Consider the following 57,671-nt stretch of genomic DNA (forward strand, 5'->3'; position numbering starts at 1 on the left):
GCGCTCGGGGCGCTCGCGCCGGGGACCGTCGCCGTGTCGGTCGCGGCGGCGCTGGCCGCGCTCGGAGCGCAGATGCTGGCCTGGCGCGCGCTCCTGTCGGACCTGGGCTCTCCACTGCCCGTCAGGATCGCGGCGCGCGTCATGTTCGTCGGGCAGCTCGGAAAGTACCTGCCGGGGTCGGTATGGGCGTTCGTCGCGCAGGTGGAGCTCGCCAAGGACCGCGATGTCGCCCGGCGGCGCGGGATCACCGCGACCGTGCTCGCCGTCGCGGTCATGCTCACGGTGAACCTGGTGGTGGCCGCGGCGACCCTGCCGCTGGCCTCGGAGGAGGCGGCGCGCCGCTGGTGGTGGGTCCTCGCGCTGGCCCCGCTCCTGCTCGCCGCCCTGCACCCGCGCGCGGTGACGTGGCTGGTCCACACGGCGCTGCGGATCGCCCGGCGCTCCAGGGAGGTCCCCGACGAGGAGCTGGAACGGGTCAGCGCGCGCGGCATGGGGGCGGCCACGGGCTGGTCGCTCGTGGCGTGGGGGCCGCTCGCCGTGCACATCTGGGTGCTCGTGGTGGCCGCGGGTGGGGACGCCGCTCACGCCCTCCCCACCGCAGCGGGGGCCTACGCGTTGGCGTGGACGCTCGGGATCCTGTTCGTCGTCGCCCCCGCCGGCATCGGCGTGCGCGAACTGGTGCTGGTGGTGGCCCTCGCCCCCGTGCTCACCCCCGGTTCGGCCCTGGTGGTCGCGGCGCTCTCGCGGCTCGTGATGACCCTCGCCGATGTGCTGTGGGCCGGCGCGGCCCTGCTGACCACCCGGTCGGCGCTGAGCGGCACCGGGAGACGGGGACCCGGCTGAGCGGGCCGCGGCGGAGGGCACCGGCCGGAACCGCTCACCCCGTGAGGGTCTCCAGGTAGCTGGCCCAGTACGGCTCCGGGGCCACGGGACGGACGCCCGCCCGCAGCCGGAGCGCCTCCCCCGGGGAGTAGAAGTCCTTGATCACACGGGCGAGGTCGGCGGCGTCACCCGGGTCGCAGAGCAGGCCGTCGACGCCCTCGGTGACGTGGCCGGGCAGGGTGCCGGCGCGCGTGGCGATCACCGGGCGCCCGTGCTCGTGCGCCAGCCAGACGTTCTGGGTGGCGGTCGCCGACCGGTACGGCAGGACCAGCGCGTCGGCGCGCGCGAACAGGCCGGACATCTCCTTCGCCGGAATGTAGCCCTCGCGGAACTCCACCCGGTCGGCGATGCCGAGGTCGGCGGCGAGTGCCCTGAGCTCCGCGGAGCCGCCCCAGAACTCCCCCGCGACCGTCAGCGTCACCTCAGGCGGCGCGCCCTCGGCGAGCGCGCGCAGCAGTACGTCGACGCCCTTGTACGGGCGTACGAACCCGAGGAACAGCAGGTGCCCGTGAACGGCGCCCGGATCCGGCAGGCGCGGCGCGGTGGTCTCGGGCAGGTGCGGCGGCAGCTCGGCCATCCGGGACTCCGCCGCCGCACCGTCGATCAATCCGTTCGCAAGGCGCTGCTGCTCCGGCGAGTGGGTGAGCACCACGTCCACCCGGCGCAGCAGCGCACGCATCAGTGCGACGTCGACGGGGCCGCGTTCGTGCGGCAGCACGTTGTGGCACAGCGCAACGGTGCGGGCCCGGTAACCGATACCACCGAGTATTCCCAGGTAGGGCGGCACCTGTACGGGCGTGAAGACGGTAAGGACCACGAGGTCGCTCCCGCGTCCGATCCGGCGTCCGGTCCGCCACCAGCCCGCGGGCTGGTACCAGGCCAGCCGGCACCGCGTGCGCGGGTAGGTGGGACCTTCGGCCTCGTCGGCATCGACGGTCTGCCGACCGGGATACAGCAGCGACGGGTACTGCGACCGCCACGACTCGATGCCTACATCGTCCCCCCGGGCGGTGAGCCGGTGCGCCAGTTCCGTCGTGTGCCGGGCACCTCCCCCCTTGTAGGGGTGGGCCGGGCCGACCAGCGAGATCCGCATGATTCCCCGTCTTTCCTAACTCGCCGGTGCTCGCGCTCCTCCGTATCCCGGGCGTCCCCTTCAGGACCCGTTACGCGACCGCACGATGAGGTCGGCCAGCAGCGCCAACGACGCGATGATCAGCCCGGTCATGAACAGCATGACCGTGTTGTTCGGGATGTAAAGGGGTTCCCGGACCATGTCGTAGCCGAACTTGAGCACCCCGATACCGAGCAGCCACAGTGCGAGCGGCATCAGCACCTTGAGCGGGTTGAAGTACATGACCATCCGCAGTACTTGCAGAATGTACCGGTAGGCGTCGCGGATGAAGTGGAACTTCGAATTCCCGGAGCGTTTGTAATAATCGATAGGAACGTAGCGCACCTGGTGCTGATTGGACAGAAAGGCCAGGGTGAGTGTGGTGACGCAGGAGAAGCCGGGCGGCAGTAGCCGCAGATAGGGAAGGGAGACCTCGCGGCGGAAGACGCGCAGCCCGGAATTCAGGTCGGGGATCCGTGTATTGGTCAACCGCTCGGCGATTTTCCGGATCAGCCATTTGGTGGGAACCCGCAGCAGCCGGTGTCGGCCCTTCTCCTGCCTGCGGGCACCGACGACCTGGTCCGCGGCGGGATCGTCGGCCAGGCTCGAAACGAGCTCGGGGATGCACTCGTTGGGATAGGTCATGTCGGCGTCGGTCCACACGACGAACTCGCCGCGCGCCCGCTGGGTGCCGATCCGGCGCACCGTCCCGGCGCCGCCGTTGTGCCCGAATGCGATGACCTGAACGTGCTCGAAGAGCGGTTCGACCTCCCGCAGCCGCGCCAGGGTGTCGTCAGTGGAGGCGTCGTCGATCGCGATCAACTCGTAGTCGTACTCCGAGGCGTCCATGGCCGCGCAGATGCGCTCGACCTCTTTGACGACGTGATCCTGCTCGTTGTAGCAGGGAAGGACGATCGTGACGGAGGGCGGCGGCTCCGCACCCCCGTCTGCTCCTCGGGACATTTCGCTCACGGTGCGCTTAGCATAGCCGCGTTCGGAGACGAGCGGCTCATGGGATGATCGCGATCCACACGTCGCCGCTGAAGGACCACGGGCCGCGCGGAGGCTCCATGAGGGTGCCGGGATCCTGGTCGGCGCGGACGCGGAAGGGGTGTTCGACTCTGGCCTTGGGGGGCGCCAGCAGCGTGAGGTCCCGCGGCACGGACGCCGCGAGCACCGCTGTGCGTCCCCGTTCCCGGATCCCATCGACGACCCGGCCCACGGCCTCCCTGTCCGCGGGGTCGGCCTCGGCGGCCGGTACTCCGCAGACGCCCCGGATGAGCTGCATGTAGTTGCTGGCCACGCCCGGATCGACGATGATCACGCTGGCATCGTCGGGAATCGCCGCGCACAGGTCGCGCGTGTTCTGCACCGTTCCGATGTCCGAGCGGTAGTTCATGACACCGCTCGCCGTCATCACGGCGGGGAGGAGCATCGCCGCGGCTCCGGCCGCGGCGACGACACCGGCCAGTCCCCTGGCCGGCGGCCCCTCGTAGTGCCGGAAGCGGCGCGTCCACCAGGCCAGGAACCACACCGCGAACAGGACGAAGGCGGGAATCACCAGGACGACGAGCCGCCGGCTGGCCCAGGGGTGGTCGGGGGTGATGGCCGGCCGGGCCAGGGTCGCCGCGACACTCCAGACCAGCAGCATCACCGGGAGCACCCACTGCGGTTCCCGGCGGTGGAGTACCCGGTACAGCAGGAGGGCGACGCCGAGCGCCGCAAACAGAACGGTGGCCGCCCCCAGGTACCAGCCCATCCAGAGCAGGCTCATCTCCTCGTAGGTGCGATCGGGATCGATGGGCAGCCCCTCGATCTCCTGCACCTGACCGATGTAGAGCCCGGTGGCCTCGTCCCCGTGCCCGCGCTGGGTGAAGAGCCACGGGCGGATCGCGAGCGCGGCGACCCCCAACACCGCCAGCACCGCCGCGGCCGCGGGCAGCCACCCCGGCCGGTCCGTGCGGGGCGGGCCGTGCCGCCACAGAACAGCGGTCCCCGCCACGGTGAGGAGCAGAACGGCCGCGCTCAACCACAGCAGCGGATCCAGCGAATCCGAGAGGTAGTCCAGATAGGGCCGGGACAGGCCGAACCCGGCGACGGCCCCGTATCCGGCTCCGATCACGAGCCCGGCGAGCAGGGGCGGCGCCTGGCCGCGCCGCGCGAGCAGCAGCAGCCCGAGGAAGGCGACGACCGGAAGGAGGTCGCGCAGCGCGTCGATCCGTACGACCAGCGCGAGGCCGAACACCACCCCCGCAGCACCCGCGAGGGCGTGCTCCCGCCCCCACCGGTCCCGCAACGAGGTGCTGCGGGACAGCGCGTCGAATGCGAGCGCCAGCGCGCCGAGCAGCAGCACCTGAGCCGCGGGCTCGCTGTAGGTGGAGCGGCTCACCCACTGCTGGGGCAGGCAGACGGCGAGCAGCAGCGCGGCCAGGGGCGCCCAGCGCGCCCCGATGAGCCGGGCCGCCAGCCCGGCGAAGGTCAGCACCCCAAGCGCCCCGATGACCGGGGCGGTGACGAGCATGCCGGTGAGGTCGCCCACCCAGTATCCGACGGAGAGAACCAATGGCGCGCCGGCCAGGAACTGCGGCCAGACGACGTCGCCGACCTGGTAGTAGGCGAGGCTGTTGTAGCTGAGAGCGGGATCGTCCCCGGCGATCAGATCGCGGTGCTGCGGGATCGGCAGCGAACCGTTCTGCGCGATCCACACGGTGAACTGCGCGTAGGAGGCCGGATCGCGCCGGATCACCAGCGCTTCGGCGTGATAGGCGATCTGGAGGGCGGCGAAGGCGACCGTGACGAGACCGACCGCGGCCAGCGGCCACCAGGGAACGTCGTCCTCGGGGAGGTCGGGGATCCAGCGCGGAACGACCGCCACCGCGGCGACGACGGCCGGCGCCCCGAGGAGCAGGCCCATGAGCGGGGTGAAGTGCCCGATCACCAGCAGCGGGAACGCCACCAGCAGCCACGCGGCCACCGCGACGGCGGGGACCACGGTGGTGCGGGCGAGGAGCCGTCCGGGACTCAGCAGCATGAGGACAACCGTTCCAGCGTCTGGCGATGGTCGGCGGGTACGGCGCGGGCGGACCGGGCGTTGACCGGGCGTTGACCGGGAGTACGCTACTCCTCCGACCGGAGCTGGAGCTCCAAGTTACCTCCGCCGCCGTCCAGCTTGATGAGCAGGAATCCCTCGCTGAGACCGATCATGGCCTCCCCGTTCGACATCGTTCCCGTCCCCATGCAGAGACCGACCGGGGCCTCGCCCGCCGCTGTGTAGCCGTTCTCCGCGCTCTCGGTCGACTGCGGGTCGTAGCCGCGGTCCGAGTCGTCTTCGTCGCCGTTCTGCGGCGGCTGGGCAGAGGCCACAGGTCCGTCCTCCGGAAAGAGCGGGGGCATCCGGGCGTACACGCCTTGGAGAACCTATCGACGCCCCCGGTTCCGCACCAACGGGACCTGCGTCGGCCATCGCCTGACTCGTTCCGGATGATCACCTTTCGGGTGAGGAGTAGCATGTGCGGGACCTTGTCCCTCAGCGCGCGGAGGCCGCCACCGTGTCAGCGGAAATCCCGGATACGCCTCTCGGCCTTTGGCGGTCGGCCGTCACCGTGGATCCGGCGCGTCCCTTCGTCACCGCCTATGACGACGAGACCGGCGGCCGGGTGGAGCTGTCCTACGCCACGTTCGACAACTGGGTCGCCAAAACCGCCAACATGCTCGTGGACGGGCTCGCCGCGGAGCCGCAGGAGCGTGTCGTCCTGGCGCTTCCGCTGCACTGGCAGAGCCTCGCCTGGTTGTTCGCCTGCTGGTCGACCGGACTGACCGTGGTGCCGGCCACCCGGCAGGAGATCCCGGAGGGCGAGATCGTCGTGGCCGACGCGGCTCGGCTGAAGCCCGCGTTGGACACCGGGGCGCGCGAGATCATCGGAACGTCCCTGCACCCGCTCGGCGCCCCCCTGGCCGAGTGCCCGCCCGCCGCGATGGACTACGCGGTCGAGGTCCGCGGCTACGGCGACCACTTCTCCCCCCTGGCACCGGTCGATCCGGACTGGGTGGCGCTCGAAAGCGACCGCCGCTACTCCGGTTCCGATCTGGTGGCCGCCGCCCGGGCCCGCGCCCGGTCCTGGGACCTGACAGCAGACGACCGGGTGGCTATGATCACCCGCACGCCGAATACCCTCACAGCAATGGACCCGGAGCTTTCGTACGTTCTCGCCCCCTTGGTAAACGCCGTACCGGTGCTGCTGATGTCGGACACCGATCCGGCCGGCGCGCGGTCCCGGCTCGACATGGAGCGTGTCACGGCGGTCGTCGGCGCGCGGCCCGAATCCCCCGCGCTCACGGACGGCATACGCCCCCTCACCTGACACCGAACCGTTTGGTGCCCAATGTCCAGAAGACGTTCCTCCTCCCGTAGTTCCGCGATGGCCAGCGCCGCAGGGAAAAAGCTCTCGGCCGGCGGCTGGGTCGCCGTGATAACCACGCTCCTGGTCATCAGCGGCAGCCTGACCGCCTACGCCGCCTACTACGACATCTACGGCAACATCGCGCAGGAGAACATCGACACCGATGCCTTCGGCGACCGGCCGAGCAAGGTCGAGGGGGCGCAGAACATCCTGATCATCGGGTCCGACATCCGCGACGGCGAGAACGCCGACTACGGCTCGGAGGAGGGGGAGCGCCCCGACACCCTGGCGATCGCACACGTCTCCCCGGAGCAGAAGTCCGCCACGATCGTCAACATCCCGCGCGACTCGGTCGTGCAGCTGGCCGACTGCCCCCGACCGACGACAAGCCGGGGCAGGACGCGCACACGGCCATGATCGGCGAGGCGATGAACAGCGGTGGCGTGCAGTGCCTGTGGAAGAGCGTCGAGGAGCTCACCGATGTGCACATCGACCACTTCGTGATGCTCGATTTCATCGGTTTCAAGGACATGGTCGACGCGATCGGCGGCATCCCCATGTGCATCCCCGAACCGATCCAGGACTCTAAGGCCGGCGACCTGAGCCTGCCCGCCGGCGAGCAGACCCTCGACGGCGAGGAGGCGCTGGGCTACGTGCGCTCCCGGAAGGGGCAGGGCGACGGCAGCGACCTCTCCCGGATCAAGCGCCAGCAGGAGTTCATGGGGGCGATGGTGACCAAGGTCATGAGCAGCGAGGTCCTCGCCAGCCCCGGGAACCTCTACTCCTTCCTGGGCTCGGTCACCGAGCACATCACGACCGATGACGAACTCAACGTCGACGCCATGGCCGACATCGCGATCGCCATGCGCGAGGTCGACCTGAGCGACGTCAACTTCATCACCGTGCCCAACGGGCCGCACCCCGCCGACCAGAACCGGGTCGCCTGGACCGAACCCGATGCCACCGAGCTGTTCAACGCCATCGCCACCGATGAGAACCTCACCGGGGACGACGAGGACGACGCCGGTTCCTCGGACGGCGAGGGCGGATCGGACGCGCCGTCGGTCGAGCCGGAGGAGGTGTCCGTGGAAATCCTGAACGCCACCGACATCCAGGGCCTGGCCAACGAGGTCTCCGAAGGCCTGAGCGCCGAGGGGTACCAGGTCACCGGGACCGGAAACCCGGAGGGCGACGTCCCGGAGCAGACCACGGTCTACTACGGCGCCGGGAACAAGGAGCACGCCGAGGCCGTGGCCGCGGAGGCGACCAACGCCACCACCGAGGAGCACCCGGCCCTCGCCGACACCGTGCAACTGGTGCTCTCCAACGACTGGGACGGGTTCAGCGGTGGCGGCGGTGGCGCCCCGGACTCGGTGGACAGCACCTCCGCCGCGGACGCCGAGGTCGAATGCGGCTGACCCCCTGAGCGAAGGCGCGGCCCCGCACCTCCGAGGAGGTGCGGGGCCGTTGTCCGCCGGGGTCCTCTCAGGCGGTCACCGTCTGGTCGGGGAGGTTCACCGGCTCCGGAACCGTCCCGTCCACGACGAGACCGGTCCACATGTCGCAGACCCGTTCAAGGGCGTAATTCTCGGTGATCTCGGCCTGGGCGGCCGAGCGCGCGGCGTCGAAGCGCCCCTCGGTCACGGTCGCGTGGATGGCGTCCGCCATCGCGGCGGTGTCCTCGTGCAGCCACCTGCGCGAGTAGATCGTGTCGGCTCCCGGCCAGCTGAGCACCGCGGGTACTCCCCCGGAGGCCGCGCATTCGGCCGGTGCCAGATGGAAACTCTCGTCGTCACTGGTGGAGAGCATGAAGCCGATGCGGCGCAGCCATGTGGCCACATCGGGGCCGAACGGGTCGAAGACCACACCCTCGGCGAACAGGTCGCTGCGCTGGATCATCCGGTAGGTGCGCTCGTAGTACTCGCGTTCCTCCGGACGGTTCCAGATCCACCAGTAGTCCCACGGCTGCTTGGACTTGACCGCGAGCGTGTAGCGCGGGTCCCGGCGGCGCAACTCCGCGAGGACGTCCAGCCCCCGGTCGAGCCGCTTGCGCGAGGGGGCGATCCCGATCATACCCAGGGTGAACTCGGCCCCGGGCAGTTTGGGCCGCTTCAACTGCTCGACGTCCACCCAGTTGGGCAGCACGATCACCTTGTCGGACGGCCACCCCGCGAGCTCCCGGGTGAGGCCGGCGTAGTACGGGCTGACGCAGATGACCGCGTCGACCTTGTCGATGTCCAGCTTGCGCGGCCACTCGGCGTACAGCTCGAACCGGTGCAGCCGCACCACCAGCCGCTGGTCCGGGCGCTTGTTCTTGGCGTAAAACAGCGCGTTGGGACCGCACCACTCGCAGATGACGACATCGGCCCAGGCCGAGAGTTCCTTGCTGCGGTACTGGTCGTGAGCTCGGAGCGACTCCCACTCGTCGAGCCGTACCTCCAGACCCGGCAGCGACATCAGGTAGTCGGCCAGCCGGGTGAAGAACTTCAGGTCGTGCCCGGCGATGACCACCTTGAGCGGGCGCCGCGTATCGGTCCCCTTGGGGGCGGGCGGGCACGCCGCCTTCAGATGACCGCGCAGCCGCTCGACGGCCTCGTCCAGGGAGAACCGGGTCGCCGCGTCCCTGCAGCGCTCGGCGGCCTCGGCGTAGACGTCCGGGTCCGAGGCGAGCGCGATCGTTTCGGTGACGGCATCGAGGTCCCCGCCGGCATAGAGCGGATAGTCCGCGCCGAGCAGTCGCTCGTGCATCGGTGTCCGGTTGAGCACAACGGGCAGGCCGATCGCGCCCATCTCCAGGACCTTGGTGGACAGCTCCAGGCTGGCGTCCATCTCCGGGTCGCGCCACGACAGCCCGATGTCGCAGTCGGCGGAGAGCCGCAGCGCGTCGGCCCGCGGCTGCCCGCCGTGCCACACTAGGCCGTCCGTGCTCTCCAGGGCCCTGCTCATCCGCTTGGCCCAGTCGGGGGAGTCCCGGTGCACCTTGTCGCCGATCATGTGCAGTTCGGCGGGCACCCCTCGCCGTTCCAGGGCCGCGGGCAGCTCCGTCATCTCCAGGGTGTTCCAGCGCGGCGCGAACTTGCCCGTGTAGACGAGTTTCAGCGTCTCGTGCGGTGCGCCTTCGCTCTTCGCGTCGTCGGGGACGACCACCACCGGTGGGAAGAGGACGCTCTTCCCGCAGGCGGCGGGTACCGAGGACTCCAGGAAGCCCCGCAGTTCCTCGGTCTGGCAGAGCAGGAACCGGGAGGCCACGGCGATGTCGGTGAGCTCGGACACGGCGGTGGAGGTAAGGGCGGCGACATTCTGCGGAACGTCGGTGAGGTAGGTCCACAGCCGCCCGGCCAGCACCTCGTTGTGCGCCGCGAGCGACGCCAGGCGCAGGCCGCGCACCACTACGAGGTCGAACCGCTGCTCACCGTCGAGCCGCGCCATCAACTCGACCGCCTGATCCGGGGTGAGCCCGCGCGGACCGAGGTCGGAGAGGAGTTGCTCCTCGTAGGGCTTGCGCAGGGTCACTCCGGGAACAGAAGAGAGCGGTGCCACCAACCGATCGGTCTTGACGGACGCCTTGAGCAGCAGGGTGACCTCGCACCCGGCAGCCGCCAGGCCCTGGGTCATCGACTGCGCCCAGATCGCCGAGCCGTCGATGATGTTGAGGTCGACGTCTCCGTAGACGAGTGCGCGTAGCGGTGGGTTGGTCACGTGTGTCCTTTCGGATGAACTGCCCGGTTCTCAGCCCACGTTCGGGGTGATGCGGGCGTGGTCGGGCGCTGCTTCCTGCCCGGCGTCCTGGGTCGGGCCGAGCGCGAGGAGCCGCGCGCCGTGCCGGTTCCATACGCCCGGTTGCAGTCCGCGGCGGACCAGCTCGCATCGGGCCAGGTCCGGCCGGATCGCACTGACGAAGACATAGTCCTGGTCGGCGGCGGCCCAGTCCACCGCATCAGCGGCGGGGGGCGTGGCGCCGCCCCAAGAAGCGACCGCCGGCCCGATCGCATCGGCGCCCGAGCACTCGGCGGCGCACAGCGCATCCGCGAGGAACGCTTCCCGCGGGGCCGGGTCCACATCGCGGCCCACGGCGAGTCCGCCGCCTCGGCCAGGCGGGCCCACTCGGCGGGCCCCGGCCCGGGCCCGGGCATGACGCCGGTCACGGTGCGCACCCGCAGCCCGCGCGAACGCAGTCGTTCCACACCGGTGAACTCGGCCGAGCCCTCCGGCACGACGACCTCGGCCGGCGCGTGCAACTGCCTGAGGACGTCGTCGGCGAAGGCCAGGGACGTCACGTCGTCGGCCGGCAGGGCCAGTAGGGAGACCTGCCGGCCGCGCAGCGGCAGCGACGCGCTGCCGGAGCCGGGAGCGAGCTCGACACGGCCGAAGATCTCGGCCAGCCGGGCGGGTGTCGCCTCGGACAGGAACACCGAGCGAAGGACGAGCCGGAGCTCCTCCGGCGTGAGAGGTCCGGCACCGCGGACTCGTTCCAGTTCCCGCCCGGCCGCGTCCGAGCGCAACGCATCAGCGTCGACGGGAACGGCCGAAAGCGCCGTCTCCTCGCCGCCGTCCCGCTCTGTCCTCCCTAAAAGCAGCGCCCGAGCGCCGCAGGCCAGGGCCCGGTCGGCCAGTCCCGGGTCGTCGACGACGGCGGCGGCGGTCGTACGGAGCAGGCCCGGCAGGTCCTCCCAGCGAGGTTCGGCGCTGCGCAGCCCGTCAAGCGTTCCGGCCAGCCGTTCGACCGCGGCCCGCCCGGATCTCGCCGCCGGCAGGCGGACGGGCTCCGGGTCGCGTTCCGGCTCGGCGGCGATCGGGTTGAACCGGTGCAGCGGGACCCCGAGATCACCGTCATGGACGAGGTCGAAGCCGACCGTCCGCAGAGCGGGCGGGGCCGGTGCGTCGCTGATCAGCACCGAGGGCACCCCGCGCGCCCGCGCGGCCTCGACGACCCAGCGCAGGGCGCGGGTGCGGTCGGACACGGCGGGGTCGCCCACGTGTGCCCAAAGCGTACCCGGCGCGGCGGCGGAGGCCGTGACGCAGACGACGTCGACATCGACGGATTCGAACACGAGCTGGGCGTCGTGCGGACGCAGGGGGATCACCCGTACGTAGGGCTCGATCGCGGCACGCGCTTCCGGTGAGAGGATCCCGGCGACCACCAGGCGGTCATCGCGCAGACCAACCGTTCCTGAGAGCAGCCGGGCCTCCTGCCGCTCGGTTTCGTAGGAGCGCACCGGCTGGCCGGTGCGGCGCCGGCCGTTTCCCTGCTCGGTCCTCCCGCTCTTGCGCCACAACCGGAACAGGTCGCGCGGCAGCCGTACCAGGCCGCGGCCGGGTCGCTTGGCCGCGTCGGTAAGCGCCCGCCCCACCTGCAGCGACGTCGACCCTTCCAGGGCCGCGAGGCGCGCCTGCGCCTCCTGGAGCTGGGCCTCCCGTTCGGAGAGCGCCTGGCGCAGCTGTTCGGTCTGGCTCTGTTCACGCCGTTTCACGGAGTCATTCCCGCCTTGAGAGATTGAACGGACGTTCGGAACGCATGTCGGTCGGTTTCAATCGTTGGCCAGGATCGTGGCTATGCGCTCGCCCGCCTGCCCGTCCCAGAGTGGCGGGACGTCGGCGATCGCCGGGGTACCGAAAGTGTCCCCGACGAGGATCTTGGAGACCAGCCCGGGCAGCTCGGAGTCGGCGGCGAGCCGGTTGGTACCGTGCGTGATGGTCACCGGGCGCTCGGTGTTCGGGCGCAGGGTCAGGCAGGGCACCAGGAGGATCGTGGTCTCCTCCTGGACGCCGCCGGAGTCGGTTATCACCGCGGTGGAGCCGCGGACGAGAGTGACGAAGTCCAGGTATCCCAGCGGCTCCAGGAGCCACACTCGGGGGTGGTCACCGAGGCCGGCCGCCGCGAACGCCGCGCGGCCCCGGGGGTGCACCGGCATCACCACATCGACCTGGTCGGCCACCTCGTGCAGCCGTTCGACGAGGCGGCCGACGGTCTCGGGGTCGTCGACGTTGGCGGGGCGGTGCAGGGTGGCGGTCACGTACTTCTCGGGCAACTCCAGGCGGCCGCGCAACTCGGCGACGTCGAACCTTTCCAGGTGGCGGAGCAGCGTGTCGATCATCGGGTTGCCGACCAGGTGCACGCGGCCCACCGGAACCCCCTCGTCGGCCAGGTGGCCCACCGCTTCCGGGCTCGTGGCGAAGCACAGGCCGGAGAGCTGGTCGGTGACGCGGCGGTTCACTTCCTCGGGCATCGACCAGTCGAACGACCGCAGCCCGGCCTCGACGTGCGCGACCGGGATGTGCAGCTTGGAGGCGACCAGCGCCGCGGCGAGGGTGGAGTTCACGTCGCCGTAGACGACCACACGCCCGGGTGAACGGACGATGAACTCCTTCTCCAGCCCGGTCATCAGGGCGGCGGTCTGCTCCGCGTGCGATCCGGAGCCCACTCCGAGATCGACGTCGGGCTTGGGCAGGCCCAACTCACGGAAGAAGACCGCGGACATGCGGTCGTCGTAGTGCTGACCGGTGTGCACCACCGATTGCCGCATACCGCGCCGTTCCAGGGCGTCCACAACGGGGGCGGCCTTCACGAAGTTGGGCCTGGCCCCGACGATGTGCACGGTCTCCTCGGAGCCGGTCACGTTCTCGGCGGTTTCCTCCGGTGCTGGCGACATCACGTTCCCTTACAAACGTCGATCACGACCCGTGCGCGACGCCGCGGCGTCACTTGCAGGTCACGTATACGTGGTTTCATTTCTGGACGTGCGCAACATCGTGAAAGCGGCATCATTCACCGCGACCCTGACCTGGCGACACCTGCGAACCGAACCCGCCCGGCTGCCGCTGCTGGCCCTGCGTGCGGCGCCGGGCCCGCTGCGCCGCGGCGTACATCGCGCCGCGCCCCGGCTCGGGCCCCTGCCCACGGCCTACGCGCTGTGGGACGCGGGGCGCCGCACGCAGGCCGTGGATACGGTTCGCAGCGCCGCTCATGGTGCCTCCCCCCGCTCCCTGGCCCGCCTCTTCGCGTTCGCCCTGGCCGCCGAAGAGCCCCGGCTCGCGGAGGAACTTCTGGAAAGGCTTCCCGAAGGTCCGCGCCGCGCCGCACCGGAACACCGGCTGGCGCTTATGACGGGACGCGCTGTGCCGGCGGAAACGACCGACCAGGGGCGCCCCCTCAAGGTAACTCCGAACCGGAGAACGCGACGCGACGCCGCGATGAACGATGGGGAATCCGCCGCTGAGAATCCTCGTGTTCTCCACCTGGTGACGAACGCACTGCCGCACACCAACGCCGGTTACACGCAACGGACGCACCGGATCGCGCTCGGCCAGCGGGAGGCGGGCCTCGACCCGCACGTGGCGACGCGTCCGGGGTACCCGCTGACCAAGGGGATCCCCGACCCCCGCCCCAAGGTAGAGGTCGACGGCGTCCCCTACCACCGCCTGCTCCCCTGGACAGCGCCCGCGGACTCCGGGCAGGAGGTACGGGCCGGGCTCCGGTACGCGGCCCCGCTGGTCGAACGGCTCCGCCCCGACATCCTGCACGCGGCCAGCAATCACCAGAACGCGCGGCTGGCGCTGGAGCTGGGCGCCCGTTACGGCCTTCCGGTGGTCTACGAGGTCCGGGGGTTCCTGGAGGAGTCCTGGCTGTCCCGCGACCCCTCCCGCAGTACCCGCGACGCCTACTATCGCAGCGAACGCGCCCGCGAGACCGCCTGTATGGAGGCGGCCGACCTCGTGGTGACACTCGGCGAGACGATGCGCGCCGACATCGTGGCGCGCGGGGTGGACGCCGAGAAGGTCCTGGTCGTGCCGAACGCGGTCGACGAGAGCTTCCTCGAACCGCTGCCGTCCGGGGAGAGCCTCCGCGCCGAACTCGGCATCGGTCCGGACGACTTCGTCGTGGGGACCACAACGAGTTGCTACAGCTACGAGGGCCTGGACGTCCTGGTCGACGCGGTCGCCGGACTGCGCCGCCGGGGGGTGCCGGCGCACGCCGTGATCGTGGGCGACGGACCGGAGCTGGGGGCGCTCCGCGAGCGGGCGGCCGTCGCCGGCCTGGACTCCGCGGCGCACTTCCCCGGGCGTGTCCCCGCGGGCGAGGTCCGGCGCTACCACGCGATCCTCGACGTCTTCGCGGTGCCGCGGCGCGACGAACGCGTCAGCCGGCTGGTCACCCCGCTGAAGCCGGTGGAGGCGATGGCCGGCGGACTCCCCGTGGTGGCGAGCGATCTGGACGCTCTGCGGGAGATCGTGGAACCCGGCATGACCGGTGCGTTAATTCCTCCGGACGACTCGGAGATTCTCGGTGACCATCTCGAAAAGCTGTCTTACAGTCAGAAAACGCGCGAGGCGTATGGTCGCGCCGGCCGCGAGCGGGTAGGGCTCAACCGCACCTGGCGTGCGGCCGCATATCGCTATATCGGGGCATACGCAGCGCTGACGCGAAAACTGTCCGAACCAGGCCATATGTCGTAACCCAGGCCAACTGGGGGGCACCTTCGGGCGTCCTAGTCACTGCGAGGAAGGCCTCGATTCCGGATCAAGTCGAACGCGAGGGGGTCCCCTGTGGACGTCGCTACCTCTACCTCCGATCTGGTCGTCATCGGCCTCGGCTACGTCGGCCTTCCGCTGGCGCACGAAGCCAACCGGGTCGGGTTGCACGTGACAGGGTTGGACGTCAACCCGCAAGTGGCCGATGGGCTGAACGCGGGGACGTCGCACATTGACGATCTAGGCAACGCCGACATCAAGGAAATGCAGGACTCCGGATTCCGGGCCACGACCGATCCGGCCGTCCTGGGCGAAACACAGACGATCGTCATCTGCGTCCCCACCCCACTGTCAGCGGAGGGCGGACCCGATCTCAGGGCCGTCGCCGCGGCGGCCGAATCGATCGCCGAGCACATGCGGCCCGGAACACTCGTCATCCTGGAGTCGACCACGTACCCGGGGACGACCGAGGAGGTGGTTCGCCCCCTCCTGGAACGGTCCGGGCTGCTGGCGGGCACCGACTTCCACCTCGCGTTCTCCCCCGAGCGCATCGACCCCGGCAACCCGTCCTTCGGCGTGGCCAACACCCCGAAGGTCGTCGGCGGTCTGACGGAGCGCTGCGGGGAGCTCGCCGCCATGTTCTACGGGAAGTTCGTGCAGAACGTGGTGCAGGCACACGGAACCCGCGAGGCCGAGATGGCCAAGCTTCTGGAGAACACCTACCGGCACGTCAATATCGCGCTGGTCAACGAGATGGCGATCTTCTGTCAAGAGCTCGGGGTGGACCTCTGGGACGCGATCGCCTGCGCCGCCACCAAGCCTTTCGGGTTCCAGGCGTTCTACCCGGGTCCGGGGGTCGGCGGGCACTGCATCCCGATCGACCCGAACTACCTGTCGTACAAGGTCAAGACGCTGGGATACCCATTCCGCTTCGTGGAACTGGCCCAGGAGATCAACGCGCGCATGCCCGCCTATGTGACACAGCGCGCCCAGGAGCTGCTCAACGACTCCGGGCTCGCGCTGTCGCGGGCCAACGTCCTGCTGCTCGGTGTCACCTACAAGGCCGGTATCGCCGACCAGCGGGAGTCGCCCGCTCGTCCGGTGGCACGCAAGCTGGCGGCCAAGGGGGCCAAGCTCAGCTACCACGACCCCTACATCGAGGAGTGGGAGGTGAACGGGGAGAAAGTCCCGCGGGCCGAGAACCTGGAACGGGCCCTCGCCGAAGCCGACCTGACGGTGCTGCTCACCGACCACCCCGTCTATACACCGGAGTTGCTCACCAAGCAGACCAAGACGCTCCTGGACACACGGGGGGTGCTGCGCCGGCTCAACCCGTCGCTGGCCGACGGCCGCCGCACGACCACCCCGATCCGCCGCGACGGTCTCCAGGTGCTCTAACAGAACCGGCGTTCCGCGGGTGGCAGCCACACGCCGGCCACCCGCGGATTCATCAGGGCCACAGCTTCCTGTAACCGCGGTTTTCACCTGCTGTTTCCCTTACTCCCTAGCGTGACGGCCAGATCAGTCGCGCGCCGTGCGGACCGGTACGGCCGGGAGCACGGCGGGAAGAATCAGGTGAGCCCTATATGCACGCACTCGTGGCCACGGTGGTCCACCACCCCGAGGACGCACGTATCCTGCATCGGCAGATCCGGGCTCTGCTCGACGCCGGGCACAAGGTCACCTATGTGGCCCCTTTCCGGGCACGCAACGTCACCCCATGGCCCGAGCTGACCGCGATCGACGTTCCCCGTGCTGCGGGCAAGCGCAGGATGGGGGCGCTGCGCACGGCGCGTGCCATCCTGGCCGAGCACGCTCCCCACGCCGATGTGCTGTTGTTCCACGACCCGGAACTGCTGCTCGCACTCCCGCGGCGCCGCCCGGTGACCGTGTGGGACGTGCACGAGGACGCGGCCGCGTCGCTGCTCACCAAGCCATGGCTCCCCAAGACGCTGCGGCGCCCGCTGGGGCCGGTCGTGCGCGGCTTCGAACGCTCGGCCGAACGCCGGATGCACCTGCTCCTGGCCGAAGAGGGATACCGCGAGCGCTTCCGCGCGGAGCATCCGGTCGTGCCGAACACGACCTACGTCCCCGAGCGCCCGTCCCGCTCGCCGGGAACCGACCGCATCGTCTACCTGGGCCAGCTTTCGGCTGCCCGCGGTGCCGCCGAACTCGTCGAACTCGGACGCCTGCTGCGGCCGCACGGGGTGCGGGTCGAGGTGATCGGCGCCGCCGACGACGAGACCCTCCCGATACTGCGCGAGGCGCAGCAGGAGGAGGCGATTCGCTGGTACGGGTTCGTGCCCAACGACCAGGCGCTGCGGATGGTCAGCGGCGCCATGGCGGGGGTCTGCCTGCTCCAGGACACCCCGAACTACCGGCACTCGCTGCCTACCAAGGTGGTCGAGTACATGGCGCACGGCCTGCCCGTGATCACTTCGCCCAACCCCGCGGCGGAGGCCCTCGTCGCCGGCCGCCCGGAGGGGCACTGCGGGATGGTGGTCCCGTTCGGCGACCCCGCGGCCGCCGCGGAGGCGGCGCTGCAGCTACGATCGAGCCCCGCCCTGCGCTCCCGATTCGCCCGCACGGGACACGAGATCGCGCGGGGGTCCTTCCACTGGCCGGCTCAGGCCAAGGTGTTCGTCCGCCGACTGGAGGAGTGGGCGATGGGCGTTCCCAACGCGGAGCAGGAGGAGGCGCTGCAGCACCGCCTGGTTCCGCGGCAGGGCTCCTCCCCGCTGAGGAACCCCCAGAGCAGCGGTCTCAGCAGCGGCATCGCGTGACAGCGGCGCCGCCCGCCTCGATCACGGGCACCGCAGCGCGGTCCGGCGCAACCGGCGGGGGCTCCGGCCGGTGCCGGCGGGGCTCAGATGATCGGAGGGCGGCCGGTGCGGGTCATCCGCCAGGCCGTGGACCACTTGATCGGGGTGCGCGGTCCGGCCTCTTGGCGCCAGCCCTCCTTGAACCCCTGGAACCACGCCTTCAGGGCCGATCGGGAACGTTCGCGCAGCAGGGTGATACCGATCCAGTTCACCAGGTAGACGGCGGCCAGGGGCCAGGGCAGGTTGCGCCGGGCCAGCCAGACGCGGTTGCGGGCGTTGAGCCGGTAGAAGTCGTCGTGCCGCGTGGGCGCCACCGCCGGGTGGTACATCACGGCTTCGGCATCGTAGACGATCTCGTAACCGGCGTTCAGGATCCGCCAGGCGAGGTCGGTCTCCTCGTGCGCGTAGAAGAAGCCGCCGGGCAGGCCGCCGCCCTTGTCGAAGGCCGCACGGCGGATCGCGCACGCCCCACCCAGGAACGTCGTGACGCGGCTGGAGCGCTGCGGGTCGCCGGAACGCAGCCGGGGGACGTGCCGCCGCTGGTCGGGGCCGCCGTCGGGGTCGGCGATCCGGAACGAGATCGCACCCAGGCCGGGATCGGCGGCGAACCGGTCGTGGACATGGCGGGCCAGGTCTCGGGAGCGGTACCAGCCGTCGTCGTCCAGGAAGAGGATGATGTCCCCACCGCAGGCGCTGACCCCGTGGTTGCGCCCCTCGGGGATCCCGAGGTTCTCCGGCAGCCGGACGACGGTGACGCCGTCGGGGAGCTCAGGGAGGTCGGAGCCGTTGCTCACAACGACGACCTCGATGTCGGCGTTCTCCTGCTCGGAAACGCTCCCGATCGCACGCCGGAGCTCAGCCGGACGGTTCCCCATGGTCAGGAGCACGCAGGAGATCTTCATCGCTGTGAGCCTCCAGGACCGCTCCGGTTCTCACTCCGGTCGACTGTAGAGGAGGCGGGGTAGCTGCCGGACCGTTCACCCGACGGGCGGGCGCCCTCTCCGCTCCGGGAGGGTGCCGCCGGCGCTTCCTGAGGAACTGGACTGGTCATGAGAACCGATCATCAAGGTGGACAGCGGTTGGACAGGATATGAGCATCGCACGAAGAGGCTAACAAAGGAATAAAGAAAGGTTTGAGATCGGCACCGGCCTGCGCAGGGAAGACGGCCGATGGTCCGGCCCCGCGGGGTGCGGGACCGGACCGGACTCAGTACAGCCGACGCGAAGCCAGCACGCTCACCAGGTGCAGGACGGTCTGCAGCGCGGCCACCGCGACGCAGACGGCCACAAGGACCTGGGTGGCCAGCAGGTCGCCGCGGACCGCGTCCACCACGGCGGCCACCACCGCCAGCAGCGACAGCTCCACGGCCTGGATCACCCGGTGGAAGCGCAGGCTCGACGCGAGCTTGCGCGCCAGCCCAAGGCCGGCCGAGCGCGGCTGCATGGCCGTCTCAGGGATCTTGTCCGGCAGGCCGGCCTTCGCGCGGGCCACCGAGACATTGTCGGTCTCGACCTTGATCAGCGCGGCCCCGATCGCGGCGGCCATGCCGGCGATCACCCATCCACCGGCCTCGAACCCGCCCTGGGCGCGGATACCAAGGCCGATCAGCAGGGTGATCTCGGCCAGGTAGTGCCCGATGCGGTCGAGGTAGATCCCCGCGACACTGGTCCGGCCGGTGTACCGGGCGACCTCGCCGTCGGAGCAGTCGAGCAGCAGGTAGACCTGGACCAGGACGGCCGCGAGCAGCGCCGACCACAGGCCTCCGAACGCCAGGACCACACCGGCGAGCACGCCGAACGCCATCATGAGGTAGGTGATCGGGTTCGGTGGCACACCGAGGCGGATGAACCCGGTGCTCACATACGGCGAAATATCGCGCATGTAGAGCCGGCCCGCCCAGTGCTCCTCGTTGACGCGCTCCTTTATGCCTTCGGGCTGCCCTCCCGCTCGGACGTCATCGACCGACGGTTTGGACATATTCACTGACGCTCCGCCGAATCTCGTCATCGGTCAGGTTCAGGTGCTCCAGAATCGTGTAGCGGCCCGGCCGGGTGGAGGGGGCGTAGGCCACGGCGCGCGCGAACCGGTCCTCGTCGAGCCCGATGTCGCCGGGAACGATGGGCAGCTCGTGCCGAAGCAGGCAGGAGTGGATGTCCCTCATCCGTTCCTGCGTCTCGCCCTGGTAGCGCGTACGCAGGTAGTAGGCGTAGAGCGCGCCGATCCCGGCCAGTTCCCCGTGGTTGCTGGTCCCCGGGTAAAGCTGGTCTATGGCGTGCAGGATCTCGTGGCAGGCGCCGCTCGCCGGCCGGCTGGAGCCCGCGACGGACATCGCCATTCCGGACAGCACGAGCGCCTCGGCCAGTGCGGTGAGGAACTCCTGGGAGTCCACCGAGTCCTGCCGGTGCACGATGGCCTCGGCGGCGACCCGGGCGAAGGTGACGGCCATGCCGTCCACCGGCTCCCCCTGCTCGCGCCCTGCCAGTTCCCAGTCGGCGATGGCCGAGAGGTTGCTCACGGCGTCGCCGATCCCCGAACGGACCAGGCGCTGGGGGCCGGCCCGGACATAGTCCACATCGACCACCACGGCGATCGGCATGGTGACGCCGTAGGAGCCCTTTCCGCTCTCGTGCTCAAGGGAGCTGACCGGGGAGGCGATGCCGTCGTGGGAGAGGTTGGTGGCCACCGCCACCATGGGGATGCCCGCCATGGACGCGGCGAACTTGGTGACATCGATGGTCTTGCCGCCGCCGATGCCGGCCACGGCCTCGTAGGCGCCCGAGCGCAGCTTCTTGCCGAGCTCGGTGGCGGTGTCGACGCTTCCCCCGTTGACCTGGAAGACCTCGCAGTGGGGGAGGTCGAGCTCGGCCACGATCTGCGTGCCCTGGCCGGGGCCGACCGCGACGGCGATGCGGCCCTCATTGGCGATACGGCGGTCGGCGAGCACCGTGCCGAGGGAGCTGATGGCGCCGCGACGGACGTCGATCGCGAGAGGGGAGGTGACCATCCGGGCTAGTAGCGGCATGCGATCTCCCTCGCACGGTTCAGGTCGTCGTGGTCGTCGACCTCCACCCAGTCCACCTTGCCGATCGGCGCAACCGCGACCTTGCCGCCCCGGTTCACGAGTTCCTGGAACCCGTCCTCGTAGTAGAGCTGCGGGTCGCGTTCCCAGGTCGCCTTCAAAGCATCGGCGAGCCGGTCACCCACGTGCCCCTCGATGAGAGTGGCGCCGATGTACTCGCCCGCGGCCACGACCGGATCCATGAGCTTGGTGATGGTGCGCAGGTGACCGGACTCGTCCAGGGTCACCTTCATCTCCTCGTCAGCGAGGGTCTTGGCATTGTCCACCGCCAGGAGCAGTTCCGGCCCCCGCGCGGCGAGTAGCGTCTCTTCCACACTCACCGGGTGGACGGTGTCGCCGTTGACGAGGAGGACGCCTTCGGAGAAGCAGTCGCGCGCGGTCCAGAGGGAGTAGGCGTTGTTCCACTCCTCGGCCTTGTCGTTGTAGACCAGCGTCAGCGTGACACCGTGCCGGCGTTCCAGGGCCTCCTTGCGCTCCTCCACCGCTTCGGCGCGGTAGCCGACGACGACCGCGACGTCGGTGAGCCCGGCCGCCGCGAGATTGTGCAGAGAGATGTCCATGATGGTGGTGTCACCATCGACCGGAACCAGCGCCTTTGGCAGGGTGTCGGTGTACGGGCGCAGCCGGCGGCCCGCTCCCGCGGCAAGAACCATACCGAGCATGTACGCGCCTTCCTCCTTATGTTGTGGAGGCGTCCACGCCTCCCTGTTCGTTTCGCGGAACGTCCGCCACCGCCGTGATCGGGGTCGCGAGCCAACTCGTCCAGGTCTCCCAGACGAGCAGCACCACGAGGTACCCCGCGAGTGCCCCGTAGGCGAAGGGTAGCCAGCCCAGCACACCGCCTAGAGCGATGAGCAGCATCCGCCCGTCCCATCCGAGCCTCGCCCGCATGGTCCATACGGGTGGGCGCACACCGCAGCGTGTGCGGCGAACGGCATCGCAGTGGTGCAGCGCGACCACGGCCAGCAGTACGAACACCAATGGAGCGGGCACATCCGATCCGTGGCCGAGCGCGAGTAGGTAAAGATACTCCGTCCCGCGCAGGACCGGAGGGATCATCCAGTCGAAGCGCCCATCATGTGGATGTCCCGAAGCCGCCCCTGACAGCAGCAGAGCAACCGCCGGTGCGAACAGGGTAATGCCTGACAGCTGACCGAGTCCGGCCACCACCAGGGTGGCCACGACGAGCGCGCCCACCAGAGTGGGCAGCAGCGGCGGAACCGCACCCGCGACGATCCTGCCGAACCCATCGCTAAAGTACCCGTCATCGCGGAGGAAACGCACGTCAACCCGGGTGTCCCGGGATTCCGGCGATATGGCGACCATGTGCTACCTCGCGTCGTCCCGCGCAGGATGATCCGCGAACTCACCGCAGACCGCAATGGCGCAACCGATGATCAGTGCGACAAACGTCACCCGCGCATCCCAAATCGTTATAGTCAGAGCGATCACGGCGAAGCGCCCGGCTTGCGGGAACCGCGGAACGCGGCCCGACACGAGCGATCCCAGCGCCCGCCCGGTGTCAGGGTAGGCGCCCCCTTCGTGCGCCGGTTCGGCGCGTTCGTCCGGGACCGCGCCCATTTCGCGCATCACCTGGTAGCGCCCCTCCTCCCAGTGGGCCGGAGCCCTCGTACTGCGCGGCGCCGTACGGATCCGGATGGGGTGCTCCGGCTCCCCACTGCCGCGCGGCTCTTCTTCCTCCGGGCCGCCGAGCAGCTCCGCGGTGAGGGAGGGGTCACTCGGCGCGCGGCCGTTCGGTGAACTGCTGGGGTCCATGGCGTCCAGGGGCGAGCTGTGCTGGTGCCTCGCTGGTACCCCCTGGTGATCGACGGTGGGGTGCGGGGGCGCGGAGCGGGCTGTCCAGGCGGCCGCGACCGAATCGCGCATGGTCTGCGCGATGAGCGCCCCCGCGGCCCACGCCCACGCGTCCGGCACACCGGTGAGAACCCCGCCGATGGCCAGACCCGCGTAGACGACGTACTCGCGCAGCCGCGACAGCAGGGTCTCCAGCCAGAGCAAGTGTGACCTGTCGATCGCGTCCGAGCTCCACACCGGTGGAATCGGTGAACAGCACCGCGCCCAGCAGCAGTGAACCGGCCAGTGCACCGCGCAGGCCGCCTTCGGTGAACCACACTGCGGCCGCCACAGCGAGGAACAGGCCGATCCGCGCGAGACCGGCCTGGGTCAGTGATGCGCGGTCGGCCCAGCTCGCCGCGAGCCGAACCGCAGGGCTGACAATGCTCCCCGTCCCGTGAACGGCGTGCACCTGGACATCCGCCACACCCGTGCCCTCCCGTACTCCCCTTGTTGTGAACCGTCGCCCAGAAGGATCCGTTCGACAATCATCGACACACCGGAAGGGGAAGGACCGGCGGGACACGCCCATCCGGACATCGTGGAAAACCGGCGGCCGGTGCTGCGTTCAGCGCAGCACCGGCCGCAGAAGACCGGGGCGGTTGGGAGGCTCTGTCCGTTGCGGGTGGCTGGACGACGGTCGGAGGAAACCGCGGTGCGGAGCATCTCCAACAAGGGTGGTGGCGGGTGACGGGAACAGAACACCACACCGCGACGCGGTTCCTTTGAGGGTGGTGGCGGGTGACGGGCGGGCCTAGGCCGCCTTCTCATCCCCGTCGCCGTCGGTCTTCTTTTTCTTCTTCCGGGCTTCGATCTCGGCCTTGGTGTCCTCGTTGTAGGCTGCGAGCGAGCTCTCGATGTCGGAGTCCAGGGCCAGGGCGCCGTTCTTGATGTAGAGCCCCCGCCCGCAGAAACGCTTCAGGTCCGTCTCGCTGTGCGAGACGAGCACCATCGTGCGCTGATTCTGCAGCATCTTGTCGATGGCGTCGTAGCACTTCCGCTTGAAGCTCTTGTCACCGACTGCGAGCACCTCGTCCACCAGCATGATGGGGTGCTCCAGCTGCGAGATCAGTGCGAAGCCGAGCCGCACCTTCATCCCGCTGGAGTAGTGGCGGACCGGGGTGTCGATGAACTTCTGGTCGATCTCGGCGAAGTCGACGATCTGCTCGAACCGCTCGTCGATCAACTGCTGGGACATGCCGTGCAGCGACCCGACGAGGTTCACGTTCTCCCTGCCTGTGAGCTGGTCGTTGAACCCGGCCCGCAGCTCCAGCAGCGGAGCCACCTTCCCGCAGACGGCGACCTCGCCCTCGTCGGGGATGAGGACTCCGGCGATCAGCTTGAGCAGGGTGGACTTTCCGGTGCCGTTCTTGCCCACGATGCCGACGCACTCGCCCTTGGCGACCTCGAACGAGATGTCGCGCAGCGGCCAGAAGTCGGTACCGGTGTTGGGGTCGCGCTTCGTGCCGTGGATGAACATCTCGCGCAGGCTGCGCTTGCGTCTGCGGTTCATCGCGAACTTGACGCCGAGCCCCTTGGCCTCAATGACCGGCTCCGCCATTTACAACTCCTTGAGGACGGACGTTTCCAGACGCCGGAAGGTCGTGTATCCGATGATGAGCATGAGGATCGCTCCCCCGATCGTCGCGGACAGGATGAACGCGTCCGGGGCGTCGGCCGGGAACCAGACGGCGTGATGCATTTTGAAGATACCCAGGAGCGGGTTCAACGCGTACAAGGTCTTGAACCACTCTGGGAAGGTATCCGATTCCAGTACGAGCGTCGACGGGATGATGATCGCCGACGCGTAGAAGAGCACCCGGTTCAGGATACGCACAATGCGCTCGACATCACGGACAAGGACATTGATCGAGGCCAAAAGCAGTGTGACGCCCAGCGTGAACGCGAACTGCACCACGATCGCCAGCGGCAGCCACAGGAAGACGCCCTCGAGGGTCGTCCGCCCGCCCAGGAAGAACACGAAGACCAGCAGCACCGGCCAGGTGAACAGGTAGTCCACGAACTTGGTGGCGACGACCGAGAAGGGGAAGATCTCCCGGGGCACCTTCATGGTGGTGATGAGCTTGGAGTGCGTGATCAGCGCCCTCGGGGCCTCGCTGAACCCGGCGCTGAACCACAGCCAGGGGAGCAGCCCTGAGATCAGGAACAGCAGGTACCCGCCAGGTGCCTCGTCCCCCCCGGGCACTCCCCGGTTGGTGTTGAATATCAGGCCGAAGACGAAGAAATAGACCCCCGCCATTGCCAGTGGCTCCAGCATCGACCACGCGTAGCCGAGGATCGACTGCTGGTACTTGACCTTAAGGTCACGCCGGACCAGAAGGCCCACGACCTTCCGGTTCTGCCAGACGGCCAGCGCCCTTGACGCCACCGCCACCTCCTCCGGGATGCGTTCGTCATCTGGTCGACCGCGGCGACGGCACCCGTCACGCGGTCCGGGCCGGGCACCGGCGTCCGCCGGACCCGCCTGCGATGAACCTTGAGCGCGGCCATACCGGCGCTCGACCGCCAGGAACGAGCTGCGGCCGTTCGGTTCGAGAGTCGGATGTCCAGGGGGCTCCGGCGCTACACAGCATGACAGCCGCGCGCTCCACCCCTGGGATCAGTGCCCGAATACTGGCATTCTCGCCCATCGGGAACCCCAATCAGGCGTCTCAGATTACCCCCGCTTCAGAGAGCATGGTTCCACAGCCGCCGATTGTTCGACCGATGTTAGCCCGGCCGGCGCCCGGATCCACACCCAAGTGTCCGCTGGCCATGTCCTACCCTCACTATCGATACGGAGAGAGGTGTTCCATGCCGGCTGATCCCGTTACCGGTGCTTCCTTCGGTGCTCCGGAACGGCCGCACGTGACCGCCGCGGTCCTGGCGGGCGGAGTCGGGGTGCGCATGGGCGGGCAACGACCCAAGCAGCTGCTGCCGCTGGCGGGGCGGGCCGTCATCGAGCACTCGGTCGCCGCGTTCTGCGCCGCTCCTGAGGTCGACGACGTTATCGTACTGATGGTCGAGGAATACCTCCCGGAGATCGAGAAGATGGTGGCCGACAGCGGCCTGACGAAGGTCTCCGCGATTCTGCCCGGCGGCCCGACCCGCACCCGCACCTCGTGCGCGGCGCTGCGGGCGCTGGACGCGCGCAGCGGGGGCGACATCCTCCTGCTGCACGACGCCGCGCGGCCGCTTGTGCGCCGGCGGACCATCGCCTCCTGCGTCGCGGCACTGGACGAGGCGGGTGCCGTGGGTGTGGCGGTTCCCTCCTCCGACACCGTCGTCGAGGTCGAAAGGGGGGTGTCGGGGGCCGAGGTGCTTCGCGCCGTGCCGCCGCGAAGCGCGCTGCGCCGTATGCAGACTCCGCAGGGCTTCCGGCTGGATGTGCTCCGACGCGCCTACGACCTGGCGCTCGCCGACCCCGATCTGGTGGCCACCGACGACTGCGGTGTCGTGCTGCGTTACCTGCCGGGGGAAGAGGTCCGCATCGTCAAGGGCGAGGACAGCAACATCAAGATCACCAATCCCGGCGACATCGAGGTCGCCGAAGTCCTGCTGCGCCATCGGGCCGAAGGGACGGACCGGGGTTGACGATCTTCACCGCGCCCGAGGTCATCGGGCATCGCGGCGCCGGTCGGGGCGCCGTCGACGGCAACGCGGAGAACACCCTCCCATCGTTCCGGGCCGCGGCCGAGGCCGGCGCGACCTGGATCGAGATCGACGTGCGCCGAACGGCCGACGACTTCCTGGTGGTCCGGCACGACGCGGCGTTCGCCGACGGCCGGGCTCTCGTGGACCTGCCGTTGGAGGCGTGCCGGGAGCACGGCGTGATCACTCTTGAGGAGGCGGTCGAGGCCATTCCCCGGCACATCGGGCTCGATGTCGACGTCAAGACGGTGATGGAGGACGCCACCGCCCCGGCCGCGCGTCGCACGATGGCGCTGCTGCTGCCCTTCCTCCGCCGCGAGGCGAAGCGCCGGCGGCTGTTCGTGTGCTCTTTCGACCCCGCGGCCCTGCTTGCGCTGCACCGCGACGTCCCCGAGGTCCCCACCGCGTGGATGCCGTTCGTCCGCAACCCGCTGGACCAGGCGGTCGCCGGAGCGGCCGGGTTGGGGTGCTCCATCGTGGCGATCGACGCGCGCTCGTTCGGGCTGTCCGGCGAGACTCCGCGCCCGGGCCGCCGCGAGGTCGACTACACCGTCAGCATCGCGCACCAGGCCGGGCTGGAGATCGTGTCCTGGTGCCCCGGTCCCGTCGACGCCGCGCGGTTCGCCGATGCCGGCATGGACGCCGTGGTCGTCGACGACATCCCGGGGGTGATCGAGGCCCTCAAGGCGCGCTAGGCGTTCTCGCGGTTCTCCTGCCGGGCGCGGACGGTGCGGGAGTCGGCGCCCAGGCCGGGCGGGCTGGTGAGGAATCCCGTGCCCCACGACATGTGCATCGTGGCCAGCGCCACGGGGACCGCCGCCCGGGCCTTCCAGGGCAGCCCCGCTCCCAGCGGGACGGATGCGGCCACGATGGCGGCCAGGTAGCCGCCCGGAAGAAGCCAGGCCGGCCAGAAGAACACCCCGCCGGCGATCCCCAGCAGGATCGCGAGCACGGCGGCCGGCGGAGCGAGGTAGCGCAGGTTGATGGTCCCCTTGTGCTGGCGGGCGACGACGCGCCGCCAGCGGCCGTAATGGAAGTACTGCCGGGCCAGTGCCTTGGGGTTGGGGCGCGGCCGGTAGGAGACGCGCATCCGCGGCTGGAACCAGACGACGCCGCCGCTGCGCCGGATCCGGTAGTTCATCTCCCAGTCCTGGGCGCGCAGGAACGCCTCGTCGTAGCCTTCGACCCGTTCAAGGGCCGAACGCTGGAAGACGCCCAGGTAGACGGTGTCGGCCGGGCCTCCCTCGCCGCCGGTGTGGAAGCGTGCGTTGCCCACGCCCACCTTGGAGGTCATGGCGGCGGCGACGGCCCTCTCCCACCAGGTCTCCCCCTCGGCGGCCATGATGCCGCCCACGTTGTCGGCGCCCGTCTCGCTCAGCGTCTCCACGGCCACCCGGAGATAGTCCGCGGGCATCATCGCGTGGCCGTCGATCCGGGCCACGATGGAGTGCGACGACGCGGCGATCGCCGCGTTGAGTCCGGAGGGCGTGCGGCCGCTGGGATTGTCGACGACCTTGATGCGGGGGTCATCGGCCGCCAGCGAATCGGCGACCTCCCGGGTGCGGTCTTTCGACGGCCCGATGGCGAGCACCACTTCGAGCTCGCCCGGATACTCCTGGGCGAGCACGTGCCGCACAGCGGCGGCAAGATGGCGCTCCTCGTTCAGGATGGGCATGACTACCGAAACTGCCGGCCAGGTCACGGGCGTGTCCAAGGGTCGATGGGCCTTTCTCGCGCGCCTACGTCCCGGGTGCTGTGCGGGTAGCGGACCCTTCCCGTCCCTCCAGGGGCACGGGCCGCCGCCGTGGTCGCGCTCGCTCACGCGCCGTTCGATCCGCCACCGCCGGGCGCGACCGCGGCGCGAGAACGTCCAGCTCTCCCACGGTCCGCACCGCGAGACGAAAAGGCTCGGTCTCCGCGTCTGCTATCAGCTCGCTCGCCTGGTAACGCTACTGCACCTCTCGCCCGGATCCGGCCATGTTCCGGGTACCCGGTGCCCGTCTGGGTACCAACACGCCGAGACGCGGCATCCCACGGTTCATCGGTGGATCGGTGACAGCCTGGGGAAGGATACGGGGTCGGGCATGTGGAGCGGGGAGCGATGAAGGATGGTGAGAGAGACGGCGGAAACCGGACGGGGGAGGACGCCCCGGAGTTTCCCCGTTTCCGCTCGGAGCCCACGCCGCCCGGGCCGACGGAACCGGCGCGCGCCCGGGGAATCGCGGGTATCCCCAGCGCAAAGGTCCGCCGGCAGCGGGCCGTGCTGCTGTTCGCCGGGATGATGTCGTGTGTCGTGCTCCTGGCCTCCGGTACCGCTTGGGCGTTCACGGAATGGGCCTCCGGGCGGATCGACCGCTTCGATGTCTTCGGCGGACTGCTGGACGGCGACCGTCCCGACGCCGGGGCCGAGGGCGCCCTCACCTTCCTCGTCATCGGCTCCGACGGCCGGGGGGAGCTCGACGAGGACGAACTGGGTGAGCACGAGGCCACGGGGGAACGCTCGGACAGCATCATGCTCGTCCACCTGAGCGAGGAGCGCGACCGCGCCGACGTCATCGGTATCCCCCGCGACTCCTGGGTGGACGTCCCCGGCCACGGCAAGAACAAGATCAACGCCGCCTACTCCTACGGCGGCCCGCAGCTCGCCGTGCAGACCGTGGAGTCGGCCACGAACGTACGTATCGACCACTACGTCGAACTGGACTTCTCGGGCTTCGTCGATGTCGTCGACGCTCTCGGGGGAGTCGAGGTCTGCCTGCCCGAACCCATCGACGACCCCAAAGCGCAGCTGAGCATGGACGCCGGCACCCACCAGGTCGACGGGAAGGAGGCGCTCGCCTTCGCCCGCACGCGCCAGACCTCCGGCGGCGACCTCGACCGCATCGGCCGGCAGCAGCAGGTCCTCTCGGCGCTGCTGGACAAGGCGCTGAGCTCGGAGACGCTGTCGGACCCGGGAAGATTCGCCGCCTTCCTCGACAGCGCGCTCGGCTCCGTGACCGTGGACGAGGACCTGGACACCGCCACCATCAACAAGCTCGGCGGCCAGGTGCGCGACCTCGGCCTCGACGACGTCTCCTTCACCCAGATCCCGGTCGCCGAGACGGACTACTGGACGCCGCGCGGCGATGTCGCCGTCAGGTGGGAGGAGAAGGGCGCACGGCGACTGTTCGCCGACATCAATGCGGACCGGCCGATCACCGAGAAGGGCAGAGGCGACCGGGCGGACAGGGCCGCGGACAGCAACGCGGCCGGGAAGCCGCGCCCGCGGGACGTCCGGCTGCAGGTCTTCAACGGCGTCGGCACACCCGGCCTGGGTAACGAGGTCCGGACCGCGCTCTCGGACGCCGGGTTCGCCGTCCCCGCACAGGCGCGGAACTGGTCCTCGCGAGGCGTCGAAACGACGCTGGTCCGGCACGGCCCCGGGGGCGAGGACGCGGCGGCTCTGGTCGCCGAGAGCATTCCCGGTTCCGAGCCGGAGGAGGACGCCACCTTGGGCGAGGAGATCCAGGTGGTGATCGGTTCCAGCTACACGGCGGTCGCCCCGCCCGAACCGCCCCCCGCGGAGAGCAGCGCCCCTCGGGACGGCGCCGGCGCCTCCACCGCGCGGGACAACATCTGCGGATAGCGGTCCGGCCCCCGGCCCGTGCGCGGGCGTACGGAGCAGTACCGAAGAGGTGCGCTAGGGTGCCCGGGGCATCATGGTTATGAGCACAATGCCGGGCGCAGTAAGCCTCAGGAGGATCCCGTGCTACGCCATATGTTCGGCCTGTTGGCCGGACTGCTCTGCACGCCGCTGCTGTGGGTCGGTGCCGCATGGTCGGCCGCCGAGATCGGGACGGGCCCGGAGGGCGGGAACCTCGACAGCGGCTCGGCGATGCCGGCGGTCGCCGCGCTCCTGGCCATCGGCGTGCTCGGCGGGGTGCTGGTCGGCGCCCGGATATCGCCGCTGGCCGCGTTCCTCTCCGGCGGGCTGCTGCTGGGGTTCTGCCTCTGGCCCCTGCTGGATCCCGCCTCGCTGAACGCCGCCCTGCCGGGCTGGCTGGACTCCGGTTCGCTGTTCCACCCGCTGGGGCCGGCGCTGCCGGTCACCCTGCCTTTGGGCACTCTGCTCTTCTTCTCCGCGCTGTTCCCGTCGCGGTGGCGCTCGGCGGGGGCCGCCTACGCCGCCACCACCCCGCCCCCCGCGTACGAGGCGGTCCCCGATTCCGGCTACCCGCCGGTGGCCGGCGGGTACGACCAGCGGCCGTACCCGAGCGGGCCCGCCCCGGAGACGGAGGAGCCCGGCGCTCCCGGGTACGGCGACTCCGCCAAGTCCACGACACCGTTCCAGCGGGACCCGCGGGGCGGCGCGCCCCGCCCCGCGTGGACCGACACACCGCCCGATCCCGCGTCCCAGACCCGGGTCTTCCGCGAAGAGGAGGACCGGTGAACAGTACGGCGGAAGGGGACGGTCCAGCGCATTTCCGAAGGTAATCTTGAACCCGACCGCCAGCCCTCGAATCCCGCGATCCTCGCGGGACCGCACGGAACCGTTCATCCACCCCTTGATTGCCCTGTTTTAACTCACGGTTAAGGTTGCGCCGCGGCCGAGTCCGGCAATGTCTCCCCTAACACGTGTTGCGCGGGCTCCCGGACGCCGCGTCACCTGCGGTGGGGCGAAAGGTGAAGGGCCGCCTGCGCGGCACGGTGGTGGAAGCAAGGAAGGACGGACCATTGGTCGAAGGACAACGCAACAGGATCTCGGTCATCGGAACCGGGTACCTGGGCGCCACACACGCCGCCTGCATGGCCGATCTCGGCTTCGAAGTGCTGGGCCTTGACGTCGACCAGACCAAGATCGACAGTCTTTCCGCCGGCCGCATCCCGTTCTACGAGCCCGGGCTGGAAGAGGTCCTCGGCCGCAACCTGGCCAACGGACGCCTGCGCTTCACCACCGACTACGACGAGGTCACCGAGTTCGCCGACACCCATTTCCTCTGTGTCGGGACACCACAGCGCGCCGATTCCAACGCCGCCGACCTCAGTTACGTCGAAGCCGCCGTCGAAAGCCTCGCCCCGCGGTTGACCCGCCCGGCGGTGGTGATCGGCAAGTCCACCGTCCCCGTAGGCACGGCCGCCCGCGTCGCGGCCCAGTTCCATGCCATCGCCCCAGCGGGCGAGGCCGTCGAGCTCGGCTGGAGCCCGGAGTTCCTGCGCGAGGGCTTCGGCGTCGAGGACACCCTGCGGCCCAACCGCATCGTCATCGGCACCGACTCCGAACGGGTCGAGACGGTCATGCGGGAGATCTCCACCGCACAGATCGAACAGGGCATCCCGTTTCTCGTGACCGACCTCCAGACCGCAGAGCTGGTCAAGGTCTCGGCCAACGCATTCCTGGCCACCAAGATCTCCTTCATCAACGCCATGGCGGAGGTCTCCGAGGCGGCCGGCGCCGATGTCATGCAGCTGGCCAAGGCACTCTCCTACGACGACCGCATCGGCGGCAAGTTCCTCGGCCCGGGGCTCGGTTTCGGCGGGGGATGCCTGCCCAAGGACATCCGCGCTTTCATGGCCCGCGCCGATGAGCTCGGCGTCGAGCCCGCGCTGTCGTTCCTCCGCGAGGTCGACGCCATCAACCAGCGCCGCAGGGCCCGCACGATCGATATCGCACGGGCCCTCATCGGCGGTGGGTTCGCCGGCCGTACCATCGCCGTCTTGGGGGCCGCGTTCAAACCCAACTCCGACGACATCCGGGACTCCCCGGCGCTCGACGTCGCCTCCACCATCGCCTCACTGGGCGCGACCGTGACCGTTTACGACCCCGAAGCGCTCGAGAAGGCGCAGCAGGCCCACCCCGAGCTCAACTACGCGCACTCCATGCTGGAGGCGGTGCGCGACGCCGAGGTCGTGCTGATGCTCACGGAGTGGACCGAGTTCCGCGACGCCGACCCTGAGGAGGTCGCCAAGGTCGTGGCGAAGCGCAACATCGTCGACGGCCGCAACGCGCTCGACGCGACCGAGTGGCGCGCCCACGGCTGGACCTACCGCGCTCTCGGCCGCCCCTGAAAGGCGGCGCCGGCCGTACCGCCGGCGCCCCGACGGGAGCGTCTCCCGCCTACCGGGTCATCCACCCATACCGAAACCGATGGACGCGTTGCCCGCGTCCACCTGGCGGCGCAGGCGTTCGCCCTTGGCCTGGGCCTGCGTTTTCAGATCGGCCTGGAAGCCGCGCATCTTCTCGCGGAGGTCGGCGTCGTGCATGGCGAGCATGCGCACCGCGAGCAGAGCGGCGTTCCGGGCCGCGCCGATCGCGACCGTGGCGACGGGGACACCCGCGGGCATCTGCACCATGGACAGCAGCGAGTCCATGCCGTCGAGGTGCTTCAACGGGACCGGCACCCCGATGACCGGCAGCGGCGTGACGGAGGCCAGCATGCCCGGAAGGTGGGCCGCTCCCCCGGCCCCGGCGATGATCGCCTTCAGTCCGCGGTCGGCGGCCTCCGAACCGTAGGCGACCATCTCCTCGGGCATCCGGTGCGCGGAGACGACGTCGGCCTCGTAGGAGACGTCGAACACCTCCAGCGCCGTGGCCGCTTCCCGCATCACGGGCCAGTCGGAGTCACTGCCCATGATGATGCCGATGGTGGGGGCGGTCTCGGTCAATTCGCGTCTCCCTTGAGGTAGGCGGCGGCGGCACGGGCCCGTCCGAGCAGCTCCCGGTGGTCAGCACCCTGTACGGTGACATGCCCGATCTTGCGGCCGGGCCGGACGTCCTTGCCGTAGAAGTGCATCTTGAGCTCGGGGTCCTTGGCCATCACATGAATGTAGCGGCTGAAGATGTCGGGATCCTCCCCGCCCAGCACGTTGGCCATCACCGAGTAGGGGGCGGTGGTACGCGGCGATCCCAGCGGCAGGTCGAGGACCGCGCGCAGGTGCTGCTCGAACTGGGAGGTGCGGGCCCCTTCGATCGTCCAGTGCCCGGAGTTGTGCGGACGCATGGCCAACTCGTTGATGACGACCCCGTCGCCGGTCTCGAAGAGCTCCACCGCGAGCATGCCGGTAACGCCGAGCGCGTGCGCCAGCTCGATCGCGAGCTCCTGGGCCCGGGTCGCCTTCTCCTCGTCGAGTCCGGGCGCGGGCGCGATCACCTCGTGGCAGATGCCGTCCCGCTGCACCGTCTCGACCACCGAGTAGGCCGCGACCTGCCCGTAGGGCGACCGCGCGACCTGCACGGCGAGCTCGCGCCGGAAGGCGACCTTCTCCTCCACCAGCAGTGGAACCTCGGCCTCGGCCGCCCGTTCCAGCACGGTCCGCGCCTCCGCCGCGGAGCCGACGACCCATACTCCCTTGCCGTCGTAACCGCCGCGTGCCGCCTTCAGCACCAGCGGCCATCCGGTCTCGGCGGCGAACGCCTCGACGTGGGCGACGGTGGTCACCGCGCGCCAGTGAGGGCAGGGCGCCCCCAGTTCCGCGGCACGGGTCCGCATTCGCAGTTTGTCCTGCGCATAGCGCAGCGCCTCGCGGCTCGGCCGGACGGCCGCACCGGTGTGCTCCACCTCACGCAGCACCGGATCGGGTACGTGCTCATGGTCGAAGGTGACCACGTCGCAGGACTTCGCGAAAGCCAGCAGGTCGGCCAGTCCCCGATCGTCACCCAGTTGCACGTCGGCACAGACCAGCGCGGCGCTGTCGGAGGTGGAGCCGGTCAGCACCCGGAAATCGGCGTCCAGGGCGATGGCCGCCTGATGCGTCATCCGGGCAAGCTGGCCGCCGCCGACCATGCCGACGCGGGGGACGGGCCGATTACGCTCGCTCACAGTTCCTCAACTCGTTGAATCGTTCGTACGTGGTGTGCGCGGAGGGAGAAGACATAGGCTGCTACAGGGCTCTGGGGTTACTACCCAGGGATTCTAGTGACCACCGTGAGGAGAGGTCGGACCACCTCGTGCGACCGGTTGTAGCGCTCTATCGCCGCTTCTCATGGCTGATCCACGAGCTCGCGAAGTTCGGGACCGTTGGCACCCTCGCCTACGGGGTGCAGATCGCGACGACGAACCTCTTCTGGGCGGTCTTCGGCATGCCGCCGCTGACCGGACAGGGGGCGGGCACTCTCTGCGCCACGGTCGTGGCGTTCCTCGGGCACCGCTACTGGACGTTCCACCACCGGGCGCGCACGGGGCTGGGCCGGGAGTACGCGCTGTTCTTCATCATGAACGGCGTCGGGATACTCATCCAGCTCCTGTGCGTCGGAGTCACCGTCTACCTGCTCGGTTTCGAGGGGGAGCTGGCCTACAACATCTCGGGCAACGTCGTCGGGGTCGGACTCGGCACCCTGTTCCGCTTCTGGTCCTACAAGAAGTGGGTGTTCCCCGCGGTCGCGGTTTCCGGTATCGGCGTCCCCGCCGATGCGGGGGAAGGCCCCGCAGCCGCCGGCGGAAGCGAGAGCGCCTGATCACCTTCCGTCATATTCTCGCCACTTTTCAGAAAAGAAAATTTAAAATCTTGGCGCTTCCGGATGATTAGTGAAGGATTTCCCGCCGTGAGCGTTCTGTAATTTCGGTCGAACCGGGATCGCCCCGGCGCGCGTAATAGGGAAACACCTTCCACTCGACTTACGATCGGTACATGACCTGCGTTTTGCTGGCCGAAGACGATGTCTCCATCTCCGAACCACTCGCACGTGCGCTCCGCCGCGAGGGGTATTCGGTAGATGTGACCGTGAGTGGCGTGGAGACTCTCGACCGCGCTCGCACTGGTGACATCGACCTTATGGTCCTCGATCTTGGACTGCCCGAAATGGACGGGCTCGAGGTCGCGCGGCGACTGCGCGCTGAGGGCCACGGCACGCCGATCCTGATCCTTACCGCGCGTGCCGACGAGGTCGATACCGTTGTGGGCCTGGACACGGGCGCCGACGACTACGTCACCAAGCCGTTCCGCCTGGCGGAGCTGCTCGCCCGGGTGCGGGCACTGCTGCGCCGAGGCGGGGCGGAGGTGCCCGTTGTGCACGGCGTGCGCATCGACAACGATTCCCGGCGCGCGTGGATCGGCGACCGGGAACTGCAACTCACCACAAAGGAATTCGATCTGCTGCGGGTCCTCGTACGCGACGCGGGCAAGGTCGTCACCCGCGAGCAGATCATGCGGGAAGTGTGGGACACGAACTGGTGGGGTTCCACCAAGACGCTCGATATGCACATCTCGTGGCTGCGGCGGAAGCTGGGCGACGACGCCAATCATCCTTCCTACATCACGACGGTGCGAGGAGTCGGCTTCCGGTTCGAACGAGAATAGACTGACCTGCGGCGTGGCACCCCATACTGGAACATCACGGTGCTACGCGTTCAAGGGGTGACATGCGCAGGCGGATGCTGTTCTCCACACTGGTGGTGACCGTCATCGCGGTCATGCTCTTGGGGCTGCCCCTGGGGGCGCTGACGTACAAGTCCGTCTACACGGAAAACGTCAACGAGCTGCAACGCGAGACGGAGATCATCGGCACGGAGGTCGAGGCCCAGATCGAGCGCGACGGCAGGATCGACACCGAGGATCTGGCGAGAGAGTATCCGCGCCGGCACATCGAGATCACCCGGCCCGACGAGCCCCCCATCGTCACCGGCGGCTGGCAGGTCGATCCGGACGCCCCCGACGCACCGCCGACGATTGTGGCCTCGGCCACCACCGACACGGGCATCGACATCCAGACGTGGCGCGCCACCGAACAGCTCCAGGAAAGCATCGTCAACGCCTGGTTGGGTATCGCGTCGCTGTCGCTGCTGGCCATCGCCGTGGCCGTGGGGCTGGCGATGCTCCAGGCCCGGCGGCTGACCCTGCCGCTGGTCGATCTCGCCGCGACCGCGGAACGGCTGGGATCCGGAGTCACCACCCCCTGGGGCCACCGCTACGGCATCCCCGAGGCCGACCGGGTCGCCGAGGTGCTGGACCGCAGCGCCGAACGTATCGCCGGGCTGATCGCCACCGAACGGCACTTCGCCACCGATGCCTCCCACCAGCTGCGCACTCCGCTCACGGCCCTGACCATGCGGCTCGAAGAGATCATCGCCGAGGCCCGGAACCCCGAGGTCGTCCGCGAAGAGGGCGAAGCCGCGCTCGCCCAGGCGGAACGGCTGGTGGAGACGGTCGAGAGCCTGCTCGGCCGGGCCCGCAAGAGCCAGAACCCCGAGGTCGAGCCGGTCCACATCGACGACGTCCTGCAGCAGTGCGTGGACGAGTGGAGCCCGGTGTTCCAGCAGGAGGGACGCGCCCTGGAGGTGACCGGCTCGGGCGGTCTCACCGCCATGACGGTACCCACCGACCTGTCCCAGATGCTAGCGACGCTGCTGGAGAACGCCTACAAGCACGGCGACGGGAGGGTGACCGTACGCCGCGTGGACACCGGCCAGTCCGTACGCATCGAGGTCAGCGACGAAGGTGACGGCATTCCCGAGCACATGGCCGGCAGGATCTTCGAGCGCGAGGTGACCGGCGGAAACGGCACGGGACTGGGCCTGGCCCTGGCCCGACACATCGCCGAGTCCGAGGGCGCACGGGTCGAGCTGATCCAGACGGACCCGACCACGTTCGCCCTCTTCCTCCCCTCGAGCGCCGGAGGCCTCTCGAAGATCACCGGCCCCGTATAGCCCCGCTCAGGCGCTCTTCCTCCCGCCGTCGCGGGCCAGCAGCTCCACCATGTTCGGGGTCTCCGCGTCGATACTGGTGGACGGGCCGTGCCCGGTGTGCACCACCGTGTTCCCGGGCAGCGGAAGCAGCCGCTCGCGGATGGACTCGATGATGGTCGGGTAGTCGGAGTAGGAGCGGCCGGTGGCGCCGGGACCGCCCTGGAACAGGGTGTCACCGGTGAAGACGACCCCCAGCCCGGGAGCGTACAGGCAGACCGCGCCGGGGGCGTGCCCCGGCGTGTGCAGCACCTCCAACTCGATGTCCCCGGCCTGCAGCCGCTCCCCCTGCAGCAGGGGGGCGTCGGGCTCACGGTCCGGGTAGACCATGCGCCACAGCGGTGCGTCGTCGGGATGCAGCAGGATCGGGGCGTCCGTGAGGTCGGCAAGCTGGGCCGCGGCGTTGATGTGATCGTTGTGCGCGTGCGTGCACACGATCGCCATCAGCTCGCGGTCACCCAGGGCCCGGGCGATCTCCTGATGGTCGTGCGCGGCATCGATCACGACCGCCGTGCGCTCGTCACCGATGATCCATACGTTGTTCTCGACCTCCCACTCGCCGCCGTCGAGCCGGAAGACACCGGACGTAACGAGCTTGTCGACGGGAACCTGCGATGCTGCGGCCATCTAGAGGACCACCACCGAACGCAGTACTTCACCGCGGTGCATTTTGTCGAACGCCTCCTCAACGCCGTCCAGGGGGATCTCCTCGCTGACGAAACCCGCCAGGTCCAGCCGGTTCTGCAGGTACAGCTCGATCAACATCGGGAAGTCCCGGGAGGGAAGACAGTCGCCGTACCAGGATGACTTCAGTGCGCCGCCCCGCCCGAAGACATCGAGCAGCGGGAGGTCGATCCGCATTTCGGGGGTCGGCACACCTACAAGTACCACTGTCCCCGCCAAGTCGCGAGAGTAAAACGCTTGCCGGTAGGTCTCGGGCCGTCCCACGGCGTCGATGACGACATCGGCCCCGTTGCCGTCGGTGAGCTCCTGGATCGCCTCGACAGGGGAGCGCTCGCGGGAGTTCACCGTGTGGGTGGCGCCGAACCGCACCGCCCGGTCGAGTTTGCGGTCGTCGATGTCGACCCCGATGATCCGGGTGGCGCCGGCCAGCTTCGCCCCGGCGATAGCGGCGTTGCCCACGCCCCCGCATCCGATGACCGCCACGGAGTCGCCCCGGGTGACCTGGCCGGTGTTCAGTGCGGCCCCGAGGCCGGCCATGACACCGCACCCGAGAAGGCCCGCGACAGCCGCGCGGGCCTTGGGGTCGACTTTGGTGCACTGCCCCGCAGCGACCAGCGTCTTCTCCGCGAAGGCGCCGATCCCCAGGGCCGGTGAGAGCGCGGTGCCGTCGGTCAGGGTCATCGGCTGGACCGCGTTGTGGGTGTCGAAGCAGTACCAGGGACGGCCGCGCCGGCAGGCCCGGCAGCGGCCGCAGACCGCCCGCCAGTTGAGGACCACGAAGTCGCCGGGCTCGACCTCCGTAACGCCCGGGCCGACCTCCTGCACAACGCCGGCGGCCTCGTGCCCCAGCAGGAACGGGAAGTCATCGTTGATACCGCCCTGCCGGTAGTGCAGGTCGGTGTGGCAGACCCCGCAGGCCTGGACCTCGACAAGGGCCTCTCCCGGGCCCGGGTCGGGAACGATGATGGTCTCGACGCTGACCGGAGTGTCCTTCTTCTGCGAGACGACTGCCCTGACTTCGTGCGCCATACCGGGCTCCTCCTGGTGGACCACGATGATGTCCCTTCCCAACATGCCGGAAGACCGCCCCGCTGGAAAGAACTTCCACCGATCCGCCCGGAGGACAGCCGGAAAACCCGCACTGGCGGGCGGTTCCGCGCCCCTGACGAGGAGGACCCGACGATCAGCTCTGCGGGCGGGCCCCCTCGAAGCTGCGGCGCAGAGCATAGGGCTGCAACTGCCCCAGGCCGTGCGCATGCCGCGGCCGCACGGCGACCACCTGCAGCGACTCCTCGTCCTGCAGCTGATCGGCGAGCGCCTCGTCGATCAGGACTGTACCCGGCCGGGCGAAGGAGGTGAGGCGGCTGGACCTGTTCACCGTCGTTCCGAAGACGTCGCCGAGCAGCGCGAGCACGGGGCCGTAGGCGAGGCCGACCCGCACATCGGGCACCTCGACGTGCGTCTTGACCCCGTCGGCGAGCTGCAGCGCGATCTCGGCCGCCTGCCGTGCGGAGTTGCTGACATAGAGGATCTCGTCGCCGAGCGTCTTGACCAGCCGGCCGCCGCCCGAGGCCACGATGTCGGCGGAGGTCGCCTCGAAGCCCTCGACCACCTCGGCCAGTTCCATCTCGTCGAGCTCCCGGCTCAGCGTCGTGAACGACACCAGGTCGGCGAAGCCCACGACGAGCGGGAAGTAGGTGGGGGCGGCGTCGTCGCTGTTCTGCATGACCGCCAGGGTTCGGGCGGCGGAGGCGGCGAGCTGGCGCCGCCAGATGTGCACGAGCAGGCGCTCGATATCGGGCAGCAGGTCTTTGGCCAGCTCCACGAGCGGGCCGAGCCCGGACTCGTCGGCCTTCGCTCCCGGCTCGTAGGACAGCGTGGTGAGGATGCTGGTCTGCCATTCCGCCAACCGGGCCATCGTCTGCCCCATGGCGCGGGCCAGCCGGACGGCGGCCTCCTCGTCGAGGATGTCGTCCTCCAGCAGCCGGCCGGTGATGCGCAGCGCCTCGACGTCGCTTTCGGTGAAAGCAGGGACGTCGTCCCCCCGGGTGGCGAACCCGAGCGCCCGCCAGACGCGGGTGGAGAACTCCGGGGAGACCTCCGCCCGCCGTACCGCCTCGTCCCGTGTGTAGAGCGCTTCGCCCCCCAGCAGGACAGCTTCGATCTCTTTCGGGTCGGGACGCGAGGACATACGTTCTCTCGTGTTCGGGGCCGATCCGGTGGTGAACCCGGCACCGGCCGGTCGGACGACACGGTCACGTGCGTGTGTGCCTGTCGGTTTAGTACGTGGGGGGTAGGCCCGTCAAGAAAACGGCGCTTCCTGCTCAGCGGAGGGCCGGGGCCGGGCCGACGGCGTCAGTACCCCGGATCCGGGGGCTGTCCCCACTGCCCCGGAGGGAACTCGCGCCGCTGCGCCTCGTTCACCTGGCGATAGATCTCGCTCTGCAGCCACTCGACGTGCGGCACCCGCTCCAGCACCATACCGTCCTGCTCGGAGGCCGACTGGATGGACAGGGTCCCGTAGCGCATGATGCGCTCCCAGAGGGAGATGCTGAACGTGACGTCGTTGACGCGGGTCAGCGGCATGTCGCGGCCGTGCTTGGAGACCAGCCCGTAACGCTCCATCAACCGGCGGCTGCTCAGGATATAGACGGTGTTCCACCATTTCAGCAGCGGGACGAGCCAGAATACGAGTGCGGCGAGGACGGCGAGGCCGAGTACCGCGTAGACGGCCCATTCCCCCCATTCCTGGTCACTGGGAAGCACCCACAGCAGCCCGGCCGCGGCGGCGATGATGACGAGCAGCAGCAGGAACTCCCCTATCAGGGTGCTCCAATGCTGCCTGGTGACGTGCACCAGCTCCTCGTCATCGGCCAGATAACGGTCCGCGATAGCCATATGACGAATACTGGCACAGTTCACCCCCGCGGGGAGAGCCCCCGGAGCTCCCCCCTACAGGTCACGGTGTCATCCGGACGGGCGGACGTGCACCACGTCGCCGGCGCTCAGCGCCTTCTCGCCGCCCCCGGGAACGCGCACGGTGAGCCGGCCGTCGGGGTCGACCCCGGTGGCCTCTCCCTGCAGCACGCGGTCCCCGGGCAGGTGCACCCGTACCCGCCGGCCGATCGTTCCGCAGTGCTTCCGGTACTCTCCGGCGAGCCCGCTCGCCTCGGCGTCGCCCCCGTGGCGCACCCATTCCCGGTAGCGGTCGGCGAAGGCGCGCAGGACGGCGCGCAGCAGCGGGTCGCGATCGGTGCACGGGGCCTCCTCCAGCGCCAGGGAGGTGGCCGACTCGACGGGGAGCTCCGCGCGCCGCTGCGACACGTTGAGCCCCATCCCGATGACGACCGCCGTCCCCTCCGGTACGGCCACGGCCTCGGAGAGGATCCCGGCGAGCTTGCGTTCCGGTCCCCCGCCCGCCGCCTCCCGGGTGAGGACGTCGTTGGGCCACTTCAGACTCGCGGGCAGCTCGGCCACCCGGCCGATGCCGCGCACCGCCGCCGTCCCCATGAGCAGCGGCAGCCAACCGTAGCGGTTGAGCGGTACCTCAGGGGACACCAGCACCGAGAACGTGAGTGCGGCGCGCGCCGGGGTCGTGAAGCTCCGGTCCAGCCGGCCACGCCCGGCCGTCTGGTGGTCGGTGACCAGCACTGTTCCGTGCGGGGCGCCTTGCTGCGCGCGCCGCGCCAGCTCCGTGTTGGTGGAAGCGGCCTCGGGCCGCACCTCGATCTCCCGCCACAGCCCGTCAGGCCGGACGAGCGCGCGGTTCAGCGCGGCCGCCCGCAGCGGAGGCCGGTCGAGATCCGTGAACGGCGAGTGGCCAGAACCCATGCCCCTATTCCACCAGCCCGCAGGCGGGCCGGGACCACTCCCGGCCTGGACGGGCGGCGCTGTTGTCAGCGCTGATCTCTCATCGAAGCCGTACCGATGGTGTCAGTAGCGGCGTTCGTTAAATGTCGCCGGGTCGGGACCGATGGAGTCTGCCGATCTCCCGATAGCGCCGAAACGTTCGAGTTGTTACCTCACAGGCCGGATAGTGAACCCGCCCGGGTTGGCGTGGGGTAGGCGCGCAGCCTCCGGTGGATTGTTGCCTCTCGTGTTCACTGCGGGTTGAGGATCTTGATGATGTCTTCCACCGTGACGCGTACGTGTGCTGGGACGTCGTGGACGGTGAATCCGGCTTCGCTGTCAGGGCGTCGTGAGCCGGTTGCGAGCATGTGCTGGTAGGACTCGGCCTGGTCCAGGATGTCGTTGATGATGGTGTCGGCCGCGTGCCGACCGACCTGTTCGTAGAGGCGGTCGCCTAGCCCTGCCGGCCTGGTCTTTTGTTCATCGGTGAGTGCCATGTCCCGCCTTTGGCGTGAGTGATGCCACGAGGGTTGCGTGGTGTGGTTGAACTGGGCTTTTCTGAAGGTCTATCCGTGGCTCATGGTCGCAGAGTTAGGGTGTGAACCACTCCTAGCCGACCCGATATCCGTCCGGAAGCGAGCAGTCGTGGCCGACCCGTTTGTTCATCTGCATGTTCACACCGAGTACTCGATGTTGGACGGCGCTGCGAAGTTGCAGCCGCTGTTCGCGGAGGCGGCCCGGCAGGGCATGCCCGCGGTGGCGATGACGGACCACGGCAACATGTTCGGCTCCTATGAGTTCTGGGAGCAGTCCAAGAAGTCCGGGGTCAAGCCGATCATCGGCATCGAGGCCTACGTGGCGCCGGAGTCGCGGTTCCACAAGCAGCGGGTGCGGTGGGGACGCGGCGACTCCGATGAGAGCTCCGAGGCCGGCAAGGACATCTCCGGTGGCGGCCGCTACCTGCACATGACGATGTGGGCGCGCAACGCCACAGGGTTGCGCAACCTGTTCCGCATGTCGTCGCTGGCCTCGATCGAGGGCTACTACGGCAAGCCCCGCATGGACCTGGAGCTGATGAGCCGGTACCACGAGGGGGTGATGGTCTCCACCGGCTGCCCCTCGGGCGGGGTGCAGACCCGGCTCAGGTTGGGTCAGGAGAAGGAGGCCATCGACTACGCCGCAAAGCTGCAGGACATCTTCGGCCGCGACAGCGTGTTCCTGGAGCTGATGGAGCACGGGGTCAACATCGAGCGCCAGGTGCGCGACGGCCTGCTCAAGGTCGGCAAGGAACTGGGGCTGCCGCCGCTGGTGACCAACGACTCCCACTACGTCACCCAGGACCAGTCCGCGGCCCATGATGCGCTGCTCGCGGTGGGGGTGGGCAAGAACCTGGACGACCCCAACCGGTTCAGGTTCAACGGGGACGGCTACTACATCAAGTCCGCCGAGGAGATGCTCAGCCTGCTGAACCTGGATGAGTGGGCACAGGGCTGCAAGAACACGCTGTGGGTGGCCGAGCAGGTCGAGGAGGACTGCTACGACGAGGTGTTCGCCCAGCGCGACCTGATGCCCAAGTTCGACGTGCCCGAGGGAGAGACCCAGTCCTCGTGGTTGCGCAAGGAGATCGAGCGGTGCCTTCCCGACCGGTTTCCCGACGGGACCGGCCAGGAGGTGCGCGATCGCATCGAGTACGAGCTGAACATCATCGAGTCGATGGGGTTTCCGGCCTACTTCCTCGTGGTCGCCGACATCTGCCAGTACGCGCGCCGCAACCGGATCGCCCTGGGGCCGGGCCGCGGGTCGGCCACCGGGTCGATGATCGCTTACGTGCTGGGGATCACCGATCTGGACCCGCTGGAGCATTCGCTGATCTTCGAGCGGTTCCTCAATCCCGAGCGTGTGACGATGCCCGATATTGACCTGGACTTCGACGAACGTCGTCGCGGGGAGATCATCGACTACGTCACCCAGAAGTACGGCGAGGACGCCACCGCCCAGATCCTGACCTTCGGCACGATCAAGGCCAAGGCCGCGGTCAAGGACTCCACCCGCATCCACGGGTTCCCCTACTCGCTGGGCGACCAGATCACCAAAGCGTTCCCGCCCGCGGTCAACGGCAAGGAGATCCCGCTGGTCGCGGTCGATGACGAGCACCACGAGCGCTATGCCGAGGCGGTGGAGCTGCGTTCCCTGGTCGAAAAGGACCCGCAGGTCAAGAAGGTGATGGAGACTGCCCGGGGCATCGAGGGGCTCACACGGGGCACCGGGGTGCACGCCGCAGGGGTGATCCTCTCGGCCGAGCCGCTGCTGGACGTGGTGCCGTTGCACAAACGCGACACCGACGGCGCCATCATCACCGGGTTCCCGTTCCCGCAGTGCGAGGACATGGGCCTGCTGAAGATGGACTTCCTCGGGTTGCGCAACCTCACCGTGATCGACGATGCCATCCAGAACGTGAAGTCCAACGAGGGCGCCGACATCGACCTGGCCAGGCTTCCGCTGGATGACAAGAACGCCTATGAGTTGCTGTCCCGCGGCGACACCCTGGGGGTATTTCAGCTGGACGGGACCGCGATGCGTGCGCTGCTGCGCCGGATGCAGCCGAAGAAGTTCGCCGACATCGCCGCCGTATTGGCCCTGTATCGGCCTGGGCCGATGGCCGCCAACGCCCACAACGACTACGCCGACCGCTCGAACGGCCGCCAGGAGGTCACCCCGATCCACCCCGAGCTGGCGGAGGCGCTGGAGCCGATCCTGGGCGAGTCGTTCCACCTGCTGGTGTTCCAGGAGCAGGTGATGGCGATCGCCCAGCAGCTCGCCGACTACACCCTCGGCCAGGCCGACCTGATGCGCCGGGCTATGGGCAAGAAGAAGAAGGAGGCCCTGGAGCAGGAAGAGGTCAAGTTCTTCCAGGGCGCCAAGACCAAGGGCTTCTCCGAAGAGGCCGTCAAGGCGTTGTGGGACGTCATGCTTCCGTTCAGCGGCTATGCCTTCAACAAGTCCCACACCGCCGGCTACGGGCTGGTGTCCTACTGGACCGCCTACCTCAAGGCCAACCACCCGGCCTCCTACATGGCGGCGCTGCTGACCTCGGTGGGCGACGACAAGGACAAGATGGCGGTCTACCTCGCCGAGTGCCGCAGCATGGGCATCAAGGTGCTCCCGCCCGACGTCAACGAGTCCGGGCTGCGGTTCTCCGCGGTCGGCTCCGACATCCGGTTCGGCCTGGGGGCGGTACGCAACGTCGGCGCCAACGTGGTCGAGTCCATCGTGCGCACCCGCAAGGAGAAGGACGCCTTCACCTCGTTCGTGGATTTCCTGTCCAAGATCGAGCTGACCGCGTGCAACAAGCGCGTCGTGGAGTCGCTGATCAAAGCGGGCGCCTTCGACTCCCTGGGCCACCCGCGCAAGGATTTGTGCGACCACCACGAGCACGCCGTCGATGCCGTGATCAGCGCCAAGAAGCAGGAAGCCATGGGTCAGTTCGACCTGTTCGGCGGCGCGAGCGAGGCCGAGACCTCCGCGCCGATCGGGCTGGACATCACCTGGCGCGAGGCCGAATGGGACCGCAAGCAGAAGCTGGCCTTCGAACGCGAGATGCTCGGGCTCTACGTCTCCAGCCATCCGCTGGCCGGCGCCGAACGGATCCTGGCCCGCTCCCGGGACGCCTCCATCCTGGAGATCACCTCCGGTGAACGGCGCGACCGCTCCGAGGTGCAGATCGCCGGGCTCATCTCGGCGGTGGAGAAGCGGATCAGCAAACAGTCCGGCAACCCGTGGGCCAAGGTCACCGTCGAGGACATGGACGCCTCCATCGACACCTTGTTCTTCGCCGAGTCCTACACGCTCTACGCCGACGCTCTCACCGAAGACACCGCGGTCTCGATCAAGGGACGCGTGAAGGAACGCGAGGGCGAATACTCCATCCAGGCCATGGAACTGACCCTGCTCGACATCAGCCACGTCTCCGAAGGCCCGCCCCCGATGCTGCTGAGCGTGCCCGAAAAAAGGCTGACCCCGCAGCTCGTGCGCGACCTCAAACAGGTCCTGCGAAGCCACCGCGGGCAGACCCCATTGACCATCCGGGTGGACAATCTGGTCAAGTCCCGAATCTACGAGATCCCGGACTACCCAATCCAAGTCGGGCCCGAGTTCGCGGGCGAGATCAAATCCCTGCTCGGAGCCGACGCCATCACCTACTGACGGCAACGGGTGGCCCCGAAACCGGGGCCACCCTGCCGCGGTCAGCCGGTGTTCTGCAGCCCGGCCGCAACACCGTTGACCGACAGCAGGAGCAGGCGCTCCAGGTGGTGCTGATCGTCTTCCGAGAGTTCCTCGCTCTCGCCGCGCAGTGCCTTCAGCGCGCGCAGTTGCAGGTGCGACAGCGCGTCCACGTAGGGATTGCGCAGGTCGACGGCACGGGAGAGCACCCTGCGGTTCTCCAGCATCCTCGTGTGCCCGGTCACCTTGAGGACGAGGTCGCGTGTGCGGTCGTACTCGGCGAGCACCTGCTCCGTGAGCTCTGGGCGGCCGCCCAGGGCCAGGTAGTGCTCGGCGATCGTCCGGTCGGTCTTGGCCAGGCTCATCTCCGCGTTGTCGAGCAGCGAGGCGAACAGCGGCCACTCGTTGTAGGCCGCGTGCAGTGTCCCCGGATCGTCGACCGAGGCCAGCCCGGTACCCAGGCCGTACCACCCGGGCAGGTTGACGCGGGTCTGGGTCCAGGCGAACACCCACGGGATGGCGCGCAGATCGTCCAGGCCGCGCGCGGCCGAACGGCGTGACGGGCGCGAGCCCAGCCGCAGGTCGCCGAGCTCCTCCAGCGGACTCACCTGGGAGAACCATTCGGCGAAGCATCGGTGTCGATCAGCGAGCGGTAGGCGGAATAGGCGGCGTCGGCGACGCGGTCGGCCAGCTTGCGGAACTTCTCGGCCGCACCCCGCACGCCTTCCTGGACGTTCTCGTCCGAGGCCATGAGCACCGCGTGCCCCACCTGCTCGATGTGCCGGCGCGCGATCGCCCGCTGACCATAGCGGGCGAAGATGACCTCGCCCTGCTCGGTGACCTTGAACCGCCCGTCCACCGAGCCCGGCGCCTGGGCGAGCAGCGCGCGGTTGGCCGGGCCGCCGCCGCGGCCCAGGGAGCCGCCGCGGCCGTGGAACAGGGTGAGCTTGACGTCGTTGGCCTCAGCCCACGACGCGAGGTGGGCCTGCGCGTCGTACAGCCGCAGGGTGGCACTGACCGGGCCGACGTCCTTGGCGGAGTCGCTGTAGCCGAGCATGACCTCCAGGCGACGGCCCGACTGGTTGAGTCGCCGCTGCACGTCGGGAAGCTCCCGCATGCCGTCGAGTACCCGCGGCGCCGCCTCCAGGTCGGCACCGGTCTCGAACAGCGGAATGACGTCGAGCACCGGGGTCCGGCCGGCCGGCAGCGCGTGCGCGGCCAATTCGTACACGGCGGCGACATCGGCGGCCGAACGGGTGAAGCTGACGATGTAGCGGTGGCAGGCGTCCACGCCGAACCGCTCCTGGATCCAGGCGACGACCCGCAGCGTGGCGAGGACCTCCTCGGTCTTCTCCGAGGGCTTCTGGCCCGCGCGCAGTTCCTGCAGCGCCTGCGTGTGCACTTCGCTGTGCTGCCGGATCTCCAGCTCGGCGAGGTGGAAGCCGAACGTCTCGACCTGCCAGATGAGGTGCTGCAACTCGCCGTTGGCCTGCCTGTGCGCGCCCGCGGCGCTCAGGGACGCCTGCACCGTGCGCAGGTCGGACAGCAGCGCCTCGGGGTTCGGGTAGGCGAGGTCGGCATCGCGTTCGCGGGTGGCCCGGAGCCGATCGGTGGCGAAGAGCAGCAACTGGCGGTGCGGTTCGTTCGGGGAGCCCTTGGTGATCTCGGCCATCGCACGGGGGTGCCCCGCCTTCGCGGTGGCCAGCGTGTCACGCAGGTCCTCACTGGCCGGGGTGAGATTGCTGTAGGCGGTGAGGGTGGAGCCGATCCGGCCGCAGGCGTCCTCCAGCGCCCGCAGTACGTGCTCGGACTGGATGGTGATCGCCTGGCGCGTGACCTCGTGCGTGACGTAGGGATTGCCATCGCGGTCGCCGCCGATCCAGCTGCCGTACCGGACGAACGGCTTCGCCTGCGCGGGCCTGCGCCCCGTTCCCTCGGGATCGATCGCGGTACTGAGCGACCGGTAGATCTCCGGGACGACCTCGAAGATGGTCTCGTCGAAGGCGGAAAGGGCGGTGCGGACCTCGTCGAGCGGGTCCAGCTTGGTATAGCGCAGCTGGGAGGTGCGCCAGAGCAGGTCGATCTCCTCCAGAAGGTGCCGGCGCGCCTCGACCTCGGCCGTGCTGCCGGGGTGGGCGGCCCGCAGCCGCTCCAACTGCCCGCTGATCCGCAGGATCGCGGTGGACACGGCACGCCGCCGCGCCTCGGTGGGATGGGCGGTCAGAACGGGGCGGAACTCCATGCCTTCCACCAGTTCCCGCAGCCGATTCTCACCGGAGTTCTCCCGGATCTGCCGCACGGCGGCGGCCAGCGACTCGTGCGGCGGGTGGTCGGCGTCGTCGCGCTCGCGCAGGGCGCGGATCCGCTGGTGCTCCTCGGCGAGGTTGGCGAGGTGGAAGTAGACGGTGAACGCCCGGGCGACCTGCTTGGCCCGTTCCAGCGGCCACGACTCGACCAGGGCGGTGATCTCGTCACCGGTGACCGTTCCGTCACGGGCGCCGATGACAGCGCGCCGCAATCGCTCGACGTCGGCGAGCAACTCCTCCCCACCGCTCTCGGCCAGCACCGCACCGAGCATCTCACCCAGCAGGCGGACATCTCGCCGCAGCTGGTCGGGCATCTCCTGACGCGCACTGTCGCGTTCCGCGCTTACCGCTGTCATACGCACGACGATACCCGGATTGGTCTGAACCAGTGGCGATCGGGGTGTGGACAAATACGTCTTTCCGCGGCCGCTGATGGCAGATATGATTGTGTATAAACAACTGATGCGATTCGGCAAATATTGTGTCTTCGCATGCACTTTGGGGGCGCGATGACCGGGGACGAGGACGAGCGCGAACAGCTGATACAGCTGTTCAGCACCATGCAGAGCGACGTGGTACCGACGCTGCTCCGTTCGATGGAGCACGGGGACCTGCAGATCGTCCAGAGTGCCGCGTTGCACGTGCTGGTCCGCGGCGAGCAGCCGACCGTGAAGGAGCTGGCGGCCACCATCGGTCGCTCCGTCTCCCAGACCAGCCGCGTCGTCGACCAGCTGGTCAAGCGGGGGTTCGTGGAGCGGAACGAGGACCCGGCGGACCGCCGGGCCAGGCGCCTGCGCATCACCGGGCAGGGTCGCTCGGTGATCCGCGAGCTCCAGCGGATCCGGCTCCAGGGACGCATGGAGATGGTGGACCGCCTCACCCCCGAGGAGCGTCAGACGGTGATCCAGGCGATGGAGCTGCTCGCCAAGGCGGCTAGGAGGTATCGGGATGGCGATCGCGGAACCGAGGACTGAACACCCCGCCGTCATCGAACTGGCGTCGATCGACGCGGGTATGGCCGACCAGGTCGGCGGTAAGGCGGCCAACCTCGGCGAGCTGCTGCGCGCCGGCCTGGCCGTGCCGCCCGGCTTCTGCCTGACCACGGACGCCTACCGGAAGACCGCCCGGCTCGACCCGGTGATCGAGGAACTCGGGCGCACCCCGGCCGGAGAGAGCGAGCGCCTGAACGAGCTCGCCGCCCGCGCCAGGGCGGTGATCCTCGACACTCCGGTTCCCGACTCCCTCCGCGCGGCGATCGCCGGCGCCTACGAGCGGCTCGGCGACGATGACCGGACAGCGGTCGCGGTCCGCTCCTCGGCCACCGCGGAGGACCTTCCCGACGCCAGCTTCGCCGGCCAGCAGGACACCTACCTCGACATCACCGGCGCGGACGATGTCGTGGACGCGGTACGCCGGTGCTGGGCCTCGCTGTGGACCGACCGGGCGGTGGCCTACCGGGCCGCCAGCGGCATCGGGCGCGACTCCGTGTACCAGGCGGTCGTCGTCCAGCGCATGGTGGACGCCCGGGTCGCGGGCGTGCTGTTCACGGCCAATCCGGTGACCGGAAGGCGCACCGAGATGGTGGTCGACGCCGCGGAGGGGTCGGGCGCGGCCGTCGTCTCCGGTTCGGTGACCCCAGACCACTTCGTCATCGACGCCGAGAGCGGGGACGTCGAGGGTGACGGCTGCCTGTCAACCGCCGAACTGGCCGAGCTCAGGGCCACGGGTGATCGCGTGAGTCGCCACTACGGCGCGCCCCAGGACATCGAGTGGGCGATCGACGACGAGGGCACGTTGTGGCTGACCCAGTCCCGTCCGATCACCACGCTGTTCCCGCTGGCGGAGACGAGCCGACCGGGACCGCGGGTGTACCTGTCGGCGAGCGCGGCGCAGGGCGTGCTGCAGCCGATGACACCCATGGGGATGTCCGCGATGCGGCTCGCGGCGGCCGGGTTCCTCCAGGTGGCCGGTATCAAGACCGATCCGATCGACGGCCCGGAAGGGTTCGTCGACGTCGGGGGGCGGATGTACGTCGACGTGACCGGTGTGGTGCGCAGTAGGAGAGCGAGGAAGAACCTCAGGGAGCGGATGGGTATCCAGGGACCCCGGGTGGCCTCGGCGATCGAGCGGGTCCTTGAGGACCCGCGGTTCTCCCCTCAGCCCGGCCTCCCGTTCCGCAAACGCTCGATGGCGAGGGTCATGCTGCGGTTCGCGGCCCCGGCCGCGGTCTCGATGCTGCGGACGCTCGCCCGCCCGGACGCGGCCCGGGCGCGCGTGTACCGCCTCGGCGAAGAGCTCGAACGGGTGACGACCGCTCCCGACGGCCTGACCACGGCGGAGGAGCGGCTGCGCTTCGTCGCGCACGCCGGCAGGTCCGCCATGCGTCGGAGATGATGAGTATCCTCTGGCCCCTGTGGGCGGCGATGGTGGCGAGCTGGACCCCGGAAATCCTGCTCAAGGGCATCGCCGAAGAGGGCGAGGTCGACACCGTACTGCGCGGGATGCCGCACAACCCCACCACCGAGATGGACCTGGCCCTGTGGAAGCTGGCCTCGGAGGCGACGGGGGACGCCCGCGAGCTCCTCGTGAATTCCCCGCCCGAGGAGCTGGCCGCCCGCTACCGGAACGGCACGCTGCCCGACATCGGGCTGGACGCCTTCCTCGACGCCTACGGACGGCGCGCCGTCGCCGAGATCGACCTCGGCGTGCCCCGCTGGGCCGAGGATCCCACCCCCGTGTTCGCGGCGATCGCGGGCTACCTCCGGGTCACCGACCCGGAGCAGACCCCCGACCGGCGGTTCGCACGGGCGGCGGCCGAGGCCGAGGCCAAGATCGACGAGCTCGTGCGCCGGGCACGCGCGAAGCGCCCGGTACGCGGGTGGCTCGCCGGTCTCATGATGCGCCGGGCGCGCGCTCTGGCGGGCCTGCGGGAGCTGCCCAAGTTCTGCTGGCTGCACGGGCTCGCCCAGATGCGCGAGCAGATGCTGCTGGTCGGCGAGGAGCTCGCCGGTAACGGGCTCCTGGAGCGGCCGGACGACATCATGTTCCTGGACTTCCGCGAAGCACAGGCGGCCGTGCGAGGAGCCGACCCGCACGGGCTGGTCGCCCAGCGGCGGGCCACGTACGAACGGGAGATGCGGCGGCGCCACGTTCCCAACGTTCTGCTGTCCGATGGAACCGATCCGGAGGCCCTGGGGGCGCCGGCCACGGCCGGTGAGGGGGTTCTCGCCGGGATGCCGGCGGCGCCCGGGAAGGTCACCGGGCGGGCGCGGGTCATCCTGGATCCCGCGGGCGCCCGGTTGGAGCCCGGTGAGATCCTCGTCGCACCGTCCACCGACCCCGGGTGGACCCCCTTGTTCATGACAGCGGGCGGCCTGGTGACCGAGACGGGATCCCCTGTCAGCCACGGGCCCACGGTGGCCAGGGAGTACGGCATCCCCGCGGTTATCGGTGTCCGGGACGCCACCCACCTGGTCCGCACGGGCCAGGAGATCACCCTCGACGCCGCGAACGGGACGGTCACGTTCGGGGAGGACGACGGGCGGGAGTGAGCGCTCCGCACCGGCGGAGAACGCCTCCGGCCGGGGTCCGCTGGACGCCGGGACGCCTCGTCCGCCGCCGGAGGAACGCGACCCGACTGGGCCGATTGGCACATACCGGCCAGTAACTAGGGGCACGTCATCACGCGGATCCATGCCGGACTACGCTGGTGCCTTATGGCGACCGAAGCCCCAGAACCGCTCCCCGCAGGGAGATCGATATCCACACCACTGCGGGCAAACTGGCCGATCTGCAGCGGCGCCGCTACGAAGCCGTGCACGCCGGGTCCACGAGAGCCGTCGAGAAGCAGCACGCCAGAGGCAAGATGACGGCGCGCGAGCGCATCGACGCCCTTCTCGACCCCGACTCCTTCGTGGAGTTCGACGCCCTGGCGCGGCACCGCTCCACCAGTTTCGGCCTGGAGGCGAACCGCCCCTACAGCGACGGTGTGGTCACCGGGTACGGCACCGTGGACGGCCGCCCGGTCGCGGTGTTCAGCCAGGACGTCACCGTCTTCGGCGGCTCCCTCGGCGAGGTCTACGGGGAGAAGATCGTCAAGGCCCTCGACCACGCGCTGAAGACCGGGTGCCCCATCATCGGCATCAACGAGGGCGGCGGCGCCCGGATCCAGGAGGGCGTGGTAGCGCTCGGCCTCTACGCCGAGATCTTCAAGCGCAACGCGCACGCCTCCGGCGTCATCCCGCAGATCTCGCTGATCATGGGCGCCGCCGCCGGCGGGCACGTGTACTCCCCCGCGCTCACCGACTTCGTCGTCATGGTCGACAAGACCTCGCAGATGTTCATCACCGGCCCCGACGTCATCAAGACCGTCACCGGCGAGGACGTCTCCATGGAGGAGCTGGGCGGGGCCCGGACGCACAATACCAAGTCCGGGGTGGCCCACTACATGGGCAGCGACGAGCAGGACGCCCTCGACTACGTCAAGGATCTGCTCTCCTACCTGCCGGGCAACAACCTGGAGGACCCCCCGGTCTACGACGCCGCCGACGAGTCCGAGATCACCAGCACCGACCGCGAACTCGACACGTTCATCCCGGACTCGGCGAACCAGCCCTATGACATGCACCAGGTCATCGAGCACGTCTTGGACGACGGCGAGTTCCTTGAGGTGCACGCCCAGTTCGCCGCCAACGTCATCGTGGGCTACGGGCGCGTGGAGGGCCGGCCGGTGGGCGTGGTCGCCAACCAGCCGGTGAACCTCGCGGGCTGTCTGGACATCGACGCCTCGGAGAAAGCCGCCCGTTTCGTCCGCACCTGCGACGCCTTCAACGTCCCGGTGCTGACCCTGGTGGACGTGCCCGGCTTCCTGCCCGGCACCGACCAGGAATGGGACGGCATCATCCGGCGCGGCGCCAAGCTGATCTACGCCTACGCCGAGGCCACCGTCCCCCTGATCACCGTGATCACCCGCAAGGCATACGGCGGCGCCTACGACGTGATGGGCTCCAAGCACCTCGGTGCCGACATCAACCTGGCCTGGCCCACCGCCCAGATCGCGGTCATGGGCGCCCAGGGGGCGGTGAACATCCTGCACCGGCGCACGCTCGCCGCCTCCGAGGACGTGGAGGCCGAACGCGCCCGGCTGATCCAGGAGTACGAGGACACCCTGCTCAACCCCTACTCCGCGGCCGAGCGGGGCTATGTCGACGGCGTCATCATGCCCTCGGAGACCCGGACCTCGGTGGCCAAGGCCCTGCGGTCGCTGAGCAACAAACGCAAGCAGTTGCCGCCCAAGAAGCACGGGAACATTCCACTCTGATGTCTGCGCCCCCCACCGCCTCCGGACCGCAGCAGCGTACCGCCGGCCACCTCCGGGTGGTGCGCGGCTCTCCCACTTCCGAAGAGGTCGCGGCACTGGTCGCCGTGCTGACCGCGCGGGCCCGGGCCGCCCAGGCCGCGCGTGAGAGCGCGGCGTCCAGGCGGGCCCCGGGCTCGACCTGGCGGGACCGTTCGCGCCTCATGCGCCGCCCGCTCCAGTCGGGCCCCTCAGCCTGGCGTGCCAGCTTCCGTCCCGGATGAGCCACTGGCGCCCACCCGGGCGGGCCACCCGGGGCGGGCTCCCGCCTCGCTTCTAGACTTCGTTACAGCCTCGCACGACAGGGCGCGAGAGCCGGCCGTACCAGGAGGAGTTTCGACCGTGCGTAAAGTTCTCATCGCCAACCGCGGCGAGATCGCGGTACGTGTGGCGCGCGCCTGCCGTGACGCCGGGCTGGGCAGTGTCGCGGTCTACGCCGAACCCGATCTCGACGCCCTGCACGTCAAAATCGCCGATGAGGCCTACGCACTGGGCGGCCAGACCCCCGCCGAGTCGTATCTGAACATAGAGCGGATCCTGGCCGTCGCCGCCGAGTCCGGTGCCGACGCCGTCCACCCCGGCTACGGGTTCCTGGCCGAGAACGCCGACTTCGCCCAAGCGGTCATCGACGCCGGGCTCGCCTGGATCGGCCCGCCCCCGTCAGCCATCAGGTCACTGGGCGACAAGGTGCAGGCCCGCCACATCGCGCAGAAGGTCGGCGCCCCGCTGGTCCCCGGCACGCCCGACCCGGTCTCCGGCGCCGAGGAGGTCGTGGCCTTCGCCGAACAGCACGGCCTGCCGATCGCCATCAAGGCGGCCTTCGGCGGCGGCGGGCGCGGCCTGAAGATCGCCCGCACCATGGTCGAGGTCGCCGACGCCTACGAGTCCGCGGTACGCGAGGCCACTTCGGCGTTCGGCCGCGGTGAGTGCTTCGTCGAGCGCTACCTCGACCGGCCGCGCCACGTGGAGACCCAGTGCCTGGCCGACTCGCGCGGCAATGTCGTCGTGGTCTCCACCCGCGACTGCTCCCTGCAGCGCCGGCACCAGAAGCTGGTCGAGGAGGCCCCGGCCCCCTTCCTCTCCGCCGAGCAGCAGGACCTGCTGTACTCGTCCTCCAAGGCGATCCTGCGCGAGGCCGGTTACATGGGGGCGGGCACGTGTGAGTTCCTGGTGGGCGAGGACGGCACCATCTCGTTCTTGGAGGTCAACACCAGGTTACAGGTGGAGCACCCGGTGAGTGAGGAGGTCACCGGCGTGGACCTGGTACGCGAAATGTTCCGCATCGCCGACGGCGGGGAACTCGGCTACGACGACCCGGAGCTGCGCGGGCACTCCTTCGAGTTCCGCATCAACGCCGAGGACGCCGGGAGCGGCTTCATGCCGGCACCAGGCACCATCACCTCGTTCACCCTTCCCGGAGGTCCCGGTGTGCGCGTCGACACCGGGTGCGAAACCGGGTTCACCGTCCCGCAGGCGTTCGACTCCATGGTCGCCAAGCTCATCGTCACCGGCGCGAGCCGCGGCGAGGCGCTGCAGCGCTCGCGCCGGGCGCTGGCCGAGTTCGAGGTCGGCGGAATGCCCACGGTCATCCCCTTCCACCAGGCGGTGGTCGACGACCCGGCGTTCGCCCCGCAGGGGCCCGGCGTGCCGTTCTCGGTGCACACGCGGTGGATCGAGACGGAGTTCGAGAACACCGTGACGCCGTACAGCGGTGAGATCGCGCAGTCCGAGACGGCCGGACGCGAGGCCGTGACGGTCGAGGTCGGCGGCAAGCGGGTCGAGGTCGTCCTGCCTTCGGGTCTCGGCACCGACACCGGTGGAGCAGCCGGCACCGGCGCGAGGAGGCCGCCGAAGCGCAAGGCCGTCGGCTCCGCGGCGGCCGCGGTGAGCGGGGACGCGCTGGTCTCGCCGATGCAGGGCACCGTCGTCAAGGTCGTGCTCGGCGACGGCCAGGAGGTGGCCGAAGGCGACACGCTCATCGTCATCGAGGCGATGAAGATGGAGCAGCCGATCAAGGCGCACAAGAACGGCACGGTCACCGGCCTCTCCGTCACGGCCGGGGAGACCGTCACCAACGGCGGGGTGATCTGCGAAATCAAGGACTCCTGAGGAGCGGCCGGGCACCGCGGCGGGGACGCCTTAGGCTGGAGGAACAGCCACCGCCGTGGGAACCGTGGAGTGCCCTCGTTCGTCTCACGAGGTGAGGGAGGCGAGAGGAAACGATTATGTTGCGCCGCTTGGTAACGACCGCCCTGCTGACCGCAGGGTTCACCGCCGTAATGGCGACCTCCGCAGGCGCCGCCGAGGCCCCCAGCGAGAACGAGGTCGCCGACGCTCTGCAGAGCGACCACCTCTACGTCGAAGAGAGCATTACCGACGAGCAGTTCCCCCAGGAGGAACGCGACGCCCTGGCCCAGACGGCCGAAAGCGCCGATTCCCCCGTCTACTACGTGCTCCTGTCCGACGGGACCTTCAGGTCTCAGACCACGCTCGAGAACTTCATGGACGGGGTCATGGACGAGGTCGGCGACGGCGTCTACGCCGGTTTCGCCGGCAGCCAGGGGTACTTTGTCGAGTCTCCCAACCTTGAGGAGTCCGCCGTCCAGGAGATCGGAACCGACGCCAGGGCGGCCGGCAACGACAACCAGGCCGACACGCTCGCGGCCATCCCCGACGCGATCGAGGCTCAGGAGTCCGGCGAGGCCGCGTCCGCGGTCTTCGGCGCGGTGCTGCTCGGCCTGCTCGCGCTGGCCATCGCCGGCGGAGGGTACTTCCTGTACAGCTCCAAGAAGAAGCGCGAGGCCCAGAAGGCCAAGGAACTCGCCGAGATCAAGCAGATGGCGAACGAGGACGTCGTCCGCCTGGGCGAGGACGTCGCACGCCTGGACATCGATCTCGGCAAGGTCGACGACGCCACGCGCACCGACTACTCCAACGCAATGGACTCCTACGACCGGGCCAAGACCCTGCTCGACACGATCAAGGAGCCCCAAGAGATCCAGCAGGTCACCAACGCCCTGGAGGACGGCCGCTACTCCATGGTGGCCACCCGTGCGCGGATGAACGGCGAACCGGTGCCCGAGCGGCGCCAGCCGTGCTTCTTCAACCCGCAGCACGGGCCCTCGCAGCAGGACGTCATGTGGGCGCCGCCCGGCGGCACCTCCCGCTCCGTTCCGGCCTGCGCCTCCTGCGCGCAGGCGGTGCTGTCCGGCCACGACCCCGATGTCCGCATGGTCGAGGTCGACGGCCAGCGTCGCCCCTACTACGACGCCGGCCCCGCCTACGCTCCCTATGCCGGCGGCTACTTCGGCATGGACATGATGATGGGCATGTTCACCGGCATGATGATGGGCTCCATGATGGGGTCCATGATGGGCGGCGGGATGATGGCCGGCGACATGGGCGGTGACATGGGCGGCGGCGATTTCGGTGACTTCGGGGGCGGCGACTTCGGCGGGTTCGACTTCTGAGCGGCTCCGCCCCCGTATCGGCTGAACGGGCCCCGGCACGGCCGGGGCCCGTTTCGTTGCCGGCCACCCAGAGGGGGCGCTGTTCCCAGGGGACCGGTGCGGGCCCTGGTGGGGCCTGCCGGCTACTCGGGTGACGCCTGCATGAGGGAGCGTGCGGCCTCGGTGACACTGCCGGAGAGGGACGGGTAGATCGCGAAGGTGTGGGCGAGCTCGTCAACGGTGAGGCGCTGCTGGACGGCCAGGGAGACTCCGAGGATGAGTTCACTGGCGCGCGGGCCGACGATGACCCCGCCGAGCACGATGCCGGTGTGCTGCCGGCAGATCAGCTTGACGAAGCCGTCCTTGGTGTTGTGCATCTTCGCGCGCGGGTTGGTGTCCAGCGGCAGGTTGACGATGCGGGCGTCGACTTTGCCGGAGCGGACGTCCTCCTCGGTGGCCCCGACGGACGCCAGCTCCGGATGGGTGAACACGGTCGCGGCCACGGTGGAGAGCTTCAGCGGGGACACCGCCTCCCCCAGGGCGTGCCACATCGCGATGCGGCCCTGCATGGCGGCCACAGAGGCCAGCATGTTCACCCCGGTGCAGTCGCCCGCGGCGTACACTCCCGGGGTCGAGGTCCGCGACACCCGATCGACCTGGATGAACCCGCCCTTGTCGAGGCGGACACCGATCTCTTCAAGGCCGAGGTTCACGGTGTTGGGGATCATCCCCACGGTCATGAGGCAGTGGCTGCCCGCGATCGTCCGGCCGTCGGACAGGGACACCTCGACCCCGTCCCCGGTGTTGGTGACCGATTGCGCGCGCGTGTTGCCGAGCACGTTCATGCCCCGGCGCCGAAAGACGCCTTCCAGCACCTCGGCC

General features: G+C 69.5%; 47 protein-coding genes and 2 pseudogenes (1 of these 49 running past the window's edge). 23 read left to right on the forward strand and 26 right to left on the reverse strand.

What is annotated here, in order from left to right; all coding sequences use genetic code 11:
- Positions 1-843 (forward strand): lysylphosphatidylglycerol synthase domain-containing protein (locus tag VS93_RS10260; RefSeq protein ID WP_046469744.1); only part of this gene is annotated, 843 nt, incomplete at its 5' end.
- 34 nt (positions 844-877) lie between these two features.
- On the opposite strand, the gene VS93_RS10265 is transcribed toward VS93_RS10260, so the two are convergent.
- The 4 genes from VS93_RS10265 to VS93_RS10280 all read right to left on the reverse strand — a co-directional run bounded on the left by VS93_RS10265 (position 878) and on the right by VS93_RS10280 (position 5,356).
- Positions 878-1,975 (reverse strand): glycosyltransferase family 4 protein, encoded by a 1,098-nt coding sequence (locus VS93_RS10265; RefSeq protein WP_046469745.1) that lies wholly within the window; start codon positions 1,973-1,975, stop codon positions 878-880.
- A 60-nt stretch (positions 1,976-2,035) separates the two neighbouring features.
- Positions 2,036-2,956, reverse strand: coding sequence for a glycosyltransferase family 2 protein (locus VS93_RS10270; RefSeq protein ID WP_046469746.1), 921 nt, complete (start codon positions 2,954-2,956; stop codon positions 2,036-2,038).
- Positions 2,957-3,002: 46 nt separating this feature from the next.
- Entirely contained in the window at positions 3,003-5,024 is a 2,022-nt protein-coding gene (locus VS93_RS10275; RefSeq protein WP_046469747.1) for a hypothetical protein, read from the reverse strand.
- 86 nt (positions 5,025-5,110) lie between these two features.
- Positions 5,111-5,356 carry a hypothetical protein gene (locus tag VS93_RS10280; RefSeq protein WP_156184771.1) on the reverse strand — a complete coding sequence of 82 codons (246 nt, stop codon included), beginning with the start codon at positions 5,354-5,356 and terminating at the stop codon, positions 5,111-5,113.
- Between the two features lie 146 nt (positions 5,357-5,502).
- Here VS93_RS10280 and VS93_RS10285 point away from each other — a divergent pair, with 146 nt between their 5' ends.
- Genes VS93_RS10285 through VS93_RS10290 form a run of 3 tightly spaced genes read left to right on the forward strand, consistent with a single transcriptional unit; the run spans position 5,503 to position 7,811 of the window.
- The gene (locus tag VS93_RS10285) at positions 5,503-6,354 is read left to right on the forward strand and encodes a TIGR03089 family protein (RefSeq protein ID WP_394298812.1); all 852 of its coding nucleotides are present in this window, start codon (positions 5,503-5,505) and stop codon (positions 6,352-6,354) included.
- A gap of 57 nt (positions 6,355-6,411) precedes the next feature.
- A complete protein-coding gene (locus VS93_RS31415; RefSeq protein ID WP_236700462.1) occupies positions 6,412-6,810 on the forward strand; it encodes a hypothetical protein in 399 nt (132 codons plus the stop codon).
- A complete protein-coding gene (locus VS93_RS10290) occupies positions 6,807-7,811 on the forward strand; it encodes an LCP family protein (RefSeq protein WP_236700463.1) in 1,005 nt (334 codons plus the stop codon). The genes VS93_RS31415 and VS93_RS10290 overlap by 4 nt, the downstream gene beginning before the upstream one ends.
- A 67-nt stretch (positions 7,812-7,878) precedes the next feature.
- Here VS93_RS10290 and VS93_RS10295 read toward each other — a convergent pair whose 3' ends face one another.
- Genes VS93_RS10295 through wecB form a run of 3 tightly spaced genes read right to left on the reverse strand, consistent with a single transcriptional unit; the run spans position 7,879 to position 13,043 of the window.
- On the reverse strand, positions 7,879-10,092 hold the full coding sequence (locus VS93_RS10295) for a glycosyltransferase (protein ID WP_046469749.1): 2,214 nt from the start codon (positions 10,090-10,092) through the stop codon (positions 7,879-7,881).
- The gene (locus VS93_RS10300; RefSeq protein ID WP_201776597.1) at positions 10,089-11,864 is read right to left on the reverse strand and encodes a hypothetical protein; all 1,776 of its coding nucleotides are present in this window, start codon (positions 11,862-11,864) and stop codon (positions 10,089-10,091) included. Before VS93_RS10300 ends, VS93_RS10295 begins: the two co-directional genes overlap by 4 nt.
- Before the next feature lie 57 nt (positions 11,865-11,921).
- Positions 11,922-13,043 carry a non-hydrolyzing UDP-N-acetylglucosamine 2-epimerase gene (wecB, locus tag VS93_RS10305; protein ID WP_046469750.1) on the reverse strand — a complete coding sequence of 374 codons (1,122 nt, stop codon included), beginning with the start codon at positions 13,041-13,043 and terminating at the stop codon, positions 11,922-11,924.
- Positions 13,044-13,113: 70 nt separating this feature from the next.
- Here wecB and VS93_RS10310 point away from each other — a divergent pair, with 70 nt between their 5' ends.
- The 3 genes from VS93_RS10310 (at position 13,114) to VS93_RS10320 (ending at position 17,645) form a co-directional block, all read left to right on the forward strand.
- On the forward strand, positions 13,114-14,847 hold the full coding sequence (locus VS93_RS10310; protein ID WP_236700464.1) for a glycosyltransferase family 4 protein: 1,734 nt from the start codon (positions 13,114-13,116) through the stop codon (positions 14,845-14,847).
- A 90-nt stretch (positions 14,848-14,937) separates the two neighbouring features.
- The gene (locus VS93_RS10315) at positions 14,938-16,260 is read left to right on the forward strand and encodes a nucleotide sugar dehydrogenase (protein ID WP_046469752.1); all 1,323 of its coding nucleotides are present in this window, start codon (positions 14,938-14,940) and stop codon (positions 16,258-16,260) included.
- A gap of 188 nt (positions 16,261-16,448) precedes the next feature.
- Positions 16,449-17,645 carry a glycosyltransferase family 4 protein gene (locus tag VS93_RS10320; RefSeq protein WP_046469753.1) on the forward strand — a complete coding sequence of 399 codons (1,197 nt, stop codon included), beginning with the start codon at positions 16,449-16,451 and terminating at the stop codon, positions 17,643-17,645.
- 83 nt (positions 17,646-17,728) lie between these two features.
- Here VS93_RS10320 and VS93_RS10325 read toward each other — a convergent pair whose 3' ends face one another.
- From VS93_RS10325 to VS93_RS10360, 8 genes are all read right to left on the reverse strand, one after another.
- A complete protein-coding gene (locus tag VS93_RS10325) occupies positions 17,729-18,586 on the reverse strand; it encodes a glycosyltransferase family 2 protein (protein ID WP_046469754.1) in 858 nt (285 codons plus the stop codon).
- 305 nt (positions 18,587-18,891) lie between these two features.
- On the reverse strand, positions 18,892-19,662 hold the full coding sequence (locus VS93_RS10330) for a CDP-alcohol phosphatidyltransferase family protein (RefSeq protein ID WP_046469755.1): 771 nt from the start codon (positions 19,660-19,662) through the stop codon (positions 18,892-18,894).
- Positions 19,640-20,689 (reverse strand): iron-containing alcohol dehydrogenase family protein, encoded by a 1,050-nt coding sequence (locus VS93_RS10335; RefSeq protein WP_046469756.1) that lies wholly within the window; start codon positions 20,687-20,689, stop codon positions 19,640-19,642. The genes VS93_RS10330 and VS93_RS10335 overlap by 23 nt, the downstream gene beginning before the upstream one ends.
- A 5-nt stretch (positions 20,690-20,694) precedes the next feature.
- Entirely contained in the window at positions 20,695-21,426 is a 732-nt protein-coding gene (locus tag VS93_RS10340; protein WP_046469757.1) for a phosphocholine cytidylyltransferase family protein, read from the reverse strand.
- A gap of 16 nt (positions 21,427-21,442) precedes the next feature.
- Positions 21,443-22,090, reverse strand: a complete 648-nt coding sequence (locus VS93_RS10345; protein WP_046469758.1) for a DUF5941 domain-containing protein — start codon at positions 22,088-22,090, stop codon at positions 21,443-21,445.
- Between the two features lie 3 nt (positions 22,091-22,093).
- Positions 22,094-22,783 (reverse strand): hypothetical protein, encoded by a 690-nt coding sequence (locus VS93_RS10350; protein ID WP_156184772.1) that lies wholly within the window; start codon positions 22,781-22,783, stop codon positions 22,094-22,096.
- Positions 22,784-23,372: 589 nt separating this feature from the next.
- Positions 23,373-24,179: an ABC transporter ATP-binding protein gene (locus VS93_RS10355; protein WP_046469760.1), complete on the reverse strand. Its 807-nt coding sequence runs from the start codon at positions 24,177-24,179 to the stop codon at positions 23,373-23,375.
- A complete protein-coding gene (locus tag VS93_RS10360; RefSeq protein ID WP_046469761.1) occupies positions 24,180-25,007 on the reverse strand; it encodes an ABC transporter permease in 828 nt (275 codons plus the stop codon).
- Positions 25,008-25,432: 425 nt separating this feature from the next.
- Between VS93_RS10360 and VS93_RS10365 the strand changes: the two genes are divergently transcribed.
- On the forward strand, positions 25,433-26,212 hold the full coding sequence (locus VS93_RS10365) for an IspD/TarI family cytidylyltransferase (protein ID WP_046469762.1): 780 nt from the start codon (positions 25,433-25,435) through the stop codon (positions 26,210-26,212).
- On the forward strand, positions 26,209-26,964 hold the full coding sequence (locus VS93_RS10370; RefSeq protein WP_046469763.1) for a glycerophosphodiester phosphodiesterase: 756 nt from the start codon (positions 26,209-26,211) through the stop codon (positions 26,962-26,964). The genes VS93_RS10365 and VS93_RS10370 overlap by 4 nt, the downstream gene beginning before the upstream one ends.
- Here the strand turns inward: VS93_RS10370 and VS93_RS10375 are convergent.
- Positions 26,961-27,971, reverse strand: coding sequence for a glycosyltransferase family 2 protein (locus VS93_RS10375; protein WP_082126780.1), 1,011 nt, complete (start codon positions 27,969-27,971; stop codon positions 26,961-26,963). The two genes, VS93_RS10370 and VS93_RS10375, sit on opposite strands and share 4 nt — an antisense overlap.
- 399 nt (positions 27,972-28,370) lie before the next feature.
- On the opposite strand from VS93_RS10375, the gene VS93_RS10380 reads away from it, so the two are divergent.
- The 3 genes from VS93_RS10380 (at position 28,371) to VS93_RS10390 (ending at position 32,314) form a co-directional block, all read left to right on the forward strand.
- Positions 28,371-29,894: an LCP family protein gene (locus tag VS93_RS10380; protein ID WP_046469765.1), complete on the forward strand. Its 1,524-nt coding sequence runs from the start codon at positions 28,371-28,373 to the stop codon at positions 29,892-29,894.
- A gap of 120 nt (positions 29,895-30,014) precedes the next feature.
- Positions 30,015-30,698, forward strand: a complete 684-nt coding sequence (locus tag VS93_RS26890) for a hypothetical protein (RefSeq protein WP_156184773.1) — start codon at positions 30,015-30,017, stop codon at positions 30,696-30,698.
- 284 nt (positions 30,699-30,982) lie between these two features.
- On the forward strand, positions 30,983-32,314 hold the full coding sequence (locus VS93_RS10390) for a UDP-glucose dehydrogenase family protein (protein ID WP_046469766.1): 1,332 nt from the start codon (positions 30,983-30,985) through the stop codon (positions 32,312-32,314).
- Between the two features lie 57 nt (positions 32,315-32,371).
- On the opposite strand, the gene purE is transcribed toward VS93_RS10390, so the two are convergent.
- Positions 32,372-32,911, reverse strand: a complete 540-nt coding sequence (purE, locus tag VS93_RS10395; RefSeq protein ID WP_173434287.1) for a 5-(carboxyamino)imidazole ribonucleotide mutase — start codon at positions 32,909-32,911, stop codon at positions 32,372-32,374.
- Complete coding sequence (locus VS93_RS10400) at positions 32,908-34,065, reverse strand: 5-(carboxyamino)imidazole ribonucleotide synthase (protein ID WP_082126781.1); 1,158 nt, start codon at positions 34,063-34,065, stop codon at positions 32,908-32,910. Before VS93_RS10400 ends, purE begins: the two co-directional genes overlap by 4 nt.
- Positions 34,066-34,193: 128 nt before the next feature.
- On the opposite strand from VS93_RS10400, the gene VS93_RS10405 reads away from it, so the two are divergent.
- From VS93_RS10405 to VS93_RS10415, 3 genes are all read left to right on the forward strand, one after another.
- The gene (locus VS93_RS10405) at positions 34,194-34,700 is read left to right on the forward strand and encodes a GtrA family protein (protein WP_046469768.1); all 507 of its coding nucleotides are present in this window, start codon (positions 34,194-34,196) and stop codon (positions 34,698-34,700) included.
- A 173-nt stretch (positions 34,701-34,873) separates the two neighbouring features.
- Positions 34,874-35,542 carry a response regulator transcription factor gene (locus tag VS93_RS10410; protein WP_046469769.1) on the forward strand — a complete coding sequence of 223 codons (669 nt, stop codon included), beginning with the start codon at positions 34,874-34,876 and terminating at the stop codon, positions 35,540-35,542.
- A gap of 62 nt (positions 35,543-35,604) precedes the next feature.
- Entirely contained in the window at positions 35,605-36,888 is a 1,284-nt protein-coding gene (locus VS93_RS10415; protein ID WP_046469770.1) for a sensor histidine kinase, read from the forward strand.
- A 6-nt stretch (positions 36,889-36,894) separates the two neighbouring features.
- Here the strand turns inward: VS93_RS10415 and VS93_RS10420 are convergent, their stop codons facing one another.
- From VS93_RS10420 to VS93_RS10445, 6 genes are all read right to left on the reverse strand, one after another.
- Complete coding sequence (locus tag VS93_RS10420; RefSeq protein ID WP_046469771.1) at positions 36,895-37,551, reverse strand: MBL fold metallo-hydrolase; 657 nt, start codon at positions 37,549-37,551, stop codon at positions 36,895-36,897.
- Entirely contained in the window at positions 37,552-38,637 is a 1,086-nt protein-coding gene (locus VS93_RS10425; protein ID WP_046469793.1) for an S-(hydroxymethyl)mycothiol dehydrogenase, read from the reverse strand.
- Between the two features lie 154 nt (positions 38,638-38,791).
- Entirely contained in the window at positions 38,792-39,799 is a 1,008-nt protein-coding gene (locus VS93_RS10430; RefSeq protein ID WP_046469772.1) for an adenylate/guanylate cyclase domain-containing protein, read from the reverse strand.
- A gap of 164 nt (positions 39,800-39,963) precedes the next feature.
- Entirely contained in the window at positions 39,964-40,506 is a 543-nt protein-coding gene (locus VS93_RS10435; RefSeq protein ID WP_046469773.1) for a PH domain-containing protein, read from the reverse strand.
- Between the two features lie 69 nt (positions 40,507-40,575).
- Positions 40,576-41,439, reverse strand: coding sequence for a biotin--[acetyl-CoA-carboxylase] ligase (locus VS93_RS10440; RefSeq protein ID WP_046469774.1), 864 nt, complete (start codon positions 41,437-41,439; stop codon positions 40,576-40,578).
- Between the two features lie 269 nt (positions 41,440-41,708).
- A complete protein-coding gene (locus VS93_RS10445) occupies positions 41,709-41,954 on the reverse strand; it encodes a hypothetical protein (protein ID WP_046469775.1) in 246 nt (81 codons plus the stop codon).
- Positions 41,955-42,102: 148 nt separating this feature from the next.
- On the opposite strand from VS93_RS10445, the gene dnaE reads away from it, so the two are divergent.
- Entirely contained in the window at positions 42,103-45,660 is a 3,558-nt protein-coding gene (dnaE, locus tag VS93_RS10450; RefSeq protein WP_046469776.1) for a DNA polymerase III subunit alpha, read from the forward strand.
- A 41-nt stretch (positions 45,661-45,701) separates the two neighbouring features.
- On the opposite strand, the pseudogene VS93_RS10455 reads toward dnaE, so the two are convergent.
- A pseudogene (locus VS93_RS10455) lies at positions 45,702-48,256 on the reverse strand (phosphoenolpyruvate carboxylase).
- Positions 48,257-48,475: 219 nt separating this feature from the next.
- Here VS93_RS10455 and VS93_RS10460 point away from each other — a divergent pair.
- The 7 genes and pseudogenes from VS93_RS10460 (at position 48,476) to VS93_RS10485 (ending at position 56,810) form a co-directional block, all read left to right on the forward strand.
- Complete coding sequence (locus VS93_RS10460; RefSeq protein WP_052745665.1) at positions 48,476-48,958, forward strand: MarR family winged helix-turn-helix transcriptional regulator; 483 nt, start codon at positions 48,476-48,478, stop codon at positions 48,956-48,958.
- Positions 48,933-50,378, forward strand: coding sequence for a PEP/pyruvate-binding domain-containing protein (locus VS93_RS31420; RefSeq protein ID WP_236700465.1), 1,446 nt, complete (start codon positions 48,933-48,935; stop codon positions 50,376-50,378). Before VS93_RS10460 ends, VS93_RS31420 begins: the two co-directional genes overlap by 26 nt.
- Positions 50,378-51,535, forward strand: a complete 1,158-nt coding sequence (locus VS93_RS31425; RefSeq protein WP_236700466.1) for a PEP-utilizing enzyme — start codon at positions 50,378-50,380, stop codon at positions 51,533-51,535. The genes VS93_RS31420 and VS93_RS31425 overlap by 1 nt, the downstream gene beginning before the upstream one ends.
- A 165-nt stretch (positions 51,536-51,700) precedes the next feature.
- A pseudogene (locus tag VS93_RS10470) lies at positions 51,701-53,304 on the forward strand (acyl-CoA carboxylase subunit beta).
- Positions 53,304-53,564, forward strand: coding sequence for an acyl-CoA carboxylase subunit epsilon (locus tag VS93_RS10475; RefSeq protein WP_046469777.1), 261 nt, complete (start codon positions 53,304-53,306; stop codon positions 53,562-53,564). The pseudogene VS93_RS10470 and the gene VS93_RS10475 overlap by 1 nt, the downstream one beginning before the upstream one ends.
- Before the next feature lie 118 nt (positions 53,565-53,682).
- Positions 53,683-55,449 (forward strand): acetyl/propionyl/methylcrotonyl-CoA carboxylase subunit alpha, encoded by a 1,767-nt coding sequence (locus VS93_RS10480; protein ID WP_046469778.1) that lies wholly within the window; start codon positions 53,683-53,685, stop codon positions 55,447-55,449.
- Positions 55,450-55,565: 116 nt separating this feature from the next.
- The gene (locus VS93_RS10485; protein WP_236700467.1) at positions 55,566-56,810 is read left to right on the forward strand and encodes a chemotaxis protein CheA; all 1,245 of its coding nucleotides are present in this window, start codon (positions 55,566-55,568) and stop codon (positions 56,808-56,810) included.
- A gap of 122 nt (positions 56,811-56,932) precedes the next feature.
- Here VS93_RS10485 and VS93_RS10490 read toward each other — a convergent pair whose 3' ends face one another.
- Positions 56,933-57,671: the 3' portion of an NAD(P)H-quinone dehydrogenase gene (locus tag VS93_RS10490; protein ID WP_046469779.1), read on the reverse strand. Its footprint extends 644 nt past the window's final position; 739 of the gene's 1,383 nt are visible here — the last part of the coding sequence; its start codon lies beyond the right edge, outside the window; it ends in the stop codon at positions 56,933-56,935.

The sequence above is a fragment of the Allosalinactinospora lopnorensis genome, assembly GCF_000981225.1.
In the GTDB taxonomy this organism is placed as follows: domain Bacteria; phylum Actinomycetota; class Actinomycetes; order Streptosporangiales; family Streptosporangiaceae; genus Allosalinactinospora; species Allosalinactinospora lopnorensis.

What these genes read in the sequence shown, in the direction of transcription:
- VS93_RS10335 (WP_046469756.1), bottom strand. Translation starts at nt 20,689, where the DNA reads ATGGTCACCTCCCCTCTCGCGATCGACGTCCGTCGCGGCGCCATCAGC.
- VS93_RS31420 (WP_236700465.1), top strand. Translation starts at nt 48,933, where the DNA reads ATGGCGATCGCGGAACCGAGGACTGAACACCCCGCCGTCATCGAACTG.
- VS93_RS10325 (WP_046469754.1), bottom strand. Translation starts at nt 18,586, where the DNA reads ATGAAGATCTCCTGCGTGCTCCTGACCATGGGGAACCGTCCGGCTGAG.
- VS93_RS10435 (WP_046469773.1), bottom strand. Translation starts at nt 40,506, where the DNA reads ATGGCTATCGCGGACCGTTATCTGGCCGATGACGAGGAGCTGGTGCAC.
- wecB (WP_046469750.1), bottom strand. Translation starts at nt 13,043, where the DNA reads ATGTCGCCAGCACCGGAGGAAACCGCCGAGAACGTGACCGGCTCCGAG.
- VS93_RS10265 (WP_046469745.1), bottom strand. Translation starts at nt 1,975, where the DNA reads ATGCGGATCTCGCTGGTCGGCCCGGCCCACCCCTACAAGGGGGGAGGT.
- VS93_RS31425 (WP_236700466.1), top strand. Translation starts at nt 50,378, where the DNA reads ATGAGTATCCTCTGGCCCCTGTGGGCGGCGATGGTGGCGAGCTGGACC.
- VS93_RS10420 (WP_046469771.1), bottom strand. Translation starts at nt 37,551, where the DNA reads ATGGCCGCAGCATCGCAGGTTCCCGTCGACAAGCTCGTTACGTCCGGT.
- VS93_RS10345 (WP_046469758.1), bottom strand. Translation starts at nt 22,090, where the DNA reads ATGGTCGCCATATCGCCGGAATCCCGGGACACCCGGGTTGACGTGCGT.
- VS93_RS10320 (WP_046469753.1), top strand. Translation starts at nt 16,449, where the DNA reads ATGCACGCACTCGTGGCCACGGTGGTCCACCACCCCGAGGACGCACGT.
- VS93_RS10460 (WP_052745665.1), top strand. Translation starts at nt 48,476, where the DNA reads ATGCACTTTGGGGGCGCGATGACCGGGGACGAGGACGAGCGCGAACAG.
- VS93_RS10445 (WP_046469775.1), bottom strand. Translation starts at nt 41,954, where the DNA reads ATGGCACTCACCGATGAACAAAAGACCAGGCCGGCAGGGCTAGGCGAC.
- VS93_RS10270 (WP_046469746.1), bottom strand. Translation starts at nt 2,956, where the DNA reads ATGTCCCGAGGAGCAGACGGGGGTGCGGAGCCGCCGCCCTCCGTCACG.
- VS93_RS10275 (WP_046469747.1), bottom strand. Translation starts at nt 5,024, where the DNA reads ATGCTGCTGAGTCCCGGACGGCTCCTCGCCCGCACCACCGTGGTCCCC.
- VS93_RS10330 (WP_046469755.1), bottom strand. Translation starts at nt 19,662, where the DNA reads ATGTCCAAACCGTCGGTCGATGACGTCCGAGCGGGAGGGCAGCCCGAA.
- VS93_RS31415 (WP_236700462.1), top strand. Translation starts at nt 6,412, where the DNA reads ATGGCCAGCGCCGCAGGGAAAAAGCTCTCGGCCGGCGGCTGGGTCGCC.
- VS93_RS10425 (WP_046469793.1), bottom strand. Translation starts at nt 38,637, where the DNA reads ATGGCGCACGAAGTCAGGGCAGTCGTCTCGCAGAAGAAGGACACTCCG.
- VS93_RS10340 (WP_046469757.1), bottom strand. Translation starts at nt 21,426, where the DNA reads ATGCTCGGTATGGTTCTTGCCGCGGGAGCGGGCCGCCGGCTGCGCCCG.
- VS93_RS10430 (WP_046469772.1), bottom strand. Translation starts at nt 39,799, where the DNA reads ATGTCCTCGCGTCCCGACCCGAAAGAGATCGAAGCTGTCCTGCTGGGG.
- VS93_RS10485 (WP_236700467.1), top strand. Translation starts at nt 55,566, where the DNA reads ATGTTGCGCCGCTTGGTAACGACCGCCCTGCTGACCGCAGGGTTCACC.
- VS93_RS10410 (WP_046469769.1), top strand. Translation starts at nt 34,874, where the DNA reads ATGACCTGCGTTTTGCTGGCCGAAGACGATGTCTCCATCTCCGAACCA.
- VS93_RS10415 (WP_046469770.1), top strand. Translation starts at nt 35,605, where the DNA reads ATGCGCAGGCGGATGCTGTTCTCCACACTGGTGGTGACCGTCATCGCG.
- VS93_RS10475 (WP_046469777.1), top strand. Translation starts at nt 53,304, where the DNA reads ATGTCTGCGCCCCCCACCGCCTCCGGACCGCAGCAGCGTACCGCCGGC.
- VS93_RS10355 (WP_046469760.1), bottom strand. Translation starts at nt 24,179, where the DNA reads ATGGCGGAGCCGGTCATTGAGGCCAAGGGGCTCGGCGTCAAGTTCGCG.
- VS93_RS10380 (WP_046469765.1), top strand. Translation starts at nt 28,371, where the DNA reads ATGAAGGATGGTGAGAGAGACGGCGGAAACCGGACGGGGGAGGACGCC.
- VS93_RS10440 (WP_046469774.1), bottom strand. Translation starts at nt 41,439, where the DNA reads ATGGGTTCTGGCCACTCGCCGTTCACGGATCTCGACCGGCCTCCGCTG.
- VS93_RS10365 (WP_046469762.1), top strand. Translation starts at nt 25,433, where the DNA reads ATGCCGGCTGATCCCGTTACCGGTGCTTCCTTCGGTGCTCCGGAACGG.
- VS93_RS10290 (WP_236700463.1), top strand. Translation starts at nt 6,807, where the DNA reads ATGATCGGCGAGGCGATGAACAGCGGTGGCGTGCAGTGCCTGTGGAAG.